Below are 57,671 nucleotides of genomic sequence, written 5' to 3' on the forward strand. Positions count from 1 at the left end.
TCCTTTGATTTTCATTCCTGTTTAGATCAGATAGACTGCATTAAAAATGCTTTCTTCTCTCCTTCCTCCTCCGAACACCGAAGACGTACTCTATGTCCTCGATTTCTCAGGATATATATTCCGTGCATACCACGCTGTCGCCCCTCTCTGCTCTTCTCAGGGAGAGCCGACCCATGCGGTTTTCGGTGCGATTTCAATGTTACAAAAGCTCCTTTCGGATCGGTTGCCTCACCGCATTGCAGTGGTCATGGATTCTAAGAGTCCTACGTTTCGCCACGATCTAGATCCTCGCTATAAAGCCCATCGTCCCCCTCCTCCTCCGGGTCTATCGCGTCAAATGCAGCGGTGTGAGGAGATCGCTCGCGCTTATCATCTTTCTGTATTTCAAGAGGATGGTTGGGAGGCAGATGATCTGATCGCTTCGCTTGTGCGAAGAGCGGTGGCAGCAGGGTGGCAAGTTGTGATTGTGAGCTCGGATAAGGATCTTTTGCAGCTGCTTGAAGACCAAGGCTGTCGTGTGTTGATGTGGGACTCGATGAGAGATCGTGTCTTTGGTCCCGATGAAGTAAGACAAAAATATGGAGTTCCGCCGAGCCAGCTGCGCGAACTGTTTTCGCTGATTGGGGATGCTTCCGATCATATCCCCGGTGTCCGCGGAATCGGTCCCAAAGCGGCTGTTGATCTGATCGGGCGGTATCGCTCTGTCGATAACCTATATGCCCATCTCGCTTCGGTAGAGCCATCTCGCTTGCGCATGCTCCTTGAGCGTTCCGCGTCGGATGTTCAACTCTCTTATCGATTGATCACGCTGCAGGATGTTGCGATCGATTGGAATCCTGCTCGCCTTGTGTGGCGCCCTGGAGAAGGTGATGCAGAAACGCTGCGTCGGATTTTTAAAGAGTTGGATTTTCATCAGTGGCTCAAACGGAGGGAGCTGTCTTCATCTGCTGTTACGGACTTGAATGCCGGGCCTTACTGTATGTTCGAATTAGATGCAGTGCGCGCGCTCGTGGAGGAAGCGCGTTTGCTTGGTGCGATCAGCTTCGATCTCTTCACGACCGATCGAAATGACCCCACGCGAGCTTCTTTGGTTGGGCTTTCGCTTGCTGTTCGTCCAGAGGCAGGAGGGTATGTCCCACTTGCGCACCGCTATTTAGGAGTTCCTGATCAACTCTCTTGGTTGTCTGTGAAACAGCTCCTTCAGCCTCTTTTTGAAGATCCTCGGATCGTCAAAGTGGGGCATGACCTCAAGTATGATCTTTTGGTCCTCTCCGAACTCGGGGTGGAAGTTCATGGTCATCTCTTTGACACGATGGTGGCTAGTCATCTGCTTAATCCAGGTACGATTCACTCGATTGAACATCTAAGACAACAAGAGCTGGGGATACCGATGTCGACCTACGAGGAGATTACGCGGAAACAGCGCGGGGCTCAGATGATGTTCGAAGAGGTCTCCTGTGAGGACGCATCGCGCTACGCGTCGACTGCGGTGCAGACGTGTATAGCGCTGTTTGAGAGGTGGAAAGTCCGTTTAGAGGAACAGGGACTCTTTACCCTGTTTGAAGAAGTGGAGATGCCGCTCCTGCGTGTGCTCACTCAAATGGAGCGGACTGGGGTGCTTGTCGATCCGAACATTCTGGTGCAGCTAGGCAAAACAGTAGAAGCTTTAATTCAGCAGCTACAATCGCGGGCAAAGGCATTAGCAGGGCGGGAGTTTGCTATCCGTTCTCGCGATCAGCTCGAAACCATTTTGTTCGACGAGCTCCAATTGCCTGTTATCAAACGCACCCCTAAGAAAGGGAGGTCGACCGATGCACAAGTCCTTGAGGAACTCGCCAATCACCATGAATTGCCGCGAGTTATCCTCGAATACCGAGAACTCGATAAGCTGAAATCCACCTATATTGATGCTTTGCCCAAATCAATTCACCATGTAACGCATCGGATTCATACGCATTTCAATCAGGCTGCGACCATCACAGGGCGACTTGTTTCGTACGATCCAAACCTACAGAATGTGCCGATTCGAACGGCCCTTGGAAAACAGATTCGCTCGGCGTTTATTGCCCCGGAGGGGTTTTGTCTGGTGAGTGGCGACTATTCTCAGATCGAATTGAGAGTACTGGCTCATTTGTCTGAAGATGAGGAGTTGATCGCTGCATTTCGATCCGGTCAAGATGTCCATATCCATACGGCTACGCTTCTTTTTGAAGTGGCGCCAGAACAAGTCACACCGGAAATGCGTCGTCGCGCCAAGGCGATTAATTTTGGGGTCATCTATGGGATGGGGGAAGCAGCCTTAGCGAAGAGCATCGGGATTGAACGAGAGGAGGCAGCTCGTTTTATCGCTTCCTATTTCGAGCGGCATCAGGGGGTGGCTCAATTTATGAAAGAGGTAGTTGAACAAGCGTATCGCGGAGAACCGATTCGCACCCTATTGGGGAGAACGCGTCATTTCCCTGCTCTCCGATCTGCTCATCAGGGGCTTCGCGCAGAAGCGGAACGGATGGTCAAAAATGCTCCGATTCAAGGAGGGGCAGCAGATATTTTGAAACTCGCCATGATTCAGCTCGGAAAGCCTTCGGCCGTGCCAGGGGGACGGCTGGTCCTCACGGTTCATGATGAGCTTGTCTTTGAAGTAGAAGTGGATCGGCTGGCGGAGGCCAAGAAGAAAGTGCGGGAGGTGATGGAATCCGCTTATTCCCTGCGTGTTCCTCTTGTTGTGGATATTGGAAGTGGGGCTAATTGGGCCCAGGCGCATTAAGAGGGATGGGACGGTTTCTGTTTTTATCGAGGGCTTATCATACATGAGGAGATCCATGGTGTTAGAAAGAAAAAGCGGTGTGCTTCTTCCTCTCTTTTCAATCAGGACACGTCGGGATTGGGGGATCGGGGAGATCCTCGATCTACCGGTAGCTGCTCGCTGGCTTCAATCGGCGGGTCAACGTTTCTTGCAGATTTTACCTCCGCATGCGCTCTCCATGGAGGAGACCAGCCCGTACAACAGTCGGACGGCGTTTGGGATCGATCCGACTTATCTTTCCATCGAAGCAATCGAAGATCTCACCCCTTTACGTCTTGAGCAGGTATTGGGGCAGGCAGGGCAACAGGAACGCCAGCGTCTTCGTGCTTGTAAGCAGGTCGATTACCGGGGGGTGAGAACCCTCAAACAGACTGCTCTGCAAGCAGCTTTTGCTAATTTTTATCAACATCATTGGCAGCCCCAAACCCCTCGAGCGCGTGAGTTTCAAGAATTCATGGAACGTGAGCGCGATTGGCTTGAAGATTTTGTTCTCTATATTGTTCTGAAGGAACGGTATCCGGGGTGCTCGTGGACTACTTGGCCCCTTCCTGTGCGCAATCGCACCCCTGGTGCGCTTTCTGCGCTGCAGCCATCAGAATCCCTCAAAAAGCTCTTTCTTGCCTACCTTCAGTGGATTGCTTGGACACAGTGGGAACAGGCAAGGAATGAATTAAAAACAATGGCGTTTGAGTTGGTAGGGGATGTTTCCTTTGGGGTGAATCGGGAAAGTGCGGATGTGTGGGCGCGCGCTCCCTTGTTTCGCTTGGATTTGTCCTTGGGGGTTCCTCCTGATGACTATTTTAAGAAAGATCAGGACTGGGGTCTTCCCCCCTATCGTTGGAGTGCTATGGAAGAGGAGGGGTTTGCCTGGCTGCAGGCCCGTATTCGACATGCGAGACGGTTGTACGATCTCTTTCGCCTCGATCATCTGATCGGTTACTTTCGCATGTATATGCGCCTTCCAGAAGGGCTTGGTATCTTTGAGCCTGCTGACGAAGCAGTACAACGCACGCGAGGAGAAGCGATACTTCGGGTCGTTCTAGAGGCTGCAGAGGGAACTCGTGTGATAGGGGAAGATTTGGGGCTGGTCCTCCCTTTTATGCGCGAGGTGACTGAGAAGCTTCAGATCACTGGCTATAGGGTCCTTTGTTGGGAACGGCAAGAGGGGGGACAACTCCGTTTGCCTTCAACCTTCCCCGAAAACAGTGTGGCCACTTGGAGCACACATGACACCCCTCCCATTACTCAGTGGTGGCACGAGTTCTCTCCTGAGGAACGGCGAGAATTTGCGCATCACGCTGGTTTCCCCGTTGAGGCAAATGAAAAAGAGCGCACGCTTCCCCTCTTAAATTGGCTTTTGAAAAGCCGTTCTTCGTTAGCCCTGCTTCAAGTACAGGAGCTGCTCGGTGAATCGATTCGGATCAACACCCCAGCTACAGTGGGGGATCATAATTGGGTCTACCGTCTCCCTGAACCGATTGAAGATTTGGTGCAGAATCCTCAAGTCATGCAGCGATGCGCTAGCATAAAGGAATTCGTGTGGAAAAGCGGTCGATAGCCAAGGAATTACCCTATCCGTTGGATGCTACTTACGATGGAAGTGGGGTTCATTTCGCTCTCTTTGCGAAACATGCGATTTCTGTTGAAGTCTGCTTGTTTGACGCATCGGATCGTGATACCCGCATCCCTCTTTCTGAACGTACTCATTTTGTATGGCATGGCTATGTGCCAGGGGTTGACTCTAGTCAGCGCTATGGATACCGCGTCCATGGCTTTTATGAACCTGCTCGAGGACATCGCTTTGATCTGTCTAAACTGATTATGGATCCTTATGCCAGGGCCTTCGACAGGAAAGTTCAGCTTTGCAGTTGGTTCGAAGGGGTTTACTCCAATCCGTTTGGAGGAGAGGGGGAGTGGGGGTCAGCCCTTGGATAACGTCCAGTTTGTGTCACGTTGCCTTTTTGTGGAAGCAACGTTTGATTGGGGATAGGATCAGTCGCCTGCCATTCCATGGGAAAAGACTGTCCTCTATGAAGCTTATCTTAAGGGGGTCACCTAACTGAATGAGTATATACCCCCCCATCGTTGAGAGGGACCTATGCTGGCTTTACCTCGGATAGTGCCATCGCATATTTAAAATCGCTTGGGATTGCAGCTGTCGAACTGCTTCCCATTCATGAAGCGATGGATGCACCTGGGCTCTGGGCGAGAGGGTAAGTGAATTATTGGGGATACAATGCTCTCGGCTACTTAGCCCCTGATAAGCGATTTAGAAGGATCGAACAGGATCCAGTGCGCGCTTTCAAGAATATGGTTCGGTGTCTGTATCGGGCTGGAATCGAAGTGATCCTGGACGTTGTGTACAAACCATACGTGTGAAGGGGATGGGAGTGGGCTTACCCTTTTCATGAGGGGGATCGATAACCTGACCTGTTACCGACTTCACCCCGAGAACTTTGAGTCCTATGTGGATTATTCAGGGTGTGTGAATAGTCTTAACATGAACCACCCTCAAACGCTCAAACTGATTATGGATAGCTTACGGTATTGGGCCAATGAAATGCACGTGAACGATTTCCGTTTTGACCTAGCATCTGCTCTAGGACGTGAGCAAAATGTGATGGATCGACATAGTGCATTTTTTGATATTTTCCATCAAGATCCTGTTCTGTCTACAGTGAAACTGCTTGCAGAGTCTTGGGATCTCGGAGAGGAGAGATACCAAATTGGCAATTTCCCGATCCTGTCTGTGGTCCGAGTGTAATGAGCGCTTCCACGATACGGCGTGTCGGTTCTGGAAAGAGGAGAGGGGGATGCTCGTTGAGCTCGGGTGTTGGTTGACAGGTTCAACCGCTCCATTGTACAAGAACGGTCATGCTGCTGCTAGCATTAATTTCGTGACAGCGCATGATGATTTCACCTTGCACGATCCGATTGCCTATGAAGTGAAACGCGATCGAGCGAATTAGGAGAGGAATCGGGACGGGATGGATTGTAACGACAGCTGGAACTGAAATGTAGAGGGGGAGCTGGAGGCAGGGCGATCCAGGCATTGCGTGTCGAGCACATGAAAAATCTGCTAGCCACTTTGTTTCTATCGAGAAGGGTGACGATGCTCCGGAGTGGAGATGAAATCGGTCAAACTCAATTCGGCAACAACAATCCGTATTGCCAAGATAATGAAATCACGTGGCTAAAGTGGAATTCTCAATGAACAAGAAGAGGAATTCTTCCGATTTACGAATGAATGTGTTCACTGCTTCCGGCGTCTCTACACTCCTGTACGGGAAACAATTCCTAACAGGGAAACTGCGGGAAGGGGAACCTTTAAAGACATCATCTGGTTTAATAGCCAGGGGGATGAAATGAATCTTTTGGATTGGACGGAGCCAACAAAAGCGTTTCTTGCATTTTGCCTGACAGGTCATTCCGGTGCGAAGATACTCATTGTATTCAATGCCATCTTTTAGTACACTCCAGCACCTTGTTCCCAGTGCAGGAGGATGCAGTGCGTGGAGGATTGAAGATACCTCTATGCAACACAGATGGCGTGAAAGCCCTTGTCTGTTTCAAGAGAAGGTCAACATCGAAGAGCACTTTTTGCTTGTCTTCGAGAATATACCCTTAGTGAGAACCGAAGGATAGCGTGCTCTCTACCGGAGCCTTTTCTTTTTCCTTGACAACACCAAAGAGCCGTCCGAGATTTCATGAATTCACCTTACTTAAAGCCTAATTAAGGGGGTTGTTTCTTGAGGCTCGGCCTAAAAGGAACAGCCAGGAAGGGGTCCTTATTCTTATTAAGATATCTAACCGCTGGTGTATCACGATGCCTTGTGTAACGAGTTGGCTAGGATGCAACGGAAGGGGTGTGGGGTCCAGCATACAGCGCTCAAGAGGCAGTTGTTGCCTTGCAAAGTGCCCTAACGCAAGTCGACCTTTCTTTTGCTCGCAGTCCATACCCCTTAGATAGGGAGGGGTAGCAGCTCTGGATCTGACGGATATCAACGCCGATGACCCGATGATGTTTTTTCTGAGGTCTGGGACAGAAAGTCTGCTAGAGCTGACGCTCGTCCGTGACTTGGGCACGGACGAGGGAATCAAGGTTCTCAAGAAGCGTGACCTAACATGTCATCACTTTGGGTAATTTAGGGGCAGAGAAGCTGTGGTGTACTTCGGAGGGGATCGGCTCTCTGCTCGCCGCATGGCCCGACCTCACTTCCCTCCCCCTTCAGGGCGATGGATTCAATGACGGAATTGTCATTATATTCTCCACTCTTGCACCGAGCTTATCGCTCTCCATCTCGCAGGGAAAAAACTTGATAAGCTAAACAAGCAAGATTACAAGGGTGAGCACACCCGCGTGAGGGATCGCTTTCCCAATCTTGTGACTTTCACGATAGGAGGAGAAGACAAGAACGACCCATGCGAGCGTGGGAGAAAAGAGATTGCATCTAGGCAAGCAGCTGTCACCTTCACCAAATGCTATGAGCTTACTCCGTAAGACTTTACGCAAATGGTTGAGCACAAAGTGCAGGCAGTCACCCTCTGGGACACCAACGCACCGACGAGATGCTTGAGATCCTAATTCTCTGCGGAGATCACTTTACTAATTGATCTTATTACTCAGCTACCATTTTGGAAACACCTCGAGCACATCTCCTTCGGCAACCCTTCGCTGGACAATGGCTTCACTGATAAAGCGCTCTTGCTCGCTGTAGAACGATGGCCTTCGGTCATTTCTCTTGGTCTTTTAGGGATTTAATTCCAAGGAGAGACGCTCTTGTTTGCTGTTCAAGCATGGCCTAGGGTGCGTTCGCTTTATTTAGAAAGAACGCGGATAACGGATCAGGCTTTTGTCTTCACCTACGGATGGTCTTCCCTTACCACGCTAAGCTTTCTGAATAATCTGTTTCTGGCGGATAAGATCTTATCGTTAGAGCTGAGGGAAGTGTGGCTTGGATTGAGATATTTTTTCTGGGGGGTACTTTTATGGATGTGTTGTTTTCGTCGATATCGACTTCGATGGAGTGACAAGAGGTTGTTGTCAGTGGAAGAAGGAGTATGGCCTAAGCTAGAACATGTGCATTTGAGGAGGGAGCAACGGACGCAGGACGTGATAATTCAGGCGGTGAAGTGGTGGAGGGATTTGCATGGGGTGGGGGTAGATGATCCAAAGATGGGGGTAGATGAGGAATGAGGAGAATGAAGCGAGTAAGGAGTTTGAGAGGGTGAGGAGAAGATGTTTTTGTGCATAGATTGTGTTTTGTCTGGTGTAGGTTGGAGGAGGTGGGCATCATGGGGTGTAGTGTCCATGAGCCTTCTTCTGGTCCTTTGGATGAGGAGGCAGGAGAGGAGGGGTCTTCGCTGCAGGAGGGGGGTGAAGGGAAGGAAAAGGGATTACTGCTGAGTGTGGGTGAAGAAAGTGGTTAAGAGAGAGGATCATTCTCTTTCCCTCCAGGGATTACGTATGGGGATGTCTGTGAGGGAAGTTATCCGGTAGGGACAGAGTTAAGGCTTACAGCCCGAGCGGGAAAGAGGTTCTCTTGGATGTTTTTTTGTGGATTGCTCTGGTGACCAGCGCTTGGCCTGCTCAACTTGTCGATATACCGGATGGCCAGTTCCTATGTATGAGTACACTAATCAGTGGAGATGTGCGCGGATACGCATCCATCCGACCACAGAAGTGCTCACTGAAGTTCCAGTATATCCTTATCGCATCAGTGTGGGTTCTCTTACCACATGGACCACCTTGGGCAGTTCCTCTACGTCGACTATGGTGTTGAACCGAATGGCACCATTGCCTATCAGATAGGTCCGACCACAGGGGGATTGATCCCAGTCCCAGGAACTCAAGTTGCAGAAATGCCCTATTCCCTGTTGGTTGTGCACCCTACAGGGAAGTGGGTCGTAGTGCCGATAAAAGCATTACATCCCTGCTGGGCTACCGAGTGGGATCTAGCGAGTGGAGTTGTCACCCCTGTGTCAGGCTCTCCGCTCTCGCTCATGGGGAAATACGGAATAAAAGAGAATTTAGCAGTGTGCATGCACCCCACAATACGATTCCTTTATGTCACACGCACGAAGAGTAACAAGGTGTCAAGCTGACGCATTGACCTTGAAACAGGAACAATGACCCCTGCCCGAGGCGCTATCTATAGTGTCTATCTCGAACCGAGCTATCCATAATAGACCCTTTTGGCCGTGTTCTCTATGTCAATTGCTGGAAGAGTCACGACATGTGGGGATTTTGGATTGACCAAACAACGGGAAAGCTGGCACCGGTGGCAGGCTTTCCTTTCAAGGCGAGGGGAATAGGGGATATATTCATCGACCCTTGGGGGCAATTCCTCTACAGAACTGATCAGGATGCCTATAGAGATCCCCCTCCCTATGTTCCACTCATTTGTGTGGGGAAGGCACATGGGCTTCGGATAAGCCAAGCACGGGAGAGCTCACTCCTGTGCCAGGAAGTCCTTTTCCAGCAGAAAAGGGGACGCTCGTGGAGATGCTTCTGACCCTGGACCTCCGACCGAGTCAATGGAAGAGCATTGAATATGCGTTTTTACCAAGTTGCATGAAGGCGAGAGAGTTCTTCCTTGCCGTCAAGGAAACGTGCCTCGACCCCCTTCAGGGACAGCGAAAAGAATCGAGGCACGAGGAAAGCAAATGCTATGCAACCGTGTGAAACTTATGGGATGCTGTGGCAGGTGGAGGGGTGTTCTTTTTCCTGCTCTTGTGTTGAGGGCTTCCCTGTACATTTGAGGATATCTTTAATCTTGTGGGCAAACGCCTTGCGGTCCATCGGATCCAATTGATTGAGGATCCAGGTGGTAAGCGCAACTCCCACGCCGATACCGAGCCCAAAATCGCTTAATTTAGAGGAAAAGCGCCCACATCTGCATTTGCATTGGCAGCACGAACAAGCATAAGGTTTGCAGCCGTTTTTGTGATGGAACCAAGGGTTTCGATGGGAAAAGGGGCATCCTTTATGACTCAAAGTGTGGAGGAGAGTCTTGAGGCAGCGAATAAAAATCAGATGAACCATGTCACAACTCCTTACTGATTGGAATCCATTCATGTCTATTCATGAAGGAAGAAAGCTTATTATGAACCAGAAAAAAAGATAGACAAGAGAGAGCGAAGCAAAAGAATTAGAAAAATTACTCTTCTTCAGTGAGATACGTATAAATTCCGAAGCTCTTTTCATAATGCTGCATCAGTAGGCGCATCTGAGGAAGCGTTGTCTGACCTCGCCGGTGTGATCGCTCTGCTTGTTGTCGTACGGTTTCGATCATGTGATCTGGGAGATACTGGACGTAGTGAAGTACTTCTGCGATGGAATCCCCTTTGACAACGTGAGCTACTTGATAGCCTTCAGGTCCCAGCTGGACGTGAATCACATTAGTATCTCCAAACAGATTGTGCAAATCGCCCAAAATTTCTTGGTATGCCCCATTTAAAAAGAGCCCCATGTAATAAGGTTCTCCCTTTCTGTATGGGTGCACTTCCAACAGCCCTTTGACATCCTCTCGATCGATAAAATGATTGATGGCGCCGTCGCTGTCACATGTCAGATCGACGAGGGTAGCTCTCAACGAAGGTTCCTCCTGCAAGCGATGGATTGGCATAATCGGGAACAGCTGTTTAATCGCCCAGATATCCGGTGCGGATTGGAATACGGAAAAATTTGAGTAGTAGATGGAGGAGAGCTCTTTCTCGAGGTTCTTGAGCTCTTCAGGGATGAATTTCTGATTCCGCATGACTTTGATGATTTTTTCGCAGCAGCCCCAGAAAGTGCGTTCAGCCTCCGCCCGTTCTCGGAGGCGAACATACCCGAATTTAAAGAGGCTCTGTAACTCTTCTTTTGCCTGCAGTGCATCGTGAAGAGACTCCTGCAGGTTTTTGGGCATGATCCCTTGATACGTTTCGTAGAGAGTCTTTAAGATCGGGTGAGCGTTTGGAGAAGGTGGTTGTGGTTCCCCTGCGCGTACTCCATAGGAACCTACGATTTCGAAGATCAAGATCGATTGATGTGCGACAATCGCTCGTCCTGTTTCTGTAACTAGAGTTGGGACGTCGATGGAAGCACGTGTACACGCTTCTTGCACTGAAGAAACTACGTCGTAGGCGTATTCCTGCATATTGTAGTTCTTGGAAGCGTGGAAATCTGTTTTTGAGCCGTCGTAGTCGACTGCTAGCCCGCCGCCTACGTCTAAGTAACGCATATGACAGCCCATTTTGGCGAGTTCGACATAGAGGGTGGCTGCTTCTCGCATTGCGTTTTTGATTGGGATAATGCTGGAGATTTGGCTGCCCATGTGAAAGTGCAGCAACTGCATGCTAGAAAGCATGTTCTTTTCGGCCAGTCGATCGACCACTTCTACGATTTCCGACGCAATCAGGCCAAATTTCGCTCGATCGCCAGTTGAATCGGCCCATCGCCCTACCCCTTTTGAAGTGAGTTTCGCGCGTACTCCCAGGATGGGAATGATCCCTGTTTTTTCGGAAGCTCGGAAGACGAGTTCGAGTTCTTCAATCCTTTCGAGCACGAAGATAATGGTTTTATCGACTCGTTGTGCGAGAAGGGCGGTTTCGATGTATTTCTGGTCTTTGTACCCGTTGCACAGGATAAGCCCTCCTACGTCATCCATCGCTGCAAGGGCGATCAGAAGTTCCGGCTTAGAGCCTACTTCTAAGCCGAAAGACCATGGGCGTCCGAATTTGATGATCTCTTCAACCACATGTCTCTGGGGGTTTACTTTGATTGGGTAGACACCTCGATAGACCCCTGCATACGAATACTCGCTAATCGCTTTTGCAAAGCATTGATTGAGACGTTGAATCCGATCTTTTAAGATATCGGGAAAGCGTATAAGGAGGGGGAGAGCGAGTCCTCGGGCCTTCAAATCTTTTGTTAAAGCGAGCAAATCGATCCGCTGATGCCGCTCCGGATCTGGGCGAACTTCTACATTCCCTTCCTCATTAACGATAAAATAAGGTTCTCCCCATCCTCTCACATTGTAGAGATCAGCACTTTTAGCGGATGACCATCCATTCCCCGACAGGGGAGGCTGGGCAGCAAGCAGTTCATTCTTTGCTGGTTCATGATGAGATGACATGTTCCCTCAATTGAGTCGGTTGAAGGGTAGAAAGTAGTAAAGGGATAACACTTGAGGGTGCTTATATCAATTTCCCTCTAAGTTGCAGTTTAAATAATTAGGAAATGGATATGAGCTTCTCAGGATGAAGGAAGACGAATATGAACAGCCCTCTAGGTATTGAAGAGAGAAACGTGAAGGGACATCGATTGCAACCATGAACAGAGGGAGAGGGATTTTCCATGGGGCTGAGGAGGAGATAACTGAATTGCAGGAGAGGGATGGGAAGGGGCTGCAGAGATACTACTGCCCCTTTCTCCACAAGGGATACCTGTTACACAAGTTTGGAAAAAGAATGGCTTTCTGGAAAAATATGGTTTTTAAAGCTTCGGTAGGTCGTTTTTTTCGCCTACTTAGTCTGGGTGTAGTCTTCCAGTGGATGTGGGTGGAGTACCTTCAAGCACAGCCTGAGAGAATAGCAGATAAATTGCATGGGTATTCTCTCTATGAGCAGGAATCGATCGCCTATGCGGAACGGAAGTACGATAGTGCAGTGGACCCTGCTCCAGAAGGAAAAGTCATCGAGGGTATTGAAATTCTTTCTCTCGATGTTTTTGAGAAGCGAGATCCCTTCCCTTCGATTTTTAATTCGCTCCATGTGCTTACCCGCTCGCATATTATTGAGCGTGAAGTGCTGCTTGTAAAAGGGGGCTTCTATGAACAACAGTGGGCGGATGAAACTGCGAGGAATCTCCTTCAGCTCCGTCCTCTTGCGTTTGCCTTATGTGTTCCGCTCAAGGGGAGTACCCCTCATCAAGTTCGGCTTGTGGTGATCACAAAAGATCTGTGGAGTTTGCGTTTAGATGGAAATTTCAGTGGGACGTTCGCTTCATCGTTTGAGCAAACTTTCCTGCAGTTCAAAGAAATCAACATCGCTGGTGTGCACCAGATGGCTGCTGTGCTCTTTGAACTTCGGAATGATACATATTTTTTGGGGGAGAGATACATCATTCCACGTGTTCTGGATACGCGCATCAATGTAGGTGTCTCCTTGGGGGTGTTCATAAATCGCGAGACCCATTCACAGGAAGGATTTTCTGGGAAGTTCAGCGTTCAACAGCCTCTCTATTCAACCTTTGCAAAATGGGCTGGAGGGATTTCTGGACTGTGGGGGAGCAAGATCGTTCGTCATTATGTAGGGGGGCGTCTGGCGCGCTATCAGGGGCGTTCTGCCAATGAAGAGATAAGTGATCGCAGCAATATGCCTTATGAATATGGTCACTCTTTCTTTCTAATAGAACCTATGTTAACACGCTCTTTTGGGAGCTGGCTTAAACACGATTGGACGTTGGGGGGACAATTCAAGCGAGATCTCTACCACGTAAATGATTTTCCGGATCTAGATCCTTCTCTGGTGGCTGAATTTATTCGTTCGAGAGTCCCTCCCACAGAAACGCGAGTGTATCCTTATATCCAGTATCGTACCTATACGACCCAATTTTTGCGCGGTCTCGATTTTGAACTTTTTGCGTTGCAGGAGAATTTTCGTTTAGGGCACGATTTCTACGTGCGTGTCTATCCAATCCTCTGTGCTTTCGGTTCGTCGCGTAATGTGATGGGTATGTTAGCTGGCCTTCAGTACACACTACCCCTTGGCACTGGATTTACGCGGTTCAGCATCAATTCACTGACAGAAATGCAGACGGATGCATCCGTTTCTGACGCATCGATTCAATTGAATGGCAGGGTCAATAGCCCTCGAACATGGGCGGGCCGGTTTGTATTCGATTCTGTCCTTCTCAATCGCTATAAGAATTTTCTCAACCAGCGAGATACTATTGGAGCCTACAATCGATTGCGAGGATACCCTTCGAATTGGCTAATGGGGAGCGATTTCGTTGCAGCGAACCTTGAATTCCGCTCCTGGCCCATTCAAGCCTTTTCATGCCAGTTCGGAGGGGTTTTATTCTATGACATGGCAGGGGCCTTCGATACGTTCAGCAAGACCCGTCTCTATCGTTCTTTTGGATTTGGGCTGAGGGCATTACTTCCTCAGATCAGTCGCCTCGTCTTTCGAATCGATATGGGCTTCCCTCTCAATCAGAACTCCCCTTTTAACACAGACCCGTCGCTGAATATTGATTCTCAGTCTCATATCCTATCCCCCAGGGTGGAACCCTTTTCTATTTCATTTGGTCTCGGTCAGGCCTTCCCCCTTAATTCGATTCAGGAAGATTGGTATTAAATAACCCTTCGAAGAGTTCCACTCAGTATTCTGAGCAGTGCTTCTTGTTTTTTTTGAGGTAATCGTACGCACCATTAGCGAAACAGAAAAACCGAATTTCCTTGAGGTGATTCGATTTCTTAAGGGTCTCTTCTCCTTCTTTTACTTTGATGTAAGCTCCCTGATCCAGGGGATATCCAGAGATCTCTGTACTGATGCTGGGAATTGCTATCCTCTGCACTTTCTTTTCTTCTGCACGCTCATACGTGTTCTTGTAGGCAAGTCCGAGAGGGTGAAGTTTGTTCTTCTACCCTCCTACCTATCGAGGGCCAACGGTGTGAATAATCCAATTGACGTTTTGGGGGCTAGAGCTGAGGTTATGAGTACTTGTCACTTTCGCTTCTCCTACGGGACATCTCACATTGAGAGGATTTTTAGGCAATTGCTCACACCCTGCTTTGAGTACAGTTCCTGCTGCTTTGTGAATGGCTCCATCAATCCCTCCACCTCCTGGCAGAGTCTCATTGGCTGTATTTACGATGGTATTTACAGTGGTTGGATCGAACTCCGGTTGCGTGATATCTTGCTTGGGAACGTTTATTATCTTCCCCCGAGTGATGCAAAAGTTTTCACAAATCCACCGCCTGAATTGTCAAACTGCTTAGCGAGTAAAATGATCGTGAGTGCGAGAGCGTCTGTTTTCTCGATTCCAGTGCTTTTCTTGGGATTGGTAAGGTCAGTTAGTGTGATTAAGGAAGGAAAGACCAACTTAATCCTGGTTAAGATCCTGTTCCATTGACGTATACTAGACCATCTTTTGACCACTGAATTGTTCTCCCTTGACTGTCTTTCATAGGGAATAGGAAGAGGATTGAATTCTGAAGGATGTTGATAATTTGGTCGTCATTTGGTATGATAGAAGCTTGTCTAGGGGTATCTAAAGAGAGTAGAAAGCTGTCCTTTCCTTCCTTGCTAGTGTATGGATAAGAGATCAATTCTGTGAGGATAGACTTTGTTGAGCATACTGAGCCTCTGTATGTCTCCCGTTGGTAGGTCAGCTATCATTGGATAGAATTGAAGGACGGTCGAATAAATCAGAAAGAAGAGAATGGGGAACGCATTCCGCTTGCGTCCATACCCTTTCAGTAGCTGAATGAGTGAATGAAATGGGGGGAGGTGACTGATGCATCTTCTCCCTTTGGAAGCGTGTTAACAATGCTGGATGGTGTGGAAGTCGAATGACATCTAATTAATGAGAGATTTAATAAACGCCATTTTCCTTTCATGACTCGCTTCTTTCTGTGCTAAAGATAAGGGGGTTATAAGATTCAGCATAGCCCATCAGGAAGCGATTATAGTATTATGACAAAAAAATAACATATTTATTCGTGACGTATTTTTTTCTCGATGTAGTCGGCGAGCTTCTCAATCCCTTCTCGAAAGAGGACAGGGGAAGGGAGCAAACTGAGGACGACATACGCTTCTTACTCGAAACCGTAGTAGTACCCTGGATGTATGTAGACTCCCTTCTCTTTGAGCAGTCCTATACACCATTCCTCTTCAGAAAGAATCCGGGGGAGCCGAAGAACCGCATGCCATCCCCCTTCTATCATGAGGAGGGTAGTCGCAGAAGGGGGACAGAAAGTTTGATGAAGTTGATTGAGGTTGAGATGAAGCCGCTCCAGAATGGCTTGCCTGATGGTCGAGCCTGTTTCCAATAAATGGGGAGTCGCAGCCTGTACAGGAGAATTCACGCTCAAAAAAGTATCGGCAATCCACTCAAGTCGATGAGTTAACTCTTGTAGATGCATGGGTGTGCCTTTCCATAGGATCCAGCCTAATTTGACCTGAGGAAGTCCTACCAGCTTAGAAAGCCCCCCTAGAGAAAAACGTAATCCTCGGTCCGTTTCCAAAATACTTCTGACTTGACGGGGATGGGAACACAATGGGTAAGCGGAGAATACTTCATCGGAGAGCAGGGGGAGTTCTGTAGCGAGAAGGTGGTTCAGTTCATCCAACTTGAGGTAAGAGCCGGTTGGGTGATTGGGATTGACAATGACGATCGCCTTGCTTTTCCGGGATATTCTGCCTAGCAGCGAGGAGAAATCGATGTGCCATTCTCCATCGTAGGCGAGTCGGTAGGGGGTAAGGACAACGGACTCTAAAGAAGCAATTGCTTGCAGAAGTGGGTAGCTAGGCTGGGGGACTAGAATTTCGTCCCCTGGATCACAGAGGAGCTTAAACAAAAAAGAATAACTCTCACTGCTGCTTGCCGTCAACATCACTTGAGACGGAGAGATAGGATATCCGCCCGTTCGGTAGTAGTTTGCGATCGCCTCCCGAGCGGTGAGCATCCCGAGCGGAGTTGGATCGTAATGGAGGGAATGTCCAGCCATAATAGTTTGAAGGAGGGACCCTCCAGGATAAGGGAGATCGACCTGGGTTGGATTCGATTCTGTCAGATTCCAGATGGGGTGCCCTTCTTTCTTTTTTTTGCAAAGATCTTGAAAGAGGGGGCTTTCTTCCCTCTTGCAGAGGCTTCGTTCTGAAAACATAGGGCAGTTCTAAGGCGAATGCTTAATGCTCTTAATCGGAAGATACCCCGCTCTCCAGAAATGAGAACGGACGTATTCCGGTAAATTATTACAGGCCGCAGCGTCTAGTAGACTGACGCCGTCCCGTATGGCCTGCTCGATGACCCTAACGGTTACATGCATTGAAACTTGCTGTAGTTCTGAAATGGAGGGATAGAGACGGAGAGTGTAGGAGGACTGCGTATATTCATGTAAGGCATATGCAGCGGCAAGTACCATGGAGTCAGTCACTTCGGCTGCTTTCGACAGGGAAGTTCCCAGGCCGAGCCCTGGAAAGATGAATGCATTATTTCCTTGTCCTATTTTCTTAGAAATTCCATTTAGAGAGACAGGAGGGAAGGGGCTTCCTGTGGCTATCAGGGCATTCCCTTGGGTCCACTTGAGAAGAGAATCAGGCGCTGCTTCGGATGCGCTTGTTGGATTGGATAGAGGGAAGATAATTGGCTGTTTGGTGTGCGCAAGCATGGTCTGTACCACTCGCTCAGAGAAGGCGCCTCCCTGTCCTGAAAGGCCGATCAAAATTGTGGCTTGGCTGTTTCCAAGCGTTTCGATCAAATTGGGAATTTGGTTTTGAAAACGCCATCCCTTGAGGATAGCTGGGTCTTGAGCATAAGGGATCTTGTAAGCCTCCATTTTCCGGTCAGTCGTCAGTAGACCTTGGGAATCCGTTACAAAAATACGTGCTCTGGCTTTCTCTTCAGTCAATCCCTCTTTCTTCATCCCTTCCTTGAAAGCCCAGGCCACTCCGATCCCACCAGCTCCTGCTCCGTGAATGACAATCCACTGGTCTTGAAGCTTTTCTCCTCGGATCCTGCAGGCACTTAATACTCCTGCCAGCGCCACAGCTCCTGTCCCCTGGATGTCATCGTTAAAAGAGGGGAGTGTCTTGCGATATCGCTCCAGAACAGAAAAAGCGACCTCTTTGGCGAAGTCTTCCCATTGAATCACAGCTTGGGGGTGTTGCTTATGAATCGCCTCTACGAACCGATCAAGGAAGTCGGAGTAGGAAGAACCTGTAAGTCGTTTAGTGCGCGTGCCGATGTACAAAGAATTATTTAATAAGTCAGCTCTATTGGTCCCGACATCCAGTCCAACAGGCAATGTGTGGAAAGGATTCATCCCCCCTGCGACTGTGTAAAGTGCCAGTTTTCCAATTGTGATATTAATGCCTCCGTACCCCTGATCTCCAATTCCTAGGATCGCTGAGGAATCCGTCACTACAACCATTCGAATATCCTGAAGGGGATAATTTTGAATCAGTGCTTCTACCTCTTGGATGTTGTGGGGTGATAACGAAAGCCCTCGGGAATGAATGCAAAGAGAACTGAACCGTTGAATGACATCTCCTATGGTTGGAGTGTAGATGATGGGGAGCATCTCTTCCAGATGGCGCTCAAGAAGGCTGAAGTAAAGGACTTCATTTCTCTCCTGTAAAGCCCTAAGAAACATGTACTGATGGATAGGGGATGAGCATCTCTGAAATTCACCATAAGAGATCTCGATCTGTTGCTCCAATGTCATCGGGGTGGGGGGGAGAAACCCTACCAGCTTCAAGTCAGCGCGTTCTTCCAGAGTGAAGGCTGTTCCTTTGTTGAGGAGTGGATTCAGTAGGATCGAATGCCCTTCAAGGGTGGTGGCAAGGGAAGGGGTTGGCTCATCGTTTTTTAAAAAAATGAATGGAGTTAGTGGTTGCATGAATTCACTCTAGCGATTTCTGTTTCAAATGGGTTATTTTCTTCCTTTTGGAATTTTTTGTTTTACTCTCTTAGAGCCTAGGTTGAAGATGTTCTTCTTTTTATCCAAGATATTTGATCTTTTTCTATCCCCCTTAACTTGGAGTATAGGGCTCTGCCTCTTCAGCTTTCTTTTTTTTGCAAAAAGGAAAATAAAAACTGCTCAATTAGCATGTCTATTGGCTTTTTTGATATTATATGGCTTTTCCATTTATCCGGTAGCTAATTTTCTTGCTAAAGGTCTGGAAGAGCCTAACCTTACTACTTTTAATCCTACTATTCCATACGATGTTGCGATCGTTCTTGTGGGGATGGTTGAAGAGGATGTGACACTCCAATTTGCGCAGATCGCCTTTAATGATGGAGTGGAAAGATTTTTGACCGCGTATAATCTGCTCCGTTCTGGCCAGACTAAGTTGGTTCTTTTCTCAGGGACTAGCGCAAGGCACTATCCTTGGGAGTCTGAGTCGCGTCTACTCGGTCATCAGCTTGAGCAGTGGGGGATCCCAGGAAATAGAATTCTGGTTGAAGAAAAAAGTAGAAATACATTGGAAAGTGCTCAATTCCTCAAATCAATCGTACAAGAGCGGGGCTGGAAAAAATGCTTGCTTATTACAAGCAGTTATCATATGCAGCGGGCGCTTAACTGTTTTCAGAAGGTAGGGATTGAAGTCGATACGCTTTCGGTCGACTTTCGCTCTTCGAACCAACCTATCTCGTTTAAGCATTGGTTGCCTCGAACGAAATGGCTTTTGATGAGCACAGAAAGCCTACACGAGTATGGCGGAAGGTATGTTTATCGCTTTTTGTCTTTTTCTTCTTAAAATAGTTGGGTGGAAGTAGGATGATAATCATCCGAATAACCGTAAGGAAAATGGTTGTCTTCTTCCTAGTTGATGGTTGGGAGATTTTTTATAACAAAGCAAAGAAATCATCAAACTTCAGGATGGTTCCTCTCAGCGCTTCCACCATGATGTGTCACGCTGTGTGAATCGTAGGATGGTGGTACAGCGTTTGTCCCTGATCCTCATTGATGGAGGGTTCTCTTTTGTCGCTGATGACTTATCAGAAGTGCTGGCGGAGGAATTCATTGCTTCCGCGACGTCTGGAGAAGAACAAGGGGAAGAATACCGTGATATGATTGTAGAAGAGGAGATTGAGGGACCTTTTGTGAAGGAGAAGAGGCGGAAGGATGTTAATGAGAAACCTCGACTTAGTAAGATGTGAGGTTGGATAGCTGTCTCTGTTGTTCGATCTTTTCTGAGCAACATCTCAGTTGTGGCCGCGGGATCTTGTGCGTGGTCGATTGCAGCCATCAGCATAATTCCATCGACTTGGGCTTACAAAACAGAATCCACATTAGATCAATTAATGCCTCCAATGGCGACAAGCGGAAGACGAATTTTCTGTTTAAGCTGGTTTAGAAACCCTTCGAGGTGCTGCGTTGGCTTTTTTGCTGAAGGTTGGAAAGAGCGGTCCCAAAACGAGATAAGAAGGCTTAAGAGCAAGCCCCTTTTCGATCTCCTCATCCGAATAGGTACTCACTCCTAATCGCAGCCCTGCTTTGCGGATTGCAGGGAGGAGGGAGGAAGGAGGTCAGCGGTGTGAAGATTCTCTTGGCCTAGATGAATGCCATAAGCTCCTAAACGAATTGCGAGTTCCCATTCATCATTGATGAATAGCCGTATGTTACAAGAACGGGTGATTTGCGTCGCTTCTCGAATGATGGTTGTTAGCGCGTAAGCAAGGTATCCTTTTATGCGTAGTTGAATTGTTTGAATCCCTGTTGGAGCCAATCGTTGTATCCATTCTAGACTGTCTACAGTAGGGTAGAGACCTAGGGGTTTCGTTCCGATATCTGCAAAAGGATAGAGATCCTAAATAGCTCTCCGTTCGTGTTTCTTGATTTTAAAAGTTATCAAACAGTGAGTGATTGAACAAAAGCATCAAGCAAAAAAACTCAGAGGATTAGTTGTGTGTTTCCCAAATGAAGAACAATTTTAAATTCTTCTTCTGTGACAGGAGCCACAGAGAGACGGGAGCGTCGCACCAAAACCATCTTGTCAAGAGCTGGGGTGGCTTTGAGGAGTGTGAGAGATACAGGTTGATTCAAAGGCATGACAGGTTCTACCTCTACGGCTATCCATTTCTCAGGAGAAGTGGGATCAGCATGGGCTGTTCTGCATATCCGCGCAATGCCGACAATTTCTTTCCCTTGATTCGAATGATAAAAAAAAGCGAGATCGCCCAGCTGCATCTGACCTAAATAGTAGCGAGCTTCAGGATTTCTGACTCCCTCCCACGTAGTTTTCTTCTCGGCGATCAATTGGGAAAAGGAGTAACTTGACGGCTCGCTTTTGAGAGACCAATAACGAACCTGCTGTTTCTCTGTCATTCCCTTCTCCTCAATCTTAGATGTTCAATTAATGCCCTCATGAGAGTGGCTCGAATAGCCATGTCTCTTGGGGTTTTCGCTCCATGAGATCACATGCGTTTCGAATTTCGCGCCCTTTCTGGAAGACGCGGATGCAAGCTGATGGACCATCTCGATGGTGAGCGTCGAGGTAGTCCTTTTTAAGATAGAATGTTCCTTGAAATGTGTCGTCGATGTAAAGGCGTGTTGTGTTAGGCTTCTGTTGAATCATGCACCAAGGGTGGGAGGATTTCTCTGGTTGAGGTGAGCAGTCATATTTGCTATTTCCATACGGGACTCTGGGGGGTGTGGATGCTTGTGAAGGGATGGATTCTGAGACTGCATGAAGGACAATTGCCGGTGAATCGGAAATATCATCTTCAGTCTTTAGGTTGAAGAGAGGACTACAGCGATTCAATAATAGTTTGATTAGACTCTGCAGACAATGTAAGAAAAACCTCTCCTTCTCTTTCACCTTCGTCTGTATAATTGGCTCGGACAATGTAATTTCCATATACATCTGCAGCAAATCGCGCGTTATTTTTATCTGCATCTTTTTGGGCTTGTGCTCTAGAGCCTTTTGGAATGGAGGAAAGCGCCCATGTTTTATTATGGATTTTTTGATCGTTGGGAGAAAAGCTGCATTCGATGGTGTCTCCAAGTGGAATGGAAGCATTGGCAGACAGTGTGACAGATTGCCCATCGAGATAGCAGTTGATAGAAACGGGGGCAGGTTCTCCACATGCGATGGTGTGAACCGAATCAACATGGAAGAGAACAGGCTTATGCGTTCGAGGAGCGAGCACGATATCAAAGGGTAGCCCTTCTTTTCTTTCATAAATGAAGCAATCTTTACCAGGTAATGTTTCTGTGATGTAAATATGGAATGCCGTTTCTCCTTCAACAATGCGGGTAATTCTTAAAGACCGCGCTGCCTTTCCATCGCCAGCTGCCACGATGATCATAAAACGAGACCAATCGAGAGTGAGCGGCAGAGGGATCTGTTTCCCATCTCTCTCAGGAAAAATAGAATTCCATGTGGTGGTATCTTGGATCACTCTAAATCCTGGCTGAGGTATAGACGGGTTCATTAAGCCCCAGCGCGTGAACTTCAATTCTTCCCCTTTTTCAATAGGGGCTCGTGTATCAGGCTTATAATGGATAACTGAAGTTACATTCGGATGGATGCAGCCTACCTGGTGCGAACAGAGAAAAAAGAATATCCAAATCGATTGCAAGAAAGAGCGATCCATACTTATTCCGCAATGTACCCAAGTTTTGATTTTGCTTATAGTAAATAATCAATCAGCCTTACAGAACGATACATGGTGGAATATGTTTTGTGCGTGTGTCGTGCCATGTTTTCCATAGAGGTAGTCCTCTTAAAAAGGAGATCCTGATCTCGTTATCACGGTAGATTGGTGAAAGTTTTCCTACCTAATAGTTTACATCTTTGATCGAGACAAAAATACGTCCAATTAGATTTCAATGGGCGTTTCTGCATGGGAAGGCTCTTTGGTGAGATACGGGAGCCATTTAGCGAGTAGCAATCCAAAGCTTTTGGACTGATCGTTCTACCGAAAGCGTATGAGATAGCTGGAGTGTTGGAGGAGGATGAATAGACAAGGTGAAAAGGACCCATCTGTTGGTGTTGATGGAGATCATTTCATGGTCAGGAGAGGTTAGACTGCTTATTTTCTTGTAGGCTGTTCCTCTAGCGATTATATTATAAGGGGGATTAAAATAAGCAATGGAAAAATCGCGTTCAGGAGTGTTAAAAGAGTCTCGCAACCGAGGGATCGCTGCGGGTGCAGCGGCAACTGCCACGCTGGTTGCCGGTTTAACTTTAGGGGCTTATGTAGCGATCGTCCCTGCCATTCCCACGGTAATTTTAGGGTGGAAATGGTGGAAACATCGGTTGGAAAATGGTATTCGCTTTTAGCCGTTGATGTGATCAGGGGTCGTAGCTCAGTTGGGAGAGCGCATGCATGGCATGCATGAGGTCACGGGTTCGATCCCCGTCGGCTCCACAGAATAAGGACAAGCAGCAGCAGCTTTTTAGAGCTTATCCTTAGAAGACAATCGTTCGACTTCTTTTTGAAAGATTCTTTTTATAATTGCGATGCTGCAGGCATAGGTAGCATCTACACCAAAAAAGCTGAGGCTTTTGGATAAGAGAGATTGCCTGCGTGAGTAGGGGGTATCCGATGCGTAATGAACGATTCCTATATCAAAGGGGGTTTGAGAAGAGAGATGGATGATCTTGTTGCCTGGAACGCGCGTAGGGTGGATTAATTCATAAATCGCACTTAAGAAAGGGCCGGCTTCCATCTCAAGTACGGTGTACCCTTGGCGGTAAAAATGGTTCGTGTATTCCTGATTCTGAAGGAAAGCACTTCTGACAGTAAGCGCTGCTTGATTATCGAATACGCTGCCATAGCGTAAATATGGGCTGATCTCTTTGGTGGTGAGCGCATTCTTAAAGAAAAAGGTGTTGTGCGAATGCTCATCGTAGACGGAATCACTCAGAGATACATCTCCCACCCTTCCATTAAGGGTGGCGGCTTTCCCCATAATATAAACCCCTCTCAACTCTCCAACTCCTTGTCCCAGTCGAGAGAGAAGGTGATAAGCAGCCATTCCTAAAGGATAGTCAATGTTGACCACAACCGCATCGCTTTGGCTCAATAGTTCAATATTGGGGATCAAGAGGCGGTGATCGAGACGGGATGGAACGACTGCTGAGAGGTTGATTAGCTGTGCATCGATTTCAATATGACCGGGTTCAGCCAAGTGAATAAGCCCCCCTTCTTTTTCGAATGCACGGATCTCTTGAACGAGATTCTCTTCACGATGGGCAGCGAGGTAATGCCTCAAGAGGTAATAGAGGAAAGGGGCTAGCTCTGTTTCGTCCCCCTTTTGGGATGCGGCGTTTACACTTACTCCAAGCCCTTCTGGATCACGCTCTTTTGCAAATTGAAGCAATTCTTGTTTATGAGCTCTTGCATACCCTCCTACGAGATTGGCAGTTCCGTGGGTGTTGGATGAGACAAAGTAGACGGGTGCTCGTCGAGAGGAAGCTTTTTGAAGAAAGGAGGGCTCGACTCCACTCCACCAGCGCTGTGCTGCACGTTGGTATTGAGAGTAGGAAGCGGCTAACATTCTTAAACGTATATCCAAAGGGGACTTAATCAAATTGCGCATCTGCTTGAGAAAAACCGAAGGTTGGAAAGCCTCGATCAGCCTTTCAACTTCTGAAATATCAATCCCTAAGCGTTGAGAGAGCATGTTGAGTAGCGATGGAGAGTGAGAAGACTCTTCATCAAGAAGTTGGGTTGCTCCTTGAAGTCGCCCATGCATTTTGTTCCATTCAATCTGATAAGCGGTGATGATCGGTACAAAATCATCGATATCGCTAGCGCTGGCGATGAAGACAACAAGGATGCTCTGCCCATCGTAAGCAAGCGGTCGCCGGCGACCTCGTGTGCGCACACTGTGCCAGCTTTGCACCTGATATCCTTCTGCTTCGAATAGCTCGTGTGATTGTCCTAAGATCACCAATTTGACCTGAGGCATCTCTTCAGGTAACCGAGCCGCTGCGTAGGCGAAAGCGGATACATCAGGAATTAAAGAAAGAGCTCCTGTGTGAAGGACGGAGCGACAAAACGCGTGTGTCTCTTCAAAAGCGCGCACGCGAACCTCTCCCGAAGAACGCAAGAGGGAATTATAAGTACGCACATACAGATCAACTTCGTGAGAGGCTGCAGCAGGGGAACGATATTCCATTATTTGTCGATAGCGAGCTGTTTGCTTTTTGGCAACTCCAATGCGAGCAGAATGGGAGGAAATGCAATGCTCCCTTTAATTTTTTTCCCTTTGATGGCTAATTGCCACTGTTCTGCATCGAGTATGCCAGCGAATTTAACGTAAAAGACCTGTTTGAGCCTCGCTCAGAAAACACGCTCCCCTTTTTTGAAGCAAAATTGACTGCTTTTGCGTGCATGCTTGAACGTGTGGACGCAGATGTGCTAGCGCTCCAAGAAGTGGGAGGCTTAGCTCCTCTCGAATGGCTTTTGAAGCAGATCAAAAAAAAGAGTATGAGTATAACGAATACCATCTTACCCTGCCCGATCATCGCGGCATCTGCAATGTTGTGTTCTCTCGCTTCTCCTTGTTGCACGTTAACCTTCATTATCAGATAGAGCTGTCGTTCCCTAAGTTTTATGTTGAAGATCCTCTCCCTTTTCGTCAGCGTCTCTTTCTGCGACGCCCTGTGATCGAAGCGAGCGTTGAGATAGGACAGATGGTGAAAAAGTCTATCTTTGAGTATGTCATCTCAATTCTTCCCTTCCCATCTGCTACTCTTTCATTCTTTACAGCGTGTTCTTGTCTCCACTGAGCTCAGGGGGCAAGGGGAAGGGAAATTGCGAAGTAGTTTGTTGCGTGCTGCAGGGGCTCTTTTTCTGAGGGGATGTGTTGATCGAATGAGTACGATCGAACTATCCACTATGTTTGTGGTGCTTGGTGATCTGAATGACCGGCCTTTTTCCATTCCTGTACAGGTTTTATGTGGAGATGTGGAAGAGGCGAGAAGAAATGGGTTATCCCGTTTCACTGTTCTCGAAGGATGTGAAGGTTCTATCCCTCAAGAGCAGTGCTATAGACAGAGCACTATTATAGCATGCTCCATCGTGGAGAACGCATGCAGCTCGATCATATTCTTGTCAATCATTCGCTCTACGAGCGAATTCAACAAGCATACTTTGTGAATGAATATTTAGTAGAACACGATCTGGATATGGAAGGAAGGAAAGGATCGATTGACTCCGAATCATGCTCGTTTTTTGTTTCATTTTAGAAAAAGAAATGAGCGTCCTGCGTTTCGAGTTATAGAAACGGTTGATGAGAGAAGCCCATGAATTTTGATTTGACCCCCGATCAGGAAAGCGCTCGTCAGAGAGCTTATATATTTGCTCAACACCATCTTGTTCCTCAAATTGATGTGTTAGAGAGGGAAAAGGGATGGTTTCGTCATCTTCTTCCTGAGATCAGCAGCGGGGGGTGGATGGGGATAAATGTCCCGAAGGAATACGGTGGGGGAGGGGAGGACAGCGTGGCTTGTGCTCTCATCCTGGAGGAAATGAGTGCTGCGTGGGCTCCGTGTGGGATGGTGATGGGTGTACATCTCGCTCTGTTTTGTGATCCTCTTAGTTGGTGGGGTACTTCAAGACAGAAAGAGTTAATTCTAAGGCCTGCAGCAAAGGGTGAAAAAATAGGGTGTTGTGGTTCTTTTAGGGGGGAGAGCGTTCATTGTTTGCAAGCTTCTCCCGAAAATGATGGAGAACGGTGGCTTCTCAATGGGGTTTATCATTACGTGATCAATGGGCCTTATGCTGATTATATGCTTGTGCTCGCAGAGGAAGTATCGAGCTCGAGAGCAATCGCTTTTGTGGTCCCGATGGATCGTTCTGGTATCACTCGGGGAGAGACAGAGTTGTCTGTTGGAACTCAAGCTGAGTACTTTTGTTCAGTCTCTTTTAAAGATTGTATTGTATCTGCTGATGATCAAATCTGTGCAATCGGCAATGGAGAAGAGGTTGCGAGAGCAATTCGGGATAGAGATGCAATTCGAATTGCTTGTCAGGCAATAGGAATCGCGAGGACAGCGATGGAGCATGTCATTTCTCATACAAATAAGTGTCCGAGAGAAATAGGGGGTGCTTCTTCAGAATATCAGACGGTTCAGTTTATGATCGCCAATATAGCGGTTGGGTTGGATGTTGCTCGCCTCCTTGTGTGGAAGGCCGCCCTCAAGAAAGATCAGGGTTCTCTTTTTGCGGAAGAAAGTGTAGTAGCGAAAATATATGCTACGGATATGGTTACACGTGTGGTCCAACAAGCTCTTCAGGTCTGTGGATATTTCCATTCGGAAGAAGCATCAGCTGTCAGGCGTTGTGAGCGCGATGCCACAATCACTGCGCTGCAAGCAGGGCCTGTTCACATCGAACGATTATGCCTTGGACGTTCACCTTCCCTCAATAAGAAAACGACGGCATCGGTCAGTTGATAGATAAGAAAGGATGGTCAGGATTCCCATGAATGACACGATTATAAGGAGAAATGCATTTGGGACTTCTACTGCAATTACGCGAGGAATCTGGGTATCGGTGAAGGCTGTATATGTTCCTGATCAATCGATTCCCTGCATGCAGCAATATGTTTTTGCGTATACGATCCGGATTGTGAACAAAGGGACAGAAAGTGCTCACTTGCACAGCCGTCATTGGATTGTCAGTGATAGCAATGGGCGGATGGAAAAGGTGCAAGGGGCTGGTGTCGTAGGGCAACAACCCTATTTACAACCAGGCGATAGTTTTGAATATACAAGTGGTTGCGTTCTTCAATCCCCTCGCGGTTGGATGGAAGGGAGCTATCAAATGCATCGGCCAGATGGTAGTTCCTTTGAAGCTGCCATTGCACGGTTTGAGCTTGCGCTTCCACCGAATCTCAATTGAGAGCAGATAACTTAAATTTTATCAGTAGCATATTCACTTTGGGTCGCGATATGGAATCAATTATTTATGACAGACGCGTGGAAGATGTATTCAGGCGATTGGACAAAGGCCTAGAAAAGGTCGATTGTAGTCTTGTCGATTACAATCGAGAGGAGGATGTCGTAAAGATGACGTTTCGCAATGGAAAGCAGTGTGTTCTCAATACCCGACGAGCTGCTTCTCAGATATGGCTTGCAGCGAGAGCGAAGGGATGGCACTTTTCATATGATGAGGCCAGTGGTCAATGGATCGATGGCAAGCATGGAAGGATGGAACTTTTTTCGACGATTGCATCGATTGTTCAAGAAGAGAGTGGTCTTGTGCTGCAGTGGGGAGAATAAACATCTGTTGATTTAATCTTGAGGAAATTGTTAAGCTAGAACAGAGCCTGAAGTGACTGCAGAATCTAATTCAGTTCAAAAAAATATTTTATCCTCTCTCAGGAGGCCTGTAATCAACGACAATCTTACCGTAATAGGAGATGAGCCTTATCTTTCTCTTCTCGTGGTGTTGGTAGGGTTTTGACGGGATAGAGGAGTGGACGGACAATTTATTCTTTACGAGATCAAGCCTCATACGGGGAGTTCTCATCCTGTGCCAGGCAATCCTGTGATCCCCGGGAGGACGTCTTGAAGACATCTTCCTCACACCCCCATGGTCATTCGACTCATTGTAAGGAGAAGGACCGGGTGTGAGAAAGATATCTGTGAAGCACTCTCCTAGAGAGTCATAGAGAGTCACAAGACTGCCTGGCACAGGATGAGAACTCCTAAGAAGGAATGTAGTCAAGAAAACAAACAATCAAGTCTATTGTCTCTGTGAGTCTATGAGTGTTGTCTCGTGTCAGAAAAAGAGAACTACAGATAAATCTTGATTTTGCTTGAGACCTATTGACATTGGCATTGAGTAGACATATGGATCTTGATGTTAAAACCATTACCCTTGCGTAAGGGTTAAGTTTTGAAAATTATCTCTTCCTTTAGAGTAAAATTTGATTTTCTATTGTTTTTCAAAGAGAGATTGTAACGCATGCTTCATCCAACTTGCTTGCCCATTCTTCAATCCAAACCAATGGATGGTTTTTCCAATCGTCCGTCCAATGTGTTGGTTCAGAATCATGGTTATCGGGAGAAGCCATTGACAAAAAGGAGATCTGGGCTTGCACAGAAGCCGGTGCTCAAACAGATAGGTGAACTTGCTAAAGAGAGTGGAAAAAGCACTCGAGCAATTCATCTTTATGAAGAGCTTCGTTTACTTAAGCCTGTGGCTCGCTCAAAAGGGGGATATCGCTTATATGATGAGGCTGCGCTTATGCGTATCCGATGGATTGAAAAGTTTCAAGAGATGGGATTTGCGCTTACCCATATTCAAAAGGTATTGAGAAAATGGGAAAAAATGGGTTCAGCTCCGCATGTGATGAAAGAGATGAAGCAGGTGTTCGTCAATAAGATGGAAGAGACAGAACTGCACATCAAACGACTTCAATTGCTTCAACAGGAACTAGCAGAAGCGTTGAATTATTTATCTGTCTGTGAAGCATGCGATTCATCCCGCCTTTTATCAGCTTGTGGTACATGTGAACTGCATGAAAAAGAAGAAACTATGCCTGAGCTTGTTGCAGGGTTTCGCGATGCAAATGAATGCGATACCACTTCTCAGAAGAGTATTAAAAGTAAACGCTTTGATTGAGAAAGTGAGAAGAGATGGTTAAATTACCCATTTTTATGGATTATCATTCAACGACGCCTGTTGATCCGAGAGTTCTTGATGAGATGCTCCCTTATTTTACAGAAAACTTTGGCAATACAGCCAGCCGTAGCCATATTTTTGGTTGGAAAGCGGAGGAAGTGGTTAAGTATGCGAGAGAGAAAATTGCCTCCCTGATAGGCGCTCAGAGCGAAAAGGAAATTATTTTCACTTCGGGAGCTACCGAGAGCGATAATTTGGCTTTGAAAGGGGTAGCTGAATTCTACAAGGATAGAGGGGATCACATCATCACCACGAGCATTGAGCATAAGGCTGTGCTCGATACATGTAAGCGCCTGGAGAAAAAGGGCTATCGCGTTACATACCTGAAGGTTGACCGAGAAGGGCTTGTCGATCCTGATGATGTGCGTCGAACGATCGATTCCAAAACGATTCTCGTTAGTGTAATGCTTGCAAATAACGAAGTTGGAACCATTCAGCCTCTTGTGGAAATTGGAAAGATTACGCGGGAGAAAGGAGTTCTGTTTCACAGCGATGCTGTGCAAGGGGTTGGTAAGATTGATTTTGATGTTGAAGCGATGAATCTTGATCTTGTTTCTCTGACGGCGCATAAGATGTATGGCCCTAAAGGGGTAGGTGCGCTTTACGTTCGCCGCTCAAAGCCGCGTGTTCGGTTGGTCCCACAGATAGATGGAGGGGGACATGAGCGAGGGATGCGTTCCGGAACGCTCAATGTGGCTAGTATTGTGGGGTTTGGAAAAGCGGCAGAGATTATGCAGAAGGAGGGGAAAGAAGAAGGGGAGCGCATTTTGAAATGGAGAGAAAAATTGCGCACCACCCTCCAGCGGGAGCTTGAGCAAGTCTATGTCAATGGTTCCTTGCAACATCGATTGCCAGGCAATCTCAATCTTTCCTTCAGCTTTGTGGAGGGGGAGGGATTGATGATGGCGATTAAAGATGTGGCTGTAAGCTCAGGTTCTGCTTGTACTTCCGCGAGTTTGGAGCCCAGCTATGTGCTCCGTGAGTTAGGAGTTGGGGATGAATTGGCTCACTCGAGTATCCGTTTTGGGTTGGGTCGATTCAATACAGAAGAGGAAGTTGATTACGTTGCTCAGCTCCTTATCGAAAAAGTGACAGAACTGCGCAACCTCTCCCCCCTGTACGAAATGTTCAAGGAAGGTATCGATTTAAAGACGGTGAAATGGGTCGCTCATTAGTATTAGTAGATTTACATTAAGCAAAGAGAGAGGAAATTGAGAGTTATGCCATACAATAGCAAAATAATTGATCATGCTATGAATCCTAGAAACGTAGGTACCCTTGACAAAAATGATCCGCAGGTGGGAACTGGGCTTGTAGGAGCTCCGGCATGTGGTGATGTAATGCGTCTTCAGATTAAAGTCAATGAAGAGGGGGTGATTGAAGATGCCCGATTTAAGACGTTTGGGTGTGGTTCGGCCATCGCTTCCTCTTCTCTGGCGGCCGAGTGGATCAAAGGGAAAAAAGTAAGTGAGGCGCTTTCCATCCGAAATGACGACATTGTTGAAGAGCTTGATCTTCCTCCTGTCAAAGTTCATTGTTCGATCCTTGCGGAAGACGCAATTAAAAGCGCCATTACCGATTACAGAAAAAAGCAGGCGAATCGGCTTGCTGTACAACACGAAGATGAAAAGAAGAGAGTACAGGAAGGATGAGTTCTCCTACATTTACGCAAGAGTTTGATGCGTCCCCTTTGGGAACAAAGAAAGAGGAAAAGGGCTTTGTAACTTCTTCGGAACCGCCGATCTCTGTTTCTGAACGAGCTCTTGAAGCAATCCGTGCCAAATTGGCTAAACGCCAGACTCCTGACGCCTTGATTCGGATAGGGGTGCGGGGAGGAGGATGTGTCGGATATGCTTATGTGATTGAGTTTCACGATGGCCCTCCTCGCGCACGAGATCTTTTATTTGAATTTGATGGGGTTAAAATAATATGTGATCCCAAGAGCATCCTTTATCTCAAGGGATCAGTGCTTGATTGGGAACAAACATTGATGTACCAGGGCTTCAAATTCAAGAATCCTATGGAGAAGACAAACTGCGGTTGTGGTCATTCTTTCACCGTGTAGATGAACCCTTTTACTTTATTCGATATTCCTCCAGCTTATCGAGTTGATCTAGAAGCTCTGGAGAAAACCTATCAACAGCTCTCTATGCGTCTACATCCTGATCGGCACACTCATTCTCTTCCGGGTGAGCGGAAGGCTGCCCTGTTGAAGATGGCTCAAATTAATGAAGCGTGGAATATTCTCCAAAATCCAATTGCTCGTGCGGAAGCTCTCTTTCGGCTTGGAGGTTTTGCATTGGGGGAAGCTTCAGAACCTAAGCCTGAAAAGGATTTTCTGATGGCTATAATGGACTTGCGGGAGGATTTGGAGAAAGCCCACCGCGATCGCGATGCACGCGCGATTGAAGATTTGAAACGCTCTGTTCAATCTCGTTGTATGCAGATTGAAGAGGAATTGGCAGATCAGCTTTTTTTGACGTCCTCAATGAGTTGCAGTCATCTGGAGTCTCTTCTGCCCAAATTAAGTCAACTTCGTTATTTTTCACATTTTCTTAAAGAGGTAGATATGCTCCAGGAGGAGCATTACTAGCTGTTGAGAGAGGATCGTATGGCTCTTCTTGATATTTCTGATCCAAAAGCGCCTCCTCGCCCGATCGGTATCGATTTAGGAACTACCAATTCCCTTGTAGCTTGTGTCCGCCATGGGCACCCTGATGTATTGACCGATTGCGGTGAACAGGTTTTGCTGCCTAGTGCTGTATTTTATGGCGAAAACAATGAAATTTTAGTAGGAGATAAAGCAAAAGAGAAAGCTTTTGATTATCCTCAACAGACCATCTTGAGTGTCAAGCGGTACATGGGGCGAGCTGCAGATGAGCCTGAAGTTCGGAACTTCAACCCTTATTTATTCGCGACTTCGGAGGGGGAAAGGGCTAATATCGTCCGTTTCCGTGTGGGATCGCGTGAAATCACACCTGTAGAGGTGAGTGCAGAGATTTTGAAGGCTTTGCGGCAGCGTGCAGAAAAGCACCTAACGCGTGTAGGAGGGGCTGTGATCACAGTACCTGCCTATTTTAATGATGCGCAAAGACAGGCTACAAAAGACGCAGCTCGCCTTGCAGGTATGGAAGTGTTGAGGTTGCTCAATGAACCTACTGCAGCAGCGCTTGCATATGGATTGGACAGACAGAAAAATGGCATTTTTGCAGTGTACGATTTAGGGGGTGGGACTTTTGATATCACGATTCTCCTATTAGAAGACGGAATTTTCAAAGTCAAAGCTACAGGGGGAGATAGTAGTCTGGGAGGAGATGATTTTGACCGCGCGATTGTTTGTCACCTGCTCGATCTCTCCGGTTGGAAAGAAGGGGAAGTGCATCCTCCTATGTTTGTGCGTTCCCTTTTGGAAAAGGCGAGAGCGATCAAGCATGGTCTTACAGAAACCGACGAAGTTACTTTTGATTTAAAGCTGTATGGTCAGATGGAAAATGCTGCTTTTTCGTTGAGTCGAGACCAGTTAGCAGTTCTTATCTCGCCATTGCTTGAGAAGACAGCAGTGGTATGCCGTCGTGCTTTAAAAGATGCTCGACTTCTTCCTGAACAGCTGGATGGGGTAATTCTCGTGGGGGGTTCTACGCGTATGCCGATTGTGCGAGCTCATGTACGTGATGTCTTTGGGCAGGAACCTCTTGTCGATCTCGATCCGGAAACCATTGTAGTGTTAGGTGCAGCTATCCAAGCGGATATTCTGGCAGGAGAGCAGTCCGATAGAGATGTGCTCTTGCTTGATGTATTGCCTCTTTCTCTCGGTGTTGAGGTGGGGGGTGGGTTGGTGGACAAGATCCTCCATCGCAATATGACTATTCCAGTCAGCGCCAAAACAGTCTATACTACTCAAGAAGATGGGCAAACGGGGTTTGCAATCCATGTGTTACAGGGGGAGCGCGAGCGCGTACAGGATTGCCGCAGCTTAGCTCGTTTTACACTTCGGGGGATCCCTCCTATGAAGGCTGGTTTTGCTCAGTTGGAGGTTGTTTTTAGTATAGACACGGATGGTTTGCTGAGCGTTCATGCCAAGGAGCTCACTACTGGAAAAGAACAGAGTGTGAGTGTGAAGCCTTCCTATGGTCTGGATGAGGAAGCGGTTGAACGTATGTTGGAAGAAGCTTATGACCGGGCAGAAGAGGATTTAAAAGCCCGCAAGCTTCTAGAGGCACGGGAAGAAGCGCATCGGCTCCTTCGAGCTGTTCGTGGATCTTTGGAGAAGGATAAGGCGCTTCTTTTGCCGGGTGAAGAAGCGAACATTGAAAAGGCCATACAAATGCTTGTGTTTGCTTTAGAAAAAGAAGATGCTGATCCTATCCAAAACAGCATCAAGACGCTTGATCAAGCTACTTCTAATTTCGCCTTGCGCCGTATTAATCATGCCTTGTCGAATGTGCTCAGAGGGCATCGTACGGATGAGATAGAGTAGATCAAGACAAGTAATGGAGGCAAGATGGTTCGTGTTTGTTTTAAAGGCTACGGTGAGACACAAGTTGCCTTAGGAACTACGATTTTGGAAGCTGCTCAGCAGATAGGTGCTCCTGAGGGTTGCGCGTGTGGGGGTGTTTGCGCATGTTCTACATGCCATGTTTATATATCTAAAGGGAGTGGCTTGCTTTCTGATATGGAAGATGAAGAAAGCGAGATTTTGGATAAAGCGTTTGATATCCGACCCTCTTCACGCTTGGGATGTCAGGCACGAGTTGAAAAAGAAGGGATAATCGAAGTAGAAATCAGCCGCGAAAGCCTGGATACATACCTCCACGAGCATCCGCAAGAACGAGAGAAGTGGGGGAAGGGAAAGTTTTCTCAGCAATGAGCCTTCTTGTAGATGGCTTCTTTTAAGAGATCATTAGCGGACTCAATGGTGAGAGATTGTTGGAACCATCGATCGAATTGATCTAAATTAGAACTATTCAAAGTATAGCTTTGGATATTATCAGATACCTCTAGCCCTCTGGCATGGAGGACTGTTAGTAGGGCTTGCAATCGCCTTTTAGCTTCTCCTCCTTTTTCTCTCTTGCTCTCACCTTTTGCGAAGTATCATTTGACACATTCGCTTTGGTATTCGTATTGTCCTGAGTTCCTGAGCTTTTCCAATGCAGCCTTAACCTTTTGGTTAAGTGAAGCGAGAACAAGATCAACATACAGCCTGCTTCGCTTGTCGTCTCGATCCTTTGCGGTAGAAAGAGAAGCAGATACAATATTGAGCCGGCCATGTGCCGTAGAAGATAACATAGTAAGCTCTGGCTTTCTCTTTGTCTCTGTTAGATTAATGATGTGAGGGATGAGATTTGGATTGAGGACCTGAGAAGCACAGGTAAAACCTAGGTATCCTACATGAATGGGTTGACTACATCACCGTGCGAGCTGTGAAGAAGGGGAGAGAAGTCGGACAGCGGGTACGGGCACGAAGATTGACTACGTAAGCTGGCTAAGAAAACCGTTTCGTTGGATCTCGTTTCAGTTGGATTTCAACGATAATCGCATGAACGACAAATCGGCGCGATATTCAGTGGAAACGAACTGACTGAAATCTTCCGAGCTGGCTCGAGCGCGGGTAAATAGCGGGCAGGATTCATGAAAAATTGCTGGAGCAAGGTGAAAGGGAGTTTCGGACAATTGCGAAAGAGTAGGGGAAGCGATTCATGAAATAGAGAAACCATGAAATTGCAAAATACATTATATTGATCATATGTACAGATTTATTAATAAGAAAACTGCATTTGGATGAAATGCAATGCTTTTATATCAAAAGATCAATGGGTGTGTTGAGAGTGATCCTAAACCATAAGGCCGGGGGCAGGGTACTTCTGACATACCTTTTTAACTTCGCCTGCTACCTGGGCAAGAAGCTCAGGATCTTGGGGAGATGCGATAACTCGAGCGATCCATTTCGCTAATTGAAGCATAACCTCTTTGCCCATGCCGCGTGAAGCGACTGCGGGAGTTCCTATTCGGATACCAGAGGGATCGGATGGTTTACGGGGATCGAAGGGAATGGTGTTATAATTGAGGACGATTCCAGCTCGATCAAGCGCTTTAGCCGCCGCTTTCCCTGAAATGTTTTTAGAAGTTAAGTCAACAACAAGGAGATGATTATCCGTTCCACCTGTGATGACGTTGAATCCATCTTCCATGAGTGCATTCGCTAGGATTTGAGCGTTATCCACAGTGGTTTTTGCATACTGCTTGAATTCTGTCTGAGATGCTTCCAGCGCAGCGACTGCAATCCCAGCTGTTACGTGATTGTGAGGCCCTCCTTGGAGACCTGGAAATACCGCCTGATCGATCGCTGCAGCATGCTCTTTTTTGCAGAAGATCATCCCCCCTCGCGGCCCGCGGAAGGATTTGTGGGTTGTAGAAGTGACCACATCTGCGATCCCAATCGGAGAAGGGTGGATTCCTGTGCACACGAGCCCTGCGATATGAGCGATATCTGCGACTAGCAGCGCCCCTACTTCATCGGCAATCTGCCGAAAGGCAGCAAAGTCGAGGGTGCGTGGATAAGCTGTGGTCCCGCACCAGAGAATCTTGGGCCTGTGTTGGAGAGCGAGCTTCCTTACCTCTTCCATGTCAATGTGGTGGTCAGTATTCCGCACTCCGTAAGGTACACTGCGGAAATATTTTCCGGCGATGGAAACGGTGTGGCCGTGGGTTAAGTGCCCCCCTGCAGAAAGGGCCAGTCCCATGATGCAATCGCCGGGATGACAAAAAGCTAAATAAACTGCCAGATTGGCAGGGCTTCCGGAGTAAGGCTGCACATTGACGTGTTCGGCCTTAAAAAGCCCTTTAAGCCTTGTGATTGCGATTTCTTCAATTTGATCAATAAATCTTTGCCCTTCGTAATATCGTTTCGCGACATATCCTTCAGAGTATTTATTGGTGAGACAGGAACCGAGCGCTTCCATCACAGCACGAGAAGCATAATTCTCGCTTGCGATAAGGCGCATGCTATCGCGCTCAAAGCGATCCTCTTCAGCAATCAGGTGGGCAATAGTAGGGTCGGTATTGGCAAGAGTGTTGTTGATGTAAACCATTCCATCCATCTAGTAATCTTATTGGATAAACTTAATTCTTAGCGATCCAAATCAATCTTTTCAGGGGGAGCCTTTGGATCGTAAAAGAGGGCTTATGGTGGAAAAAAGTAGGGGGGGGGTGAGAAAAGGAAAGAAATTTTGTATTTTTTTACTATAGTAGTTAAATCATTGAAAAATGAGGGTACAATTAAAGAAGCAGTAAGCTAGGTAACTTAAGATATCGCTTAAAGCAAGAGACTTAAATGTTTGACCTATTTAAAGACCGAGATGCTTGTGTTCATTCCTTTTGAATGATCGCTTTCTCATGGATGACAGGTTGAGGTGGGAGTCTAGATGCTGATCAGAGGACGGAGCAGGGGCTGGAGTATGAGGATAATGCCGAGAATGGATCAGAGGAGAGAGGGCGTAAGAGGGCTCCAGAAATTAAAAAGCCAGGGGACCCTGCTGGTCAATTTCAGAATGATCAACCTGGTGATCACCCTCCTGATGAAGGGAACAAGGAAGGCGAAAACACCTTTGAGTCTGAGAATCGATGGGGGTCTGGAACAGATGGATCCGATTCAGAACAAAAAGATCATGATAATCATCCCGGTTTGAATCCTCCCTTACCATATGGAGGTGTTTGCCCTGCAGGCACTATGTGTATGGATGCTGTCAAACCTGTTCAAAAAGAAGTCTGTGCAGTTCTTGCTTTCGTTATGTCGAGTCGAATTCGAGGAAATATGCAAAAATCGACCCGCCCCTTATAACTGCATACTTCAGACAGGAGTGGGAGGCGCAAAGACACATTGTAATTATCTAGCTCAAAAAAGAAAATTAGAAGAGGTGCGAAAGTTATCATTTTCTCTATGGTTGGGTACGGATACAGAGCTCCCAATGGCCAGATTTGATAAAGTAAAGCACTATCCTGTCTACAATACTGCGAAGAACAGCCTTAATAGCTGACGGTCTTGCATCCCCAAGAGGGAATAGAACGAATATTAGAAAGTCCAATTGCTTATACGGAGAATGGAGAGAAAACGGGTTTTCAACAAGTGTGGACAGACCTTAAAAGATAGGTAAACTGGATGCGGGTTATACTTAGTACATCTTGGACAAGGACAGTTAACCAAGGCTCGGTAGGGAACAATAAAAGCAAAAGATCATTATGGTTAGACGATATTACGGTTGTTTCTTGCGTAGGCCGGGAAGCATTTATAATGCATTTCTAGAGGAGACTAGAACTTTGGCATATGTAGGGTTTATTATGTCTGCAAGATGGTTTGATCTATGCTAGAAGAATGAGCATGTTGTGGGTAAAGTGTTGATCAATGGCTCTTCTTTCCTCTTCTCAGTGGTTTGCTCGTGCGAAGAATCGGATGCCAGGAGGGGTCAATAGTCCTGTCCGTGCTTTTCAGGCTGTGGGGGGTGAGCCACCTTTTATCGTAGCTGCGGAGGGGGCTATGGTAATCAGCATCGAGGGGCAGCGGTATACGGACTATGTGGGGTCGTGGGGCTCTATGATTGTGGGGCATGCCCATCCTGCTGTCGTTCAGGCAGTGACGGAAGCTGCAGCGAAAGGGATGAGTTTTGGAGCTTTAACAGTAGGTGAAGTCCAATTCAGCGAGCGGATTGCGAGCCTCTATCCCTCCATTCAGATGCTCCGAATTGTTTCCAGTGGTACGGAAGCGACAATGGCAGCTATCCGAGTGGCTCGCGGCTATACAGGGCGGGATATCATCGTGAAGTTTGAAGGGTGTTACCACGGCCATGCGGACTGTCTTCTCGTCAAAGCTGGGTCAGGGGCTGCTACCCTAGGCGTTCCAAATTCAGCGGGAGTACCTGCATCGACGGTTCAGCATACCAGGACATTGCCCTATCATGATAGAGCTGCACTTCGAACTGTTTTTGCGACTATCGGGCATGATATTGCTGCTGTCATCGTAGAGCCAGCAGTCGGTAATATGGGATGCATCCCTCCCGATCCTGAATTTCTTCAAGAAATCCTTAAGCTAACTAAAGAATACGGAGCTGTTTCCATTTTCGATGAAGTAATGACGGGATGTCGCGTGAGCCCTTCAGGAGTACAGGGGCTTTTCAATTTTGTTCCCGATCTGACCTGTCTAGGTAAAATCATAGGAGGAGGTCTACCGCTTGCTGCCTATGGAGGGAGACGTGATATCATGGAGAAAATAGCACCGTTGGGGCCTGTCTACCAGGCTGGTACGCTCAGTGGTAATCCTGTTGCTGTCAGTGCAGGCATGGCTACTCTTGCTTTCCTCCAGCCTTCCCTTTACCAATATCTCGAGGAGCTCGGTGCTCAATTAGAACAGGGGATTAACAAACTGCTTCCTTGTTGCTCATTCCCTCTGTGTTTCCAACGCATTGGATCGATGTTTACTTTGTTTTTTGGCCCTGGTCCGATTCGAAACTGGTCTGATGCCAGTCGATGTGATACAGAACGATTTGGACGCTGGCACCAGGCAATGCTTGAACAAAAGCAGTACTGGCCTCCCTCTCAGTTTGAAGCTGCTTTTCTTTCTTCTGCTCATACTCCGGAACTGGTTGAAAAGACACTTGCTGCGATTTGGATAGCTCTTCAGAAGGTAATGTAAAAAGCCTCGGTTGACTATTCGTCTGAAGAAGAGGCAGAGGTGGGGAGGACCAGTTGAGAGAAGTTTCCTAGACGAGCCATACATTGAGCCCCGTAAGAAAGCACTTCCAGTCGCTTGGAAGTGAACGGATCAGCTGGATCTTGGATGAGTGTGTGGACGAAGACTTCTTTCAGTTGTAGGGACAGTGTCTCAATAAATATCATCGCTTGTTGGACTTCGAGGGGTGTCTCTAGACGAGAGGTCACTTGGTCCAGTCGATTGATGAGAGACACGATTGCTTGAGAGGAAGGAGCAGGAAAGAGATCAGCTGGATGGAGGACAGGTGTGGCCTCTTTACTTATTCCATTTAATCTTTTAGCTACAAGGCGCGCTTTGTCTAGCCATGTCGCCTGTGTTGTATAGGCTTGTTGCAGTTGTTTGACTTTCATGAGAGCGTAAGCAGGAAAATCCGCTGGACTGGCTTGATGCCCATGGATGAAATGGTGGCCTGCAAGTACAGTGTCCACCACCGAAGCATGAGAGCTAGGCGTGTTCAATAATCCATGAAGTCTTTCGAGAGCAAAAGTGATTACGCGCTGAATAGTCTCTTCTCGGGAAAGGCGAAGTTTTGTCCCTGTTAACTGATCATAAGCGTATCCAATCCAATCGCGAAGGCAGAGTTGTGCATAAGCTGTTTGGGTTTCCCCTTTTTCCATGAGAATTCTCAAAATAGCAATGCAGGTCCGCCGTAGTGCAAAAGGATCAGCTGTTCCTGTGGGCATAAGCCCAATTGCAAAACAGCCAGTGAGTGTATCCAAGCGATCAGCGAGAGCGAGGATTGCTGCAGTGTCATCTTGAGGGATTTGATCAGTTGCGTGAACAGGTCGATAATGATCCCGAATCGCCTGTGCGACAAGCGGATGCTCTTTCGTTTTGAGCGCGTAGGCATGCCCCATATGGCCTTGTAATTCTGGAAATTCACCTACCATCAGGGTGGTCAGGTCCACTTTGCATAAGTGAGCTGCCCGATGGACAAGAGGTAGGAGCTCGTTGGAGATTCCCAAACGGGAAGCGATTGCTGCGGCAAGATTTTCTATTCGAGAGACCTTCTCGCCTACTGTTCCGAGGTGAGCATGAAAGATGAGATGAGAGAGTTTTTCCACTCTCTTCTCGAGAGGAATTTTTTGATCTTCTGCGAAAAAGAAAAGCGCATCCTCAAGAAGAGCGCGCATGACACGATCGTTCCCTTTGTGCACATTGTCTAAGTGGTTTGCTGTGTTGACGACAGCAATATAGTGAGGAAGAAGCTCCGTTTCCGATCGCTGAACACAGAAATATTTTTGATGCGATCGTGCGACCGCTCGAATGACAACGGCAGGCAATTTAAGAAAAGAGGGATCGAAAGAACCAGTGAAGACATGAGGTTCTTCAACCAGAGACATATTCTCATGCACTAAATAAGGATCTGGATCGGGCGTTCCTCCTACTTTTGCTGCAGCGATGGCGACCTGTTCCATTATCCTCTTCCTTCTCTCGTCTGGATCAGCGAGGACGTGTACTTCTCTCATCTGATCGAGGTAAGTCTCAGCGCTTTTGATCTCGATACGAAAAGGGGCCAAAAACCGATGTCCCTGAGAAAAAAAACCGCTTCGAACGCCAGCAAATTGGAAATCGATCGCCTTCTTTCCAAATCGGACCAAAAGCCAACGAACCGGCCGTCCAAAAAAAATGTCCTCTGCATTCCAACGCATCGACTTTCGAAAGGGGATTCGGGTGCATATTTCTGTCAAAGCTTCTTGCAAAAGAAGACAGGTCTCCTGCCCTTTTTGGACTCTGTGTCCGACAACATAGCGCTCTGTTTTCCCCTGAGGATTTGTCTTCTCACTGATTTTTAGAGAAGCTACCGGAATCGCTAATTTGGCTGCAAATGCTTCTGCAGCCCGTGTTGGAGATCCATTTTGATAGGCAATCGTTGCGGGAGGACCTATGACTTCTTCATCGATGTCTTGCTGATTGGTGGCTACTTCTTTAACGATCAAAGCGAGTCGACGCGGAGTCCCAAAGACATGAATCGTACCGTGATGAATTCTACGCACTTCCAGACTCTTTTTCACAAGGGCAGGGAGGGCTGCTAAAGCTTCTTCTACAAATGAGGCGGGAAGTTCTTCGACACCAATTTCAAGGAGCAGAGGGAGAGAGGGATACATGAAGGCTTTAAATAATAGGCTTGAGGTAGCATAGCAAGTCTTTGTGTGGTGTCATGTACTCAATAGAAGAATAGGATACCAACATGGCAGGTAAAGGAAAAATAGAGAAACCATCAGTATTAACCCCCTTCCACAACGAGGAGCACCCGTCCCCTCGCTTGATCGAGGGGGTGAGTCAAGGGGATGATAAAGGATGTGATCGGACGTTAAGGCCACGTACTTTTTCAGACTACATTGGACAAGGGAGGCATAAAGATAACCTTCGGGTTTTTGTGGAAGCAGCTCGTCAGCGGCAAGAGCCGCTAGATCACGTTCTTCTTGCAGGTCCCCCGGGTCTCGGGAAAACAACATTGGCTCAGGTCCTCGCTCATGAGATGGGGGCGCAGCTCCATATGACGACAGGTCCCGTAATCGAGCATAAAGGTGTACTGGCTGGTCTTCTGACCAAGCTTGCTCCATGCGATATTCTGTTTATCGATGAGATCCATCGGTTGAGCCCTCCTGTAGAAGAGAGCTTGTATTTGGCTGTTGATGAATTCCGCATTGATGTTATGGCTGGAGAGGGGGCTTTTGCTTCTTCTATTCAGATTAATGTCCATCCTTTTACGTTGATCGGAGCGACTACGCGTACGGGGCTTTTGACGGCCCCTCTTCATTCTCGTTTTGGCCTTCACATCCGCCTCGATTTCTATCCTGTTCATGAGTTGGCTTCCATTGTGATGCGAAGTGCTGCTCTGCTTCGTCTCCAAGTCGATCGAGAGGCTGCCATAGAGATCGCACGCCGTTCGAGGGGAACTCCCCGTATTGCTAATCGGTTGCTTCGCAGGGTGCGGGATGTTGCTCAAGTCCTCGCCACAGGTTGTATCGATACGAAAGTGGTGGAACATACATGTCAGTGTCTTGAAATAGATGCTGTCGGATTCGATGAAATGGATCGGCGCTTTCTGCGCGTTTTGATAGAAGATTATGCGGGAGGTCCAGTCGGTATTGAAACGCTGAGCGCTGCTCTGGGGGAGCCTCGCGATGCGCTTGAAGATGTCTACGAACCTTATCTGCTGCAGCGAGGGTATATTGGACGGACTCCGCGTGGTCGTGTGGCGACTCGAAAATCCTACGAGCATCTGGGTATATCTCTTGATTTTAAAGGCTCGATGGAGAAGAGGGAAGAAAGGATGACGGTGTTTCCTCTATTCGAAGATTCATCAATCGCGGATAGGAAAGAGTGATTGTTTCAAGGCTATCTACCAAGAGGAATGGCAGTTGAACCGAGAGAACGAAAGGACGGAGCGACATTCCAGCAATTTGTGGATGAGTTATCGTATGATATGGACATGCGTCGGATTGCTCGTTCTGGACATCCACTTTGTGTATGCCAATACGCTCAAAGGGCGGGTCATCGGCTACGAGAAATTGGAGTCTACCTACTACAAAAAGATGGCTCAACCTGAAAATCATGGGTACATCTGGCGTGCTCCTTCTCTTACAGTACGCCGCCCTTTTCGAATTCTTTCTGGTCCCTCTTCTATGATGTGCATCGCTGTTTTCTCGGATAGTTCTCCACAGCCATTGGTTTCTCCTGTCCCTATCATTCTCAAGGGGGGGCGAGCGACCCCTTCGACAGTCGTGATCCGTTCGGGAACGCCTCTTCTTTTCCAGAACAGAGATTTGATTGCACATGGCCTCATAAAAAGCGGGGGGAGGGAGATTCTCCCAGCCCTTCCTCCCGACCATGAGCAAGTTTGGATATCTCCTGATCAACATGGTATTTTTGACCTCTATGACGAGTGCACCCCAAGTGTTCGAATCTATCTTCACGTAGTCAAGTCGCCTTCTTTGTATACGACCTATCCCGATGCAAAAGGGGCTTTTGCATTGGAACTTCCCGAAGGGAATTATATAGTTCATGCGTTTTTTGAACATGTGGAACCAATAACTCCATTTTCTGTTGTCATTCCGAAGAACCGAAATGTCGATTTGCCGAATCCCCTTCATGTAGAGGAAGGGGGAATGTGATGCTGTTTCGGCTCTGGCTTGTCCTCCTGCTGATTCTCTTGGGTTTTGGTTTCTATACGTGGGGTTTAGAAGAGCAAAAGTCCTATCAGGGACAGATCGTGTGGGGGGATACAATGCTGGCTAGCGATAGTCAGCGGATTGAATGGTTGCTCCAGTTGGAGACTAGACGGCGTCTTGATGCTCTTGTTGTGGGGAGTTTAGACCGGGATATCCAGCAACACCTGATGAGCGCGAATGTCCAACCGCATCTTCTTCCGAATACATCTGAAGGTTTTCGACAAGCATTAGAAGCTGTCCAGAAAAAGTTCCCTCCTGAATTTCAAAAGACTGGTTTGGTTATTGTTGATCGTCAGGGTCGCATTGTAGCTCATGTTGACATCCCCTTTCTGGAAGGGAAGGAAGAGGGTGAACTGGGCGGATATCCGGCTGTGTACGATGCATTACATGGATATGCTCGGGATGATGTATGGATTTTTGATCACCATTTGTTTTGGGTTGTGGTTCGTCCTGTAGAATTTGATATCACTCAACCTCCTGTTGGTGCGGTGCTTGGATTGACAGAAGTGGATGAACCGTTTGTAGCCTCCATTGCGCAAAAAACACATGTAGCTTTCGCTTTTTATGCGGATCAGCGTATCCTGATTGCACATGGATTTCAGGGACGGCAAAGAGAGAATGGACTGGATCATTTACTCGAAAGAGTGCTCAAAGGGGTGGAAGAAAAGGAGGACTACCGTCTGGGAGGAAGGTCAGGGGTGGTCCCCTTGGGGAGCGAGATGAAGGGAATCTTTACCCGCTTAACGGGAGAAGCGTGGCATAGGGGAGGAGGATTTGTTGTGATCCGTCCTCAAGTGCAGAAAACACCATATTATAGACTCTTGGAGAAACTTCCTCGATGGCAATGGCAAGCAGATGAATTGTATGCAGGGTTATTTTTCATCCTATTGGGTATCGGTGGAATCACGTTCGCTCTGCTCTTTTTTGAATTCATCCAACCTGTGCATCGATTGAAGCGGGGCCTTGACGTGTGGGTGCGGAAAGGGTGGCCTCCTTCTTCTTGGGAGCAATTGCGCGGTGTTTACAGAAATATAGCAAGATCATTTACTCGAATTGCCAATGGCTGTGAGCATCATCATCTGCTCTTCTTTTCAAAGTTAAGTCCAGATCAATGGGTAGGACAGGAGAATCCCGCTTGGCGACCACTTTATGAAGAATTTTTGGTTATCAGACATCAATGTGGAGAGCCGACGCAGGGCCTCACATTTGGAGAATTTTGCCGTGCGCTCTATCAAGAACAAGCTCTCTTGATGGCAAAATATCGTTGTCAGAAAGTTCTCTTTTCTTCTTCAATTCAAAATGGCCGTGCTGTTCTCAAGGCTGTCCCTTCGATGGTGGGGACTGATAGCGTAGAAAGATAGAAGGAAGAAATCGCTTCCAAGAAGTTTAAGTTTTACCTGTTGATTAAGAACAGTGCGTTCAGTAGTCCTTCACTTATGGAAGCGCTCACTTCACGACAGAAAATGGTACTCGATTGTATCCAGCATTCTATTCTACGTCGAGGTTATCCTCCAACGTTACGTGAGATCGGGATGTATATGGGGATCAGTTCAACGAACGGTGTTAACGATCACCTCAAAGCTTTGGAAAGAAAGGGATATCTCGTGCGAGAAGAGATGAAGTCGAGGGCTCTGCGACCCACAGAAGCTGCTTCTCTTATCTGTGCGGAGGAAAGCAATAAGGAGGCAGTAACCCCCCACCGTCTCCCTCTCCCCACGTTTAACTCGTCGGCTCTCAGAGGACAGGAGGAACTGATTAAAATCATGGTTTTAGGGCGGGTTGCTGCAGGTGTTCCTCTTTTTGCAGAACAAGAGATCGTAGATATGATTTACCTCCCTCGCAGCCTTTTTAAAAATAGCGAGGATGCTTTTGGTCTTCGTGTTCGAGGTGATTCGATGATCGAGGCTGGTATTTTAAATGGAGATACTATTTTTGTGCAAAGAAAGGTCGACGCAAAGCGCGGTGAAATTGTAGTGGCTCTGATAGGGGATGAAGCCACCGTTAAATATTATTATCCAGAAAAAGATACGATTTGTTTTCGTCCTGCAAATCGTCACATGAATCCTATTTTTGTAAGAACTTGTGATTTTCAGTCAGCCGTTCTCCTAGGAGTTGTAAAAGCTGTTTTTAGGCAGTTGTGATAGCAACTCTTCAAATTCGAATGGGTTCGCCATAATAAGAGGTATGGATTAACCGGAGGGGGGTGTGGTAGAATGCTACCTTTGCTTGTGATTTTAAATTATCCTGTCACTATTTTACGTTTACGCAGTGGAAGAGTCGTTGTTTACGAGAATGAGGATCAAGAGGGTTTTGGTCTCGCTTCGCTTTTTGCCCTTTACTGGATGGATCGCTTGTGTATTGATTGTAGCTGCTTCTACACAGGCTTTTGCGGGAGAGAAGAAGAGAGGGACATCCGAAGAAAAAATTCGTCGGCTCCAACGGGATGCGATGGAGCAGGATTATCTCGGGACTCGTTTTTCCAATGCACTTCGCAAGCTCAATGAAGGAGTCAAGAAATGTCAGCACGCCAAATGCTCTCTCCCTTTGTTGGCGTCTCTCTATCGAGATAGAGGGGTTGTCGAAGTCGGTAGAGGACAAGGTAAAAAAGGGATCAGCCAGTTTGTTCTTGCTCTCAAGGTAGATCCATCAATTCAATTGGACCCAGATACCAAAACTCCTGAGTTAGAAGCTGTTTTTGAACAGGCTCGAAGCAGGGTGTCCCCCCATGGGGTGGGTCCCGCACACGTAAATTCCTCCGTTGAAGGTGATTTTGAGCATCAGCCTGCAGCCGTTCAACAGATCCGTATCCCCGTACCCGTGTATATAAAATCGAAGGTGCGGGAATTTCTAAAGAATGTCCTTGTAAAATACAAAGGACCCGGGATGACTGAATGGGAGTCCATCCCGCTCTCTCCCATGCAGGGTGGGTATGGAGGGTTTATCCCCTGTACGGCTACAATGGACGTCGGTACGCTTAGTTATTATCTACAAGGGTTTAATAAGCAGGGTGACCCGGTAGCCATGGGAGGAGATCGCGAGCATCCCTATCAAGTCTCCCTGACAGAAGACGTCGATGCATCTTTTCAGCCACCCCATTTGCCTGGACGGATACCTCTGGGGGCATGTACACAGCAGACAGATTGTCCTCCTGGATTTCCAGGTTGTCAGTCTGATGCATCTCCTGCTTCGGGGAATGAGGATGATCATAGCTTGCCGGATGGGAACCCATCCACTCCCCGCGAGGCGCGCAACTATCCTCGCTTTTGGGCCAGTGTGTTTGGCTCTGTTGATTTCCTTCTGCTTAAATCTCAGTCTGATGCATGTTTGCTCGAGAAAGCGGGCAGTCCGCGTAGTGGCATGCCGTTTCAAGGTGGAAGTTACTACTGTACGCTGGATGGAAAAGACTATCCTCCTCGCGGTGATGTGGATCCTACTGGAGTTGTTAACGCTTCCATTCAACAGGGGAAGGAGGACAGTGTGAGCAGGGGATTGGCCATGGGCAATCCTCGGATTTCAGTGTCTATCGAGTATGCTGCAGCCTTGAATATCTTAGTAGGAGCTCGGGTCGGGTATACGTTCAATACCTATCCTGGACTCAGTGGACAGAGGGAAGGGTTTGCTCCTTTGCTAAGTCCTATTTCTCTGGAAGGACGGGGGACTTATATCTTAGACTCGGATGGGGTTTTAAGTACAACCATCGCCCCGTATTTTTTTCTAGGTGGAGGAATTCAGGAAATGAGTGCGAGCCAATCGATTACGGTAATAACCACTCAAAGCGATGGCTCGGCTCAACCTCAAAAAGTGCAAGCGTGGGGTGTTGGAGGGCCTGGGTTTATCACAATTGGTACTGGACTTCGGTGGAGCGTGGGGAAATCGGTAGCATTCATGTTGGCGCCGCTTAAAGGGACTCTTGCCTTTGGGCGCTATGGAATGATGCCTGCGATTACTCCTGAGTTTGGAATTCAGACGAGCATCTGAATTCTATGGGGCAGTTACGGATGAGGAGGGTCGACAGTATTGTGATCGAGAAGGCTTGTCGATTGGTTCCATCGAAGAAGTGTGATAGGGAGAGAAGAAGAGGGTGCGATGAAATACAGGCAGCTTGGAAGATATGGTATACAAGTGAGAGAAATTTCGTTGGGAGCCTGGCTGACCTTTAGTGCGCAGATAGCTAAGGAGACAGCTAAAGAATGTATGATCACTGCCTACGAAAATTGGATCAATTTTTTTGATAATGTGGAAGCTTATGCAGGGGGGATGGCTATCGACGCAGCGAATTGGGTGGATCCTTTAAGTCCTGAGGTGATGGAACAGATTGAGCAAGTTCTGAATCCAGCGCGCCCCTTTTCTGTAAATGAATAAATAGGTATATGAAACTTGGCACTTTCTTCCACAGAATCATTTTCTCTAACCTGTTGGTTGGTTGTGCATCCAACTCCGCGGATAAGTGGACAACTTCTCCTGAAGTTCTCAGACTTCTTAAAATGGAGGATGATCCTTCTTTTGCAGCACAGGAGGGTGGAGTTCCTTTCCATGCGCCTCTTACTGAAGGGGGGGTACCAGAGGAAGAAGAGGCCGCCGTCGCTAATCCATCCGAAGAGGAGCGTGCATCTTTCCCTGCTTGCGTCCCTCCGATCCCTGCACCCCTTACAGTTTCTGTTGGAGCTTCCCACCCGCTTTGTGATTCTGTGGCTCGCTTTGCCTTAGAGCGTGAGTGGAAGAGGGGGGGTGGACATGATGCCAGACAAGCTGCCCGTCTTGGTCGGTTGCGTGAATGTGTGGAGACAGAGCTCAAAGAAGATAGTCATTTTGAAGGGGGAACTTTTGGATTTAAGCTCACCGTAGATGCGTGTGGTCGGGTTACAGAAGCTGTCAGTCTCACTAAAGATCCTAGGAATCATCGCCTGTTGCGCTGTTTTGCCTTTCAAGCTTTGACGATACGGTATCCTCTTTCTAGCAGTCCAGAAGGGGCTACTTCCGCGTCAATTTTTTTTACAGTAGTGATCCCTTCAAAAGAGAGCTCTGGACGTCCCCAGGTAGTGGAATCGCGAGGGTCCCCTCCGGATCAATCACCCCTCCCCCAAGAGGAAAATAAAAGAAAAGCGTGTCGTTTTCCTTTTTGTGTGCTCAAGCAGGAAATGGATTACTTATGCGCCTATGCTGTGTATTTCCCCATAGGGAGTTAACTCCATGGTAGTCCCTGCGCTTTGGAATTGTTGAAAGATCTATTGGAAATTGTCTGACTGCTCCTTGGGTGGATCCATTCGGACGGGTTGAAATTCAAGGAACAGAAGATTACGCCATAGATTCACTTGCTTCAGGATATCTCTTGTTTCTTCTAAATTGGTAAGATTTAGGGAAAATGCTTTGAGCTTAGGCCAATTCCTCTGTTGCTTTTGATGACCTGATAAGCACTTGCAGGGATTTTTTCCCCTTTGAAGATCAACGATTAAAACCTCTGCCATTTATTTCCGTGCTTGATAACTCCGTCTGTGTTGCATTGTTTCCCACTGAGCGTGAGGGATTCTAGTTAGGCGGTGATTATAGGCTTGAATGATGTCGCCTGTAAATCCATCTCCGTGGAGTACCAGTGAAGTCAGCCCTTTCCAACGATGCGTTTCAGTGATGACTTTATCGGTGAAATACTTCGATTGACTGAGCTTAATGGATTGGAGATTCCAAAAGGATGCATGCTTTATTGCTGAATCGTTAAATCCTGAGCCAAGTAGTTCAAGTGACTTCAATTGGATCCATTTATCCCCATTTTCAATGACATCTTGACCTGTAAACGCATTCCCGTCCAAATGCAGGGATTGAATATTGCTCAGGCCATACACATGTGCCAGTCCGTCGTTGGTAAATCGATCTCCGATAAGAGTTAAAGATTTGAGTGGCCAACAGTATGCGTGCTCTAGAGTCTGATCCGTATAATTTCTTTCTAACTTAAACGATTGAAGCGACTGTGCATTCCCTTTGTCCATGATACTATCGTCGAACTGTTCTACATGTAAACTCAATGAGTGGAGCTCTTTCCAGGCGTCGCCATACTGTTGAAGAGGTGAGCTCATAAATCCATTCCCATCTAAAGTGAGTGAAAGAGATGTTGCAGACCGCGCAGTTTCTCTAATTTCTAATCATCCCATCCTTTCTTTCTCAGCGTACTCCTCCCATGACTATGAGAGATTGTTTCATGTGGTAAACGAGAACGTTTTTTATAGTGAGCTCCCAGTTTCAGAACAATGGGCCTATTCTTCTCTTGTGGTGCTTCAACAATACGTTCGAATTCATCGTTCTCTATGCTAGTTTCCCTTAAATCGAAACTGCAGACTTCGTTTCATCAGTTAAAGCGATCACTTGATTTATATCATCGGTGATATCTTACTCGGATGGGTTGAAAACGAAACCGGACGTTTTTGTGGCAAACACATTGCCTAGCCTCTTTAAGAACATGCCTCAGGTGTGCCTGCAAGATTAACAATAGGAATCTCTTCTTCGCTCAGTGTCCCGTCTCTCCATTTGTTTTTGATGTCAATTCCACACTGTTTGATTGCCTCTTCTGTCTTTTTGTAGGATTCTCTATTTGCTAAAAGAAAGTTGAAACCATTTTGATTGTGCTCTTCCATAAAAAACAGGTTCTCAAGATAGGTTCTAGTTGTTATGGAAGAAGTTGGCGACTTGGGGAGCTGTCATGGAAACGATGCTTTCTTGAGTTGCTGCAGTCTCCCCTCCGCATCCTCCAAGCCCTGTGGCAATATAACTTAAGGCAAAATTGCAGTTCGCGGTCCAGTATCTCATAAGCAATCTCCTTATTTAAGATAAGACGTTGAATCGTGAGAGAAAGATTCTGTAATAGCGTTGGATCAGATGCGATGCTTTTCTCGTAAAGTAAATCGGCGCAGCACAAGCCCGATTCCAAGGAGACCGACTGCAACCATCCATTCCTTCAACGTGACGGCTGTCAGAAGGGAGAGCGTTATCATCAGAGTAAGGTAGGATGCCCATTGATAGGAGCGGTGGAACCCCTGTTCAGAGCAGCGGGCTAAGGTGAAAAGAGCGCTGCCTGCAAATCCGTGTTGCAATACCATGGCGAGGCTGGCGAGAGTGAAAAGTCCTCCCCGTGTCCCAGAAGAGAGGAAAAGCATGATAAAGAGATAGGTAATGAAAAGGGCGTGTAGAGGGACCCCATTCGAGGCGATCTTCCCGATGTGGAGGGGAGGAACATCCTGATTTCCGGCTAGGGCAGCGAGATAACGAGGGCCGACAACAAATAAGCTCAAAGAGACCCCCAGCGCAGAAATGCTCTGTCCTACGGAGACCATGGCTTTAAGTTGGTTCCCTCCAAAGAGACTGGCTGATTCAGCGAGTGGAGCATGGGATTGCGCAAGCGTTGGAAGGGCTCGAATGCAGGTGAATTGAAGCGCAGTGTACAGCAGGGCGCACAGCAAGAGAGAACTAAGAATCGCGCGAGGAATTGTTTTTTCCGCGGATTTTGCCTGTCCTGCAACTACGGGAATAAACTCAAACCCCTGGTAGGTGAAGACAGTAATCAGCATGGCTCTCAGCCACTGGGTCTCAACTTCGTGGGGAGGTAGAGGGGCGAGGTCTGTTTGATCAGACGTAGCTAATTTCCATCCAGCGACCGCGATCAATAAAAAGAGTGGGATTAATTTAAGGAAGGTCACAATGGTCCACACCCGTGCGGATAGAGCTGTGCCCGAAGCGGCGATCAATGTGATTGCTGTAGCTAAAAGGGCTGCCACCAAGCGTTGTTCTCCACTGCTTTCCATTTCAAGGATGGGGGCGAGAGCACGAGCAAATCCGATTAAGGAGGCTGATACGCTAAACAATGTCCCCATGAAAGCGAGCCACCCGACAATAAAAGCGGGCAATTCTCCAAATGCGTGGCGAGTGAATACAATGGTTCCTCCGTCTTCGGGGAATCGCTGTCCCAAGATAGAGAAGCATAGAGCTGCTGGAACGAGCGCAATAGCGGTGGCCATCAAGATAAATAAACTGTGATAACCTGGTGCTAGCGAGCTGATATCGGCAGGGGAAAAAAAGATGCCTACCCCTACGATACTGTTAATACCCAGGGCGATCAGTGCAATTTGGCCGAGGGAGCGTTGCATTTGAGGAAGAGATGCAGAAGATGACATTATTTTTATCTAAAGGGAATTAACAGGTGATGGAAGAGGAAAAACGGAATCAGTTGATTCATCCATTTTTTTTCTGGAGGCGCTAAAGTGTCAGGGAGACAGGCTTGAGGAGTGCGTTGCGGTGCCGGTGAAGGAATTCTTTTCGTGGAATCTGAATGCATCCTAGAGACTGAAGATGAGGGGTGAGGATCTGAACATCGAATAAAGTGAATCCTCTTTTTTGAAGAAACTCAGCAAAGCCTGCAAAGACAACTTTGGAAGCGTCGTTTTCACGGTGGAACATCGACTCACCGGAAAAATATACCTCCCATTGCAAGGCTATAGATCCCCCCTACGAGGTGTGATTTCACACTTCAAGGCTGTGGGTCCAACCGAGCCGGTGAAGTTCTTGATAGGTTTCTTGCATGGAAGGGGTAATCCAGGTACCTGCTTCACGTTCTGAACAGGCTTTGATCACTTGATTGAACGCACACAGTTAAAGAGTCATGGTAAATGGTTTTTTCGGCTGCTCCATTCGAGGCTGCGGGACCATTGTAGTGGCTGGTCAAGGGGGAGGGTAACTCGTGGATCGGGTGGGCACCACGGTGTCTCGTGGTTGAATAGGGGCCGTGGGGAAATGCCTTGGCGGTAAGCTTGGAGGATGAGACTGGGATTTAATTCGTGGGTGGTCGCTATGGTTCCTTCTGTCCCTATTCCATTGAATGGGTCAGGAAATGAAAAAGAACAATTAAGATGCTTATGCGTTAAATAGCCATCGAAGAAAGATTTGAGCGATGGAATCTAAAGGCTAATTGTTTATCTCATAAGTCCTTTCTAACGTCGTTGTCTGAAATTCAATCAATTCGAAAAGATGGCGCGCTTGATGATTTTCTTGGGCCGTCAGTAAGTAAAAGAACACGGCAGGCGCCCAGAAGCTGCAAACTGCAGAGCACTTCTTTGTGTAATAAGCGCGTTGCTCTTGAGCACCGTGCCGCCTTCTAAAACAAATACATTATGGAGTTTTTCACAGGCATCCAGCAGATGATTCCAATTTCTGGACTCAATACATCCATATGCATAACCGATAGGGGAGGCAGAATCTGCCGTGTACGTAGCGATGAGGAGGTTGGCTTATCAATTCTCGAGCTCTTTGTGCAAGAAAACCTCGTAATAAACCTCAAAAGACTTCTCTTAGAGATAACGCTTGGGGTTAAGGTGGATAATGATAACGTATTAGCTGAGACGCAAAATGGGTGACCAGGGGGACATCTGATTCTACTGCAGAGCGAACAGTAATACGGTGGGCAGAGGTCATGTGAGTGACCTTAATCTATTAAGATAAAATGGATGAACTAGCTTCTCGATAACTGACCATACGCTTTAAATCAGGATCCCACACCTTCAATTTAAAGCAGGCAATGATATCGGAGAGAGAGAGACCAGTAACACAGGGATTTTGGAGCTCAGGAATACTGTTCATCGCTTCAGGCAGGCGGTAGAAGGGGATGCGGGGGTTGAGATGATGGACATGATGATACCCAATATTTCCTGTGAACCAGCTCATAACAAGGTTCATTTTCATATAACTCGAGGACTCTAAAGCTGCTTTGGTATAGAGCCAATGTTCTCGCGGTTGGATGGAGATGCTGGGGAAGTTATGTTGGGCGTAGAAGAGATAGGCTCCTATAGCAGTGGCCACAAACATGGGGAGTCCATAGCAGCAAAGAAAGGTGAGAAAGCTGTATTGGGTGATGAGGAACCATGTGAGAGACCAATTGAGCAGGAGGGAAGCAGCGGAATCCCAGTTTTTATGGGGGGATCGTAGAAAGGAATGGATACACATCCCGTACATAAAAATGGTAAAATACCCAAACAAAATGGTCAGAGGATGGCGGATGATGCGATAGTAGAGCCTTTCGGGTGTTGACATCTTCTGCCACATGGCTGTTGTCACCATAGCGAATGAACCGATGTGAGAGCCTACAATTTTTGAGGTGTGAGCGTGGTGATAATCATGGGTATCTCGCCAGACGCGAGGTGGGGTCATGGCTAGGAGTCCATAGGTGTATAGGATCACACGTGCAAGGGGGGAAGACCGCAAAATCGCGCCATGCATAAAATCGTGGTACAGAATGAACATTCTGACGATCAAAAGCCCAGTCACGAAGGAAGCGACCCATGCAATAAGCCCGAGGGATCCATGTGCAGCAACCGCAACGCTTCCAATTAAAAGAGATAGGGTAGAGAGAAGGTACCACCAACTCTGAGCTGGGTTCTCTTTTGCGAATGCCCGAGAAGCATCCACCAAAGCTTTCCCTGTACGGGATGGCTCAGGAACGTTTTGCACAGTGGGACGGGAAGCAGATAGGTTCATATTCAGAAGGCACCTTCTTGGCAGTTGTAAATCATTCTACTGTAAATCTTAGAGAAAAAAAGGTCTACCGAGGGATGAACGTCATGAACGCTACATCGCTGCTGCATATTCTTTAGCTTGTGTGAAAGTGTAATAAACAGGAAAGATAAATAAAAGAGCAACGCCACTTTGATTTCTTTTTATCATACCTGGAGAACAAGAAAACTAAAATAAAATAATAACATAATTTCTGTCTGGTGACGATTAGATTGCGGAGGGAAAGGGCTTTTTATGAGAGATGACGCTCAAGATGAAGTTTAAAGTGATGAAAGGAAGTTTTTAAGCTAAAATGAAGGCTATGTTAAATGATGTGGATTATTAGGTTAGGATATGGCTGTGAAGGTAGAAACTCAGTAGGGAAAACCTTCTTTTTTTGGATGGAGAATACGCTTCAGAATGAATGAACGACACTCCTCGATCGCTGTACGGGAAGGTGATATTCATTGGGTTGAGATCGGGAAGGGTAGGCCTCTTGTTCTTCTTCATGGCCTTGCCGATTCTCACCGCACGTGGAGTCGAGTGGCCCATTTTCTGGCGCGGGATCGGTGTGTCCTGATGCCGGATTTGTTAGGTCATGGCCTTTCCTCGAGGCCTCGTGGGTCCTATACGGTGGAGTGGCATGCTGCTGCAATTGAGGAGTGGATGGATGCTCTTCAATTGATTGATGTGGATATGGTTGGACATTCTTATGGTGGTGGAATTGCTCAATTTCTTTCTCTTAAAGGTAAAAAACGTAATTCAGTTCGCCGTCTGGGATTGATCTCTCCAGGGGGGATAGGGCAGGAAGTTGCAGCTACCATTCGCATGGTGGCTGCGATTAATCTCCTCGAAAAACTAGGAGATTCTGCGTTGGGGATCGGTACGATATGGGCATCGAAATGGCTCAAGTGCCCACTCACAAAAGAAGAGAAGTCTTTTGTGCGTTGGATGAATTCCATGCCAGGCTCTGCTGCGGCTGTGAGTCGTACCATTAAAGGTGTTGTGAATTGGCGAGGACAGACAAAAAGTTTATGGAATCAGTTGCATCAAGCTACGCAATGCCCGCCCCTTATTGTGTTTTGGGGTGAAAAAGATCCAATTGTCCCTTTTCATCATGCGGTTGAATTGGTGAAGCAGGTGCCTGGGGTTTCTTTGGTGCGTTTCCCTGACTGTGGGCATCATCCTCATAAGGAGTATCCTGAGCTTTTTGTTGGCTCACTTTCTAGATTTTTGAGAGCCCAGAAGCTTTCTCCTGTTGTAGTAGTGCCAAAGTCAATTGTATCTCACAATAAATGGTTGAGGTGGTCAAGAGGCGAAAGAAGGAACCTAGAGCAACATTCCTTGTTGCAGTTCTCTTCTTAGAGAAGAATCATCGCATCTTTTTATTAGAAAAGCGCCTAGTCATTCTTACGGGCATTAAAAAAAAGCCCAGGCTTTTCCAAGCCCTGACCGTTTCTCTTATAAGGTAAGAAAAATTAGTTTTAAGTAAGTGAAAAGGAAAGGAAATAATGAAAAAAAGAAAAATTAAGCGAGAAATGAACCAATTGATTGGTTTAATTCAACATACATGAAGCAAGAAGTGGGCCAGCTTGCTTTTTTTAGCTAGATGGGTGTGTCCAGGGGTAGTTTGCTGACTTTCTTCAGTCATTAACTATGACAAATGAGTCAAAGATATGATCAAAAAGTCATATGATTGGTTGGTGGGGTTTATCCCTACGCATTGATACTGCAGTTTGATGCCTAGTTTGATAAATAGAAATAGAGAATAAGGTGGGGATTTTTCTTACATGTAAGACAAAAAAGACTCCTTTAGAAAAGCACTGCGATAGAATTATGATTGGATAAAATGCAATGTTTTCGTGAGATGAGTCGGTAATGGTAGCGATTCTTTTTCATATCGTGGTAACAGGGATGCCCAGTGTTTTCTCTATTTCTTAATGATTGTTAGTATTTTATATAGAGGTGTGGACAAGGCTTCCCATGTGTTTCTTTTTTTCATTCAAATATGTTTAATTAAGTTTCGGGGGAGAAAAGGATGAGCGAGAGCGATACAGAGGGTGGTAAGTCTCTGTGTTGGTGAACCGATTCGAAAAAAGAGAGGAAAGGAAGATGTCAGCGAATAGTCTAGGAAGTGAAAGTGTCCTTCATGTGGGAGAAGAGACTTATGCGATTTACAGGCTTTCCTCTGTTGAAAAGCTTTATCCAGACATTCAGCGGCTCCCTTTTTCTCTTAAAATCCTTCTTGAAAATTTGTTGCGTATGGAGGATGGGTTGGCTGTGACACCTGCTCATATTGAATCTGTTGCGCGATGGAGTCCTTATTCAGAGCCTCATGTTGAAGTGGCGTTTACTCCAAGCCGTGTCATCTTACAGGATTTCAGTGGTGTTCCTGTTCTTGTCGATCTGGCAGCCATGCGCACTGCGATGCACAAGATGGGGGGTGACCCTACGCGTATCAATCCAATACAACCTGCAGAGTTGATTGTTGATCACTCAGTGCAGGTCGATGATTTTGGCACATCTGAGTCCTTTCAAATAAATTCTGAACTGGAGTTCAGGCGCAATCAGGAGCGGTATCATTTCTTGAAATGGGGGCAGCTCGCTTTCCAGAACTTTCAGGTTGTTCCCCCTGGTATGGGGATTGTCCATCAAGTGAATTTGGAACATCTTGCTCGGGTTGTTTTTACAAAACATAGGGTGGGGACAATCCCTTTTGCCTACCCTGACACCCTGCTTGGTACAGATTCTCATACCACGATGATCAATGGACTGGGGATCTTGGGGTGGGGAGTTGGAGGGATTGAAGCAGAAGCTGCCATGTTGGGGCAACCTGTGTCCATGTTACTTCCTCAGGTCGTTGGCGTGAAGCTGACAGGCTCCCTCCCTCTTGGGACCACGGCGACAGATCTCGTCCTGACGTTGACCCAAAAGCTCCGTCAGAAAGGGGTAGTGGGTAAGTTTATTGAATTTTTTGGGGAAGGTCTTTCTTCTTTGTCTGTAGCCGATCGGGCCACTGTTGCGAATATGGCGCCTGAGTATGGGGCGACCTGTGGTCTGTTCCCGATCGATCAAGAAACGCTCCGGTATCTCGAATTTTCTGGACGCCCTCCACAGCTGGTGCGGTTAGTGGAAGCTTATTCGAAAGAACAAGGCCTCTTCCAGACAAAGCACACATCTCCAGTTGTTTATTCAGATGTGTTTGAGTTGGAACTGGGTGCGGTGGAAGCTAGCCTTGCAGGGCCTACCCGTCCTCAGGATAGGGTTCCTCTTGGTGAAGTCGCTCGTTCGTTTACCTATTTCATGAGGGATCTGTCGCAACGTTCAAAAGCGTCTGCTTCTGTACAACCGGTCCCTCCCCCAAAGCAAGAAGTTCGCTCTCTTATTCGAGATGAGGGCCAACCTTCACAGGAGCCAATCCTCAAACTCCCAGATGGGGCTGTAGTGATTGCAGCGATTACGAGCTGTACGAATACTTCAAATCCTTCTGTTATGATAGGGGCTGGCATCTTAGCGAAGAAAGCTGTGGAGCGGGGGTTGCGGACGAAGCCATGGGTGAAGACAAGCCTTGCGCCAGGGTCTCAGGTTGTGACGAATTATTTGAATGCGATGGGGCTTACTCCTGCTCTTGAAAAGCTCGGATTCTATTTAGTGGGGTATGGTTGTACCACTTGTATAGGTAATAGTGGACCTCTCAGTTTAGGTGTTTCTCGATGCATTCATGAACAGGATAGCGTGGTGGCTGCCGTGCTGAGTGGAAACCGGAATTTTGAAGGGAGAATCCATCCGGAGGTCCGTCTTAATTATTTGGCTTCCCCGCCTCTTGTAGTGGCTTATGCTCTAGCTGGAAGAGTCGATCTCGATCTGACGCAGGAGCCGATTGGTAAGGATGAACAAGGCAAAGCAGTTTTCCTGAAAGAGATCTGGCCAACACCAGAGGAAATTGAACATCATATCCGTCAAGGATTCCATTCCTCCAGTTTTAAAAAGGTATATGCACATGTGATTGAAGGGGATCAGCGCTGGAATGAATTGTCCATT

At 47.2% G+C, this 57,671-nt stretch carries 52 protein-coding genes, 1 tRNA gene and 2 pseudogenes (1 of these 55 only partly in view); 34 read left to right on the forward strand and 21 right to left on the reverse strand.

From position 1 onward, the window contains the following. The first annotated feature begins 46 nt into the window (after window positions 1–46). From polA to BCY86_RS10505, 7 genes are all read left to right on the forward strand, one after another. Window positions 47–2,764: a DNA polymerase I gene (gene polA / locus BCY86_RS03425; protein WP_075276466.1), complete on the forward strand. Its 2,718-nt coding sequence runs from the start codon at window positions 47–49 to the stop codon at window positions 2,762–2,764. Between the two features lie 55 nt (window positions 2,765–2,819). Further along, window positions 2,820–4,361 (forward strand): 4-alpha-glucanotransferase, encoded by a 1,542-nt coding sequence (malQ, locus tag BCY86_RS03430; RefSeq protein WP_075276467.1) that lies wholly within the window; start codon window positions 2,820–2,822, stop codon window positions 4,359–4,361. Continuing rightward, window positions 4,343–4,738, forward strand: coding sequence for a hypothetical protein (locus BCY86_RS03435; RefSeq protein ID WP_075276468.1), 396 nt, complete (start codon window positions 4,343–4,345; stop codon window positions 4,736–4,738). The genes malQ and BCY86_RS03435 overlap by 19 nt, the downstream gene beginning before the upstream one ends. Window positions 4,739–5,159: 421 nt before the next feature. Next, on the forward strand, window positions 5,160–5,567 hold the full coding sequence (locus tag BCY86_RS03440) for a hypothetical protein (protein WP_156865037.1): 408 nt from the start codon (window positions 5,160–5,162) through the stop codon (window positions 5,565–5,567). Between the two features lie 49 nt (window positions 5,568–5,616). Next, window positions 5,617–5,772: a hypothetical protein gene (locus BCY86_RS09675; protein ID WP_156865038.1), complete on the forward strand. Its 156-nt coding sequence runs from the start codon at window positions 5,617–5,619 to the stop codon at window positions 5,770–5,772. A 1,811-nt stretch (window positions 5,773–7,583) separates the two neighbouring features. Further along, window positions 7,584–8,000 carry a hypothetical protein gene (locus BCY86_RS03460; RefSeq protein ID WP_075276473.1) on the forward strand — a complete coding sequence of 139 codons (417 nt, stop codon included), beginning with the start codon at window positions 7,584–7,586 and terminating at the stop codon, window positions 7,998–8,000. Window positions 8,001–8,098: 98 nt separating this feature from the next. After that, window positions 8,099–8,233 carry a hypothetical protein gene (locus BCY86_RS10505; protein WP_275935840.1) on the forward strand — a complete coding sequence of 45 codons (135 nt, stop codon included), beginning with the start codon at window positions 8,099–8,101 and terminating at the stop codon, window positions 8,231–8,233. Window positions 8,234–9,491: 1,258 nt separating this feature from the next. Here the strand turns inward: BCY86_RS10505 and BCY86_RS10180 are convergent. Beyond that, on the reverse strand, window positions 9,492–9,650 hold the full coding sequence (locus tag BCY86_RS10180; RefSeq protein WP_156865039.1) for a hypothetical protein: 159 nt from the start codon (window positions 9,648–9,650) through the stop codon (window positions 9,492–9,494). 313 nt (window positions 9,651–9,963) lie between these two features. Continuing rightward, window positions 9,964–11,922 (reverse strand): biosynthetic arginine decarboxylase, encoded by a 1,959-nt coding sequence (gene speA, locus BCY86_RS03485; RefSeq protein ID WP_083604164.1) that lies wholly within the window; start codon window positions 11,920–11,922, stop codon window positions 9,964–9,966. A gap of 334 nt (window positions 11,923–12,256) precedes the next feature. On the opposite strand from speA, the gene BCY86_RS03490 reads away from it, so the two are divergent. Beyond that, the gene (locus BCY86_RS03490; RefSeq protein ID WP_156865040.1) at window positions 12,257–14,146 is read left to right on the forward strand and encodes a BamA/TamA family outer membrane protein; all 1,890 of its coding nucleotides are present in this window, start codon (window positions 12,257–12,259) and stop codon (window positions 14,144–14,146) included. 22 nt (window positions 14,147–14,168) lie between these two features. Here the strand turns inward: BCY86_RS03490 and BCY86_RS10725 are convergent. From BCY86_RS10725 to BCY86_RS03510, 3 genes and pseudogenes are all read right to left on the reverse strand, one after another. Then, window positions 14,169–14,762 (reverse strand): annotated as a pseudogene (locus BCY86_RS10725) (macro domain-containing protein). An 847-nt stretch (window positions 14,763–15,609) separates the two neighbouring features. Next, window positions 15,610–16,680, reverse strand: a complete 1,071-nt coding sequence (locus tag BCY86_RS03505; protein ID WP_083604167.1) for a pyridoxal phosphate-dependent aminotransferase — start codon at window positions 16,678–16,680, stop codon at window positions 15,610–15,612. A 9-nt stretch (window positions 16,681–16,689) separates the two neighbouring features. After that, a complete protein-coding gene (locus BCY86_RS03510; RefSeq protein WP_075276480.1) occupies window positions 16,690–18,414 on the reverse strand; it encodes an NAD-dependent malic enzyme in 1,725 nt (574 codons plus the stop codon). Window positions 18,415–18,502: 88 nt separating this feature from the next. Here BCY86_RS03510 and BCY86_RS03515 point away from each other — a divergent pair, with 88 nt between their 5' ends. Beyond that, complete coding sequence (locus BCY86_RS03515; protein WP_075277557.1) at window positions 18,503–19,276, forward strand: YdcF family protein; 774 nt, start codon at window positions 18,503–18,505, stop codon at window positions 19,274–19,276. Window positions 19,277–19,451: 175 nt separating this feature from the next. After that, window positions 19,452–19,679 carry a hypothetical protein gene (locus tag BCY86_RS10185; RefSeq protein WP_075276481.1) on the forward strand — a complete coding sequence of 76 codons (228 nt, stop codon included), beginning with the start codon at window positions 19,452–19,454 and terminating at the stop codon, window positions 19,677–19,679. Window positions 19,680–19,862: 183 nt separating this feature from the next. On the opposite strand, the gene BCY86_RS10510 is transcribed toward BCY86_RS10185, so the two are convergent. The 5 genes from BCY86_RS10510 to BCY86_RS03545 form a co-directional block, all read right to left on the reverse strand. Then, the gene (locus BCY86_RS10510; RefSeq protein ID WP_216636031.1) at window positions 19,863–19,997 is read right to left on the reverse strand and encodes a thiamine phosphate synthase; all 135 of its coding nucleotides are present in this window, start codon (window positions 19,995–19,997) and stop codon (window positions 19,863–19,865) included. A gap of 2 nt (window positions 19,998–19,999) precedes the next feature. Beyond that, window positions 20,000–20,308, reverse strand: coding sequence for a thiamine phosphate synthase (locus tag BCY86_RS10515; protein WP_275935850.1), 309 nt, complete (start codon window positions 20,306–20,308; stop codon window positions 20,000–20,002). Window positions 20,309–20,412: 104 nt separating this feature from the next. Beyond that, window positions 20,413–20,847: an EVE domain-containing protein gene (locus BCY86_RS03535; protein WP_075276483.1), complete on the reverse strand. Its 435-nt coding sequence runs from the start codon at window positions 20,845–20,847 to the stop codon at window positions 20,413–20,415. Between the two features lie 37 nt (window positions 20,848–20,884). Continuing rightward, the gene (locus BCY86_RS03540; RefSeq protein ID WP_075276484.1) at window positions 20,885–21,097 is read right to left on the reverse strand and encodes a hypothetical protein; all 213 of its coding nucleotides are present in this window, start codon (window positions 21,095–21,097) and stop codon (window positions 20,885–20,887) included. A 172-nt stretch (window positions 21,098–21,269) separates the two neighbouring features. After that, the gene (locus tag BCY86_RS03545) at window positions 21,270–21,956 is read right to left on the reverse strand and encodes a hypothetical protein (RefSeq protein WP_156865041.1); all 687 of its coding nucleotides are present in this window, start codon (window positions 21,954–21,956) and stop codon (window positions 21,270–21,272) included. Window positions 21,957–22,615: 659 nt separating this feature from the next. Here BCY86_RS03545 and BCY86_RS03550 point away from each other — a divergent pair. Together BCY86_RS03550 and BCY86_RS03555 are read left to right on the forward strand one after the other, a co-directional pair. Then, the gene (locus BCY86_RS03550; RefSeq protein WP_075276486.1) at window positions 22,616–22,807 is read left to right on the forward strand and encodes a hypothetical protein; all 192 of its coding nucleotides are present in this window, start codon (window positions 22,616–22,618) and stop codon (window positions 22,805–22,807) included. Between the two features lie 15 nt (window positions 22,808–22,822). Next, a tRNA-Ala gene (locus tag BCY86_RS03555) sits at window positions 22,823–22,895 on the forward strand. A gap of 28 nt (window positions 22,896–22,923) precedes the next feature. Here BCY86_RS03555 and BCY86_RS03560 read toward each other — a convergent pair. Continuing rightward, window positions 22,924–24,651 carry a DUF6909 family protein gene (locus BCY86_RS03560; protein ID WP_075276487.1) on the reverse strand — a complete coding sequence of 576 codons (1,728 nt, stop codon included), beginning with the start codon at window positions 24,649–24,651 and terminating at the stop codon, window positions 22,924–22,926. 280 nt (window positions 24,652–24,931) lie between these two features. On the opposite strand from BCY86_RS03560, the gene BCY86_RS09690 reads away from it, so the two are divergent. From BCY86_RS09690 to BCY86_RS03620, 11 genes are all read left to right on the forward strand, one after another. Beyond that, a complete protein-coding gene (locus tag BCY86_RS09690; protein ID WP_156865042.1) occupies window positions 24,932–25,264 on the forward strand; it encodes a hypothetical protein in 333 nt (110 codons plus the stop codon). 516 nt (window positions 25,265–25,780) lie between these two features. Next, window positions 25,781–26,932, forward strand: coding sequence for an acyl-CoA dehydrogenase family protein (locus tag BCY86_RS03575; RefSeq protein WP_075276490.1), 1,152 nt, complete (start codon window positions 25,781–25,783; stop codon window positions 26,930–26,932). Window positions 26,933–26,960: 28 nt separating this feature from the next. Beyond that, window positions 26,961–27,380: a Co2+/Mg2+ efflux protein ApaG gene (apaG, locus tag BCY86_RS03580; protein WP_075276491.1), complete on the forward strand. Its 420-nt coding sequence runs from the start codon at window positions 26,961–26,963 to the stop codon at window positions 27,378–27,380. Window positions 27,381–27,430: 50 nt separating this feature from the next. Then, window positions 27,431–27,760, forward strand: coding sequence for an iron donor protein CyaY (gene cyaY / locus BCY86_RS03585; RefSeq protein WP_156865043.1), 330 nt, complete (start codon window positions 27,431–27,433; stop codon window positions 27,758–27,760). A 688-nt stretch (window positions 27,761–28,448) separates the two neighbouring features. Beyond that, window positions 28,449–29,108, forward strand: a complete 660-nt coding sequence (locus BCY86_RS03590) for a MerR family transcriptional regulator (protein ID WP_083604169.1) — start codon at window positions 28,449–28,451, stop codon at window positions 29,106–29,108. 14 nt (window positions 29,109–29,122) lie between these two features. Next, window positions 29,123–30,343: an IscS subfamily cysteine desulfurase gene (locus BCY86_RS03595; protein WP_075276493.1), complete on the forward strand. Its 1,221-nt coding sequence runs from the start codon at window positions 29,123–29,125 to the stop codon at window positions 30,341–30,343. Window positions 30,344–30,388: 45 nt separating this feature from the next. Continuing rightward, on the forward strand, window positions 30,389–30,820 hold the full coding sequence (gene iscU, locus BCY86_RS03600; protein ID WP_075276494.1) for a Fe-S cluster assembly scaffold IscU: 432 nt from the start codon (window positions 30,389–30,391) through the stop codon (window positions 30,818–30,820). Next, entirely contained in the window at window positions 30,817–31,233 is a 417-nt protein-coding gene (locus tag BCY86_RS03605; RefSeq protein ID WP_083604170.1) for a HesB/IscA family protein, read from the forward strand. The genes iscU and BCY86_RS03605 overlap by 4 nt, the downstream gene beginning before the upstream one ends. Next, complete coding sequence (gene hscB, locus BCY86_RS03610) at window positions 31,234–31,761, forward strand: Fe-S protein assembly co-chaperone HscB (protein ID WP_075276495.1); 528 nt, start codon at window positions 31,234–31,236, stop codon at window positions 31,759–31,761. It abuts the gene before it with no gap. A 3-nt stretch (window positions 31,762–31,764) separates the two neighbouring features. Next, window positions 31,765–33,645, forward strand: coding sequence for a Fe-S protein assembly chaperone HscA (gene hscA / locus BCY86_RS03615; RefSeq protein WP_245776262.1), 1,881 nt, complete (start codon window positions 31,765–31,767; stop codon window positions 33,643–33,645). 24 nt (window positions 33,646–33,669) lie between these two features. Further along, window positions 33,670–34,035: a 2Fe-2S iron-sulfur cluster-binding protein gene (locus tag BCY86_RS03620; RefSeq protein ID WP_075276497.1), complete on the forward strand. Its 366-nt coding sequence runs from the start codon at window positions 33,670–33,672 to the stop codon at window positions 34,033–34,035. Window positions 34,036–34,259: 224 nt separating this feature from the next. On the opposite strand, the gene BCY86_RS03630 is transcribed toward BCY86_RS03620, so the two are convergent. Further along, window positions 34,260–34,454, reverse strand: coding sequence for a hypothetical protein (locus BCY86_RS03630; RefSeq protein ID WP_075276499.1), 195 nt, complete (start codon window positions 34,452–34,454; stop codon window positions 34,260–34,262). Between the two features lie 545 nt (window positions 34,455–34,999). Beyond that, window positions 35,000–36,256 (reverse strand): serine hydroxymethyltransferase, encoded by a 1,257-nt coding sequence (locus tag BCY86_RS03635; RefSeq protein ID WP_075277563.1) that lies wholly within the window; start codon window positions 36,254–36,256, stop codon window positions 35,000–35,002. A gap of 333 nt (window positions 36,257–36,589) precedes the next feature. On the opposite strand from BCY86_RS03635, the gene BCY86_RS03640 reads away from it, so the two are divergent. Together BCY86_RS03640 and hemL are read left to right on the forward strand one after the other, a co-directional pair. Then, entirely contained in the window at window positions 36,590–36,853 is a 264-nt protein-coding gene (locus BCY86_RS03640) for a hypothetical protein (RefSeq protein ID WP_156865044.1), read from the forward strand. A 713-nt stretch (window positions 36,854–37,566) separates the two neighbouring features. After that, on the forward strand, window positions 37,567–38,850 hold the full coding sequence (gene hemL / locus BCY86_RS03650; protein WP_075276502.1) for a glutamate-1-semialdehyde 2,1-aminomutase: 1,284 nt from the start codon (window positions 37,567–37,569) through the stop codon (window positions 38,848–38,850). A gap of 14 nt (window positions 38,851–38,864) precedes the next feature. Here the strand turns inward: hemL and glyS are convergent, their stop codons facing one another. Next, a complete protein-coding gene (glyS, locus tag BCY86_RS03655; RefSeq protein WP_075276503.1) occupies window positions 38,865–41,036 on the reverse strand; it encodes a glycine--tRNA ligase subunit beta in 2,172 nt (723 codons plus the stop codon). Between the two features lie 83 nt (window positions 41,037–41,119). On the opposite strand from glyS, the gene ruvB reads away from it, so the two are divergent. The 7 genes from ruvB to BCY86_RS03690 all read left to right on the forward strand — a co-directional run bounded on the left by ruvB (window position 41,120) and on the right by BCY86_RS03690 (window position 48,292). Beyond that, window positions 41,120–42,262 carry a Holliday junction branch migration DNA helicase RuvB gene (gene ruvB, locus BCY86_RS03660; protein ID WP_075276504.1) on the forward strand — a complete coding sequence of 381 codons (1,143 nt, stop codon included), beginning with the start codon at window positions 41,120–41,122 and terminating at the stop codon, window positions 42,260–42,262. Window positions 42,263–42,356: 94 nt separating this feature from the next. Beyond that, complete coding sequence (locus BCY86_RS03665; RefSeq protein ID WP_075276505.1) at window positions 42,357–43,049, forward strand: hypothetical protein; 693 nt, start codon at window positions 42,357–42,359, stop codon at window positions 43,047–43,049. Continuing rightward, complete coding sequence (locus BCY86_RS03670) at window positions 43,049–44,467, forward strand: MXAN_5187 family protein (protein WP_075276506.1); 1,419 nt, start codon at window positions 43,049–43,051, stop codon at window positions 44,465–44,467. Before BCY86_RS03665 ends, BCY86_RS03670 begins: the two co-directional genes overlap by 1 nt. Before the next feature lie 75 nt (window positions 44,468–44,542). Then, complete coding sequence (gene lexA / locus BCY86_RS03675) at window positions 44,543–45,247, forward strand: transcriptional repressor LexA (protein ID WP_075276507.1); 705 nt, start codon at window positions 44,543–44,545, stop codon at window positions 45,245–45,247. Window positions 45,248–45,398: 151 nt separating this feature from the next. Beyond that, a complete protein-coding gene (locus BCY86_RS03680) occupies window positions 45,399–47,084 on the forward strand; it encodes a hypothetical protein (RefSeq protein ID WP_075276508.1) in 1,686 nt (561 codons plus the stop codon). Window positions 47,085–47,192: 108 nt separating this feature from the next. Beyond that, window positions 47,193–47,468, forward strand: a complete 276-nt coding sequence (locus BCY86_RS03685) for a hypothetical protein (RefSeq protein WP_156865045.1) — start codon at window positions 47,193–47,195, stop codon at window positions 47,466–47,468. An 8-nt stretch (window positions 47,469–47,476) separates the two neighbouring features. Further along, window positions 47,477–48,292: a hypothetical protein gene (locus BCY86_RS03690; protein ID WP_075276510.1), complete on the forward strand. Its 816-nt coding sequence runs from the start codon at window positions 47,477–47,479 to the stop codon at window positions 48,290–48,292. A 279-nt stretch (window positions 48,293–48,571) separates the two neighbouring features. Here the strand turns inward: BCY86_RS03690 and BCY86_RS03700 are convergent, their stop codons facing one another. From BCY86_RS03700 to BCY86_RS03735, 7 genes and pseudogenes are all read right to left on the reverse strand, one after another. Continuing rightward, window positions 48,572–49,174 carry a hypothetical protein gene (locus tag BCY86_RS03700; protein ID WP_075276512.1) on the reverse strand — a complete coding sequence of 201 codons (603 nt, stop codon included), beginning with the start codon at window positions 49,172–49,174 and terminating at the stop codon, window positions 48,572–48,574. Window positions 49,175–49,546: 372 nt separating this feature from the next. After that, complete coding sequence (locus tag BCY86_RS03710; protein WP_075276514.1) at window positions 49,547–49,729, reverse strand: hypothetical protein; 183 nt, start codon at window positions 49,727–49,729, stop codon at window positions 49,547–49,549. A 25-nt stretch (window positions 49,730–49,754) separates the two neighbouring features. Then, window positions 49,755–49,901 carry a hypothetical protein gene (locus tag BCY86_RS09695; RefSeq protein ID WP_156865046.1) on the reverse strand — a complete coding sequence of 49 codons (147 nt, stop codon included), beginning with the start codon at window positions 49,899–49,901 and terminating at the stop codon, window positions 49,755–49,757. 65 nt (window positions 49,902–49,966) lie between these two features. Next, window positions 49,967–51,262 carry an APC family permease gene (locus BCY86_RS03715; protein ID WP_075276515.1) on the reverse strand — a complete coding sequence of 432 codons (1,296 nt, stop codon included), beginning with the start codon at window positions 51,260–51,262 and terminating at the stop codon, window positions 49,967–49,969. An 82-nt stretch (window positions 51,263–51,344) separates the two neighbouring features. After that, window positions 51,345–51,719: pseudogene (locus tag BCY86_RS10315) on the reverse strand (leucyl/phenylalanyl-tRNA--protein transferase). A gap of 26 nt (window positions 51,720–51,745) precedes the next feature. Further along, window positions 51,746–52,042, reverse strand: a complete 297-nt coding sequence (locus BCY86_RS10910; protein ID WP_156865224.1) for a GNAT family protein — start codon at window positions 52,040–52,042, stop codon at window positions 51,746–51,748. A 532-nt stretch (window positions 52,043–52,574) separates the two neighbouring features. Next, window positions 52,575–53,615 carry a fatty acid desaturase family protein gene (locus BCY86_RS03735; protein ID WP_075276518.1) on the reverse strand — a complete coding sequence of 347 codons (1,041 nt, stop codon included), beginning with the start codon at window positions 53,613–53,615 and terminating at the stop codon, window positions 52,575–52,577. Between the two features lie 435 nt (window positions 53,616–54,050). Here BCY86_RS03735 and BCY86_RS03740 point away from each other — a divergent pair, with 435 nt between their 5' ends. Then, window positions 54,051–54,995 carry an alpha/beta fold hydrolase gene (locus BCY86_RS03740; RefSeq protein WP_075276519.1) on the forward strand — a complete coding sequence of 315 codons (945 nt, stop codon included), beginning with the start codon at window positions 54,051–54,053 and terminating at the stop codon, window positions 54,993–54,995. A gap of 747 nt (window positions 54,996–55,742) precedes the next feature. Then, window positions 55,743–57,671 carry the 5' portion of an aconitate hydratase AcnA gene (gene acnA, locus BCY86_RS03745; RefSeq protein ID WP_075276520.1) on the forward strand. The gene runs 840 nt beyond the window's last position, so 1,929 of the gene's 2,769 nt are visible here — the first part of the coding sequence; its start codon is at window positions 55,743–55,745; its stop codon lies beyond the right edge, outside the window.

Origin of the sequence: Pajaroellobacter abortibovis (genome assembly GCF_001931505.1) — a bacterium.
GTDB classification, from domain to species: Bacteria; Myxococcota_A; Polyangia; order Polyangiales; family Polyangiaceae; genus Pajaroellobacter; species Pajaroellobacter abortibovis.

Bases quoted from the DNA above. Each gene is read 5' to 3' on its own strand.
- BCY86_RS03740 (WP_075276519.1), top strand. From the start codon at position 54,051: ATGAATGAACGACACTCCTCGATCGCTGTACGGGAAGGTGATATTCAT.
- BCY86_RS09675 (WP_156865038.1), top strand. From the start codon at position 5,617: ATGCTCGTTGAGCTCGGGTGTTGGTTGACAGGTTCAACCGCTCCATTG.
- BCY86_RS03575 (WP_075276490.1), top strand. From the start codon at position 25,781: ATGAATTTTGATTTGACCCCCGATCAGGAAAGCGCTCGTCAGAGAGCT.
- BCY86_RS03735 (WP_075276518.1), bottom strand. From the start codon at position 53,615: ATGAACCTATCTGCTTCCCGTCCCACTGTGCAAAACGTTCCTGAGCCA.
- polA (WP_075276466.1), top strand. From the start codon at position 47: ATGCTTTCTTCTCTCCTTCCTCCTCCGAACACCGAAGACGTACTCTAT.
- BCY86_RS03595 (WP_075276493.1), top strand. From the start codon at position 29,123: ATGGTTAAATTACCCATTTTTATGGATTATCATTCAACGACGCCTGTT.
- BCY86_RS10185 (WP_075276481.1), top strand. From the start codon at position 19,452: ATGGTGGTACAGCGTTTGTCCCTGATCCTCATTGATGGAGGGTTCTCT.
- BCY86_RS03590 (WP_083604169.1), top strand. From the start codon at position 28,449: ATGCTTCATCCAACTTGCTTGCCCATTCTTCAATCCAAACCAATGGAT.
- BCY86_RS03685 (WP_156865045.1), top strand. From the start codon at position 47,193: ATGAAATACAGGCAGCTTGGAAGATATGGTATACAAGTGAGAGAAATT.
- BCY86_RS03620 (WP_075276497.1), top strand. From the start codon at position 33,670: ATGGTTCGTGTTTGTTTTAAAGGCTACGGTGAGACACAAGTTGCCTTA.
- BCY86_RS03640 (WP_156865044.1), top strand. From the start codon at position 36,590: ATGCTGATCAGAGGACGGAGCAGGGGCTGGAGTATGAGGATAATGCCG.
- BCY86_RS03510 (WP_075276480.1), bottom strand. From the start codon at position 18,414: ATGCAACCACTAACTCCATTCATTTTTTTAAAAAACGATGAGCCAACC.
- BCY86_RS03665 (WP_075276505.1), top strand. From the start codon at position 42,357: ATGATATGGACATGCGTCGGATTGCTCGTTCTGGACATCCACTTTGTG.
- BCY86_RS03680 (WP_075276508.1), top strand. From the start codon at position 45,399: ATGAGGATCAAGAGGGTTTTGGTCTCGCTTCGCTTTTTGCCCTTTACT.
- BCY86_RS03490 (WP_156865040.1), top strand. From the start codon at position 12,257: ATGGCTTTCTGGAAAAATATGGTTTTTAAAGCTTCGGTAGGTCGTTTT.
- glyS (WP_075276503.1), bottom strand. From the start codon at position 41,036: ATGTATCCCTCTCTCCCTCTGCTCCTTGAAATTGGTGTCGAAGAACTT.
- BCY86_RS03560 (WP_075276487.1), bottom strand. From the start codon at position 24,651: ATGGAATATCGTTCCCCTGCTGCAGCCTCTCACGAAGTTGATCTGTAT.
- BCY86_RS03550 (WP_075276486.1), top strand. From the start codon at position 22,616: ATGGAAAAATCGCGTTCAGGAGTGTTAAAAGAGTCTCGCAACCGAGGG.
- BCY86_RS10505 (WP_275935840.1), top strand. From the start codon at position 8,099: ATGGGGTGTAGTGTCCATGAGCCTTCTTCTGGTCCTTTGGATGAGGAG.
- BCY86_RS09690 (WP_156865042.1), top strand. From the start codon at position 24,932: ATGGCTTTTGAAGCAGATCAAAAAAAAGAGTATGAGTATAACGAATAC.
- BCY86_RS03515 (WP_075277557.1), top strand. From the start codon at position 18,503: ATGTTCTTCTTTTTATCCAAGATATTTGATCTTTTTCTATCCCCCTTA.
- iscU (WP_075276494.1), top strand. From the start codon at position 30,389: ATGCCATACAATAGCAAAATAATTGATCATGCTATGAATCCTAGAAAC.
- cyaY (WP_156865043.1), top strand. From the start codon at position 27,431: ATGGAATCAATTATTTATGACAGACGCGTGGAAGATGTATTCAGGCGA.
- BCY86_RS03605 (WP_083604170.1), top strand. From the start codon at position 30,817: ATGAGTTCTCCTACATTTACGCAAGAGTTTGATGCGTCCCCTTTGGGA.
- BCY86_RS03635 (WP_075277563.1), bottom strand. From the start codon at position 36,256: ATGGTTTACATCAACAACACTCTTGCCAATACCGACCCTACTATTGCC.
- BCY86_RS03700 (WP_075276512.1), bottom strand. From the start codon at position 49,174: ATGAGCTCACCTCTTCAACAGTATGGCGACGCCTGGAAAGAGCTCCAC.
- BCY86_RS03690 (WP_075276510.1), top strand. From the start codon at position 47,477: ATGAAACTTGGCACTTTCTTCCACAGAATCATTTTCTCTAACCTGTTG.
- BCY86_RS03710 (WP_075276514.1), bottom strand. From the start codon at position 49,729: ATGGAAGAGCACAATCAAAATGGTTTCAACTTTCTTTTAGCAAATAGA.
- BCY86_RS03540 (WP_075276484.1), bottom strand. From the start codon at position 21,097: ATGATTCAACAGAAGCCTAACACAACACGCCTTTACATCGACGACACA.
- hscB (WP_075276495.1), top strand. From the start codon at position 31,234: ATGAACCCTTTTACTTTATTCGATATTCCTCCAGCTTATCGAGTTGAT.
- ruvB (WP_075276504.1), top strand. From the start codon at position 41,120: ATGGCAGGTAAAGGAAAAATAGAGAAACCATCAGTATTAACCCCCTTC.
- apaG (WP_075276491.1), top strand. From the start codon at position 26,961: ATGAATGACACGATTATAAGGAGAAATGCATTTGGGACTTCTACTGCA.
- BCY86_RS09695 (WP_156865046.1), bottom strand. From the start codon at position 49,901: ATGAGATACTGGACCGCGAACTGCAATTTTGCCTTAAGTTATATTGCC.
- BCY86_RS03505 (WP_083604167.1), bottom strand. From the start codon at position 16,680: ATGTTTTCAGAACGAAGCCTCTGCAAGAGGGAAGAAAGCCCCCTCTTT.
- BCY86_RS03715 (WP_075276515.1), bottom strand. From the start codon at position 51,262: ATGTCATCTTCTGCATCTCTTCCTCAAATGCAACGCTCCCTCGGCCAA.
- BCY86_RS03545 (WP_156865041.1), bottom strand. From the start codon at position 21,956: ATGAACCCGTCTATACCTCAGCCAGGATTTAGAGTGATCCAAGATACC.
- hemL (WP_075276502.1), top strand. From the start codon at position 37,567: ATGGCTCTTCTTTCCTCTTCTCAGTGGTTTGCTCGTGCGAAGAATCGG.
- BCY86_RS03630 (WP_075276499.1), bottom strand. From the start codon at position 34,454: ATGTTATCTTCTACGGCACATGGCCGGCTCAATATTGTATCTGCTTCT.
- malQ (WP_075276467.1), top strand. From the start codon at position 2,820: ATGGTGTTAGAAAGAAAAAGCGGTGTGCTTCTTCCTCTCTTTTCAATC.
- speA (WP_083604164.1), bottom strand. From the start codon at position 11,922: ATGTCATCTCATCATGAACCAGCAAAGAATGAACTGCTTGCTGCCCAG.
- BCY86_RS03535 (WP_075276483.1), bottom strand. From the start codon at position 20,847: ATGACAGAGAAACAGCAGGTTCGTTATTGGTCTCTCAAAAGCGAGCCG.
- BCY86_RS03670 (WP_075276506.1), top strand. From the start codon at position 43,049: ATGCTGTTTCGGCTCTGGCTTGTCCTCCTGCTGATTCTCTTGGGTTTT.
- lexA (WP_075276507.1), top strand. From the start codon at position 44,543: ATGGAAGCGCTCACTTCACGACAGAAAATGGTACTCGATTGTATCCAG.